At 67.1% G+C, this 57,671-nt stretch carries 47 protein-coding genes (1 of these 47 running past the window's edge); 21 read left to right on the top strand and 26 right to left on the bottom strand.

The features are described from left to right. A protein-coding gene (locus tag GGR11_RS14020) for a glycoside hydrolase family 3 protein (RefSeq protein WP_183197973.1) crosses the window boundary here: on the top strand, positions 1-627 show its 3' portion. Its footprint begins 1,329 nt before the window's first position; the window shows 627 of its 1,956 coding nt (coding positions 1,330-1,956); its start codon lies beyond the left edge, outside the window; its stop codon occupies positions 625-627. A 19-nt stretch (positions 628-646) separates the two neighbouring features. Beyond that, on the top strand, positions 647-2,146 hold the full coding sequence (locus tag GGR11_RS14015) for a tryptophan 7-halogenase (RefSeq protein WP_183197971.1): 1,500 nt from the start codon (positions 647-649) through the stop codon (positions 2,144-2,146). Between the two features lie 107 nt (positions 2,147-2,253). Here the strand turns inward: GGR11_RS14015 and GGR11_RS14010 are convergent, their stop codons facing one another. From GGR11_RS14010 to GGR11_RS13955, 12 genes are all read right to left on the bottom strand, one after another. Further along, a complete protein-coding gene (locus GGR11_RS14010; protein ID WP_183197969.1) occupies positions 2,254-3,582 on the bottom strand; it encodes a type II toxin-antitoxin system HipA family toxin in 1,329 nt (442 codons plus the stop codon). Then, positions 3,582-3,833: a helix-turn-helix domain-containing protein gene (locus GGR11_RS14005; RefSeq protein ID WP_183197967.1), complete on the bottom strand. Its 252-nt coding sequence runs from the start codon at positions 3,831-3,833 to the stop codon at positions 3,582-3,584. Before GGR11_RS14005 ends, GGR11_RS14010 begins: the two co-directional genes overlap by 1 nt. 364 nt (positions 3,834-4,197) lie before the next feature. Then, on the bottom strand, positions 4,198-4,710 hold the full coding sequence (locus GGR11_RS14000; RefSeq protein WP_183197966.1) for a helix-turn-helix domain-containing protein: 513 nt from the start codon (positions 4,708-4,710) through the stop codon (positions 4,198-4,200). Between the two features lie 555 nt (positions 4,711-5,265). After that, positions 5,266-6,753: a serine hydrolase gene (locus GGR11_RS13995; protein ID WP_183197964.1), complete on the bottom strand. Its 1,488-nt coding sequence runs from the start codon at positions 6,751-6,753 to the stop codon at positions 5,266-5,268. A gap of 114 nt (positions 6,754-6,867) precedes the next feature. Continuing rightward, entirely contained in the window at positions 6,868-8,328 is a 1,461-nt protein-coding gene (locus tag GGR11_RS13990) for a M56 family metallopeptidase (protein ID WP_183197962.1), read from the bottom strand. Further along, complete coding sequence (locus tag GGR11_RS13985) at positions 8,325-8,696, bottom strand: BlaI/MecI/CopY family transcriptional regulator (RefSeq protein WP_183197959.1); 372 nt, start codon at positions 8,694-8,696, stop codon at positions 8,325-8,327. The genes GGR11_RS13990 and GGR11_RS13985 overlap by 4 nt, the downstream gene beginning before the upstream one ends. Positions 8,697-8,838: 142 nt before the next feature. Further along, positions 8,839-9,279 carry a hypothetical protein gene (locus GGR11_RS13980; protein ID WP_246331902.1) on the bottom strand — a complete coding sequence of 147 codons (441 nt, stop codon included), beginning with the start codon at positions 9,277-9,279 and terminating at the stop codon, positions 8,839-8,841. 93 nt (positions 9,280-9,372) lie between these two features. Beyond that, on the bottom strand, positions 9,373-9,798 hold the full coding sequence (locus GGR11_RS13975; RefSeq protein ID WP_183197956.1) for a DUF6491 family protein: 426 nt from the start codon (positions 9,796-9,798) through the stop codon (positions 9,373-9,375). A gap of 66 nt (positions 9,799-9,864) precedes the next feature. Then, a complete protein-coding gene (mnmC2, locus tag GGR11_RS13970) occupies positions 9,865-11,637 on the bottom strand; it encodes a tRNA (5-methylaminomethyl-2-thiouridine)(34)-methyltransferase MnmC2 (protein ID WP_183197954.1) in 1,773 nt (590 codons plus the stop codon). A gap of 82 nt (positions 11,638-11,719) precedes the next feature. Then, on the bottom strand, positions 11,720-12,049 hold the full coding sequence (locus GGR11_RS13965) for a hypothetical protein (RefSeq protein ID WP_183197952.1): 330 nt from the start codon (positions 12,047-12,049) through the stop codon (positions 11,720-11,722). A gap of 149 nt (positions 12,050-12,198) precedes the next feature. Beyond that, entirely contained in the window at positions 12,199-13,065 is an 867-nt protein-coding gene (motA, locus tag GGR11_RS13960; protein WP_183197950.1) for a flagellar motor stator protein MotA, read from the bottom strand. Between the two features lie 86 nt (positions 13,066-13,151). Continuing rightward, positions 13,152-15,053: a long-chain-acyl-CoA synthetase gene (locus tag GGR11_RS13955; protein ID WP_281380251.1), complete on the bottom strand. Its 1,902-nt coding sequence runs from the start codon at positions 15,051-15,053 to the stop codon at positions 13,152-13,154. A gap of 220 nt (positions 15,054-15,273) precedes the next feature. Between GGR11_RS13955 and GGR11_RS13950 the strand changes: the two genes are divergently transcribed. After that, positions 15,274-15,843 (top strand): hypothetical protein, encoded by a 570-nt coding sequence (locus GGR11_RS13950; RefSeq protein WP_183197947.1) that lies wholly within the window; start codon positions 15,274-15,276, stop codon positions 15,841-15,843. Positions 15,844-15,896: 53 nt separating this feature from the next. Here GGR11_RS13950 and GGR11_RS13945 read toward each other — a convergent pair whose 3' ends face one another. Continuing rightward, positions 15,897-16,448, bottom strand: a complete 552-nt coding sequence (locus GGR11_RS13945) for a lipocalin family protein (protein WP_183197945.1) — start codon at positions 16,446-16,448, stop codon at positions 15,897-15,899. A gap of 171 nt (positions 16,449-16,619) precedes the next feature. Between GGR11_RS13945 and cysD the strand changes: the two genes are divergently transcribed. Together cysD and cysN are read left to right on the top strand one after the other, a co-directional pair. Beyond that, positions 16,620-17,576 carry a sulfate adenylyltransferase subunit CysD gene (cysD, locus tag GGR11_RS13940; protein WP_183197943.1) on the top strand — a complete coding sequence of 319 codons (957 nt, stop codon included), beginning with the start codon at positions 16,620-16,622 and terminating at the stop codon, positions 17,574-17,576. Continuing rightward, on the top strand, positions 17,576-19,489 hold the full coding sequence (gene cysN, locus GGR11_RS13935; RefSeq protein WP_183197941.1) for a sulfate adenylyltransferase subunit CysN: 1,914 nt from the start codon (positions 17,576-17,578) through the stop codon (positions 19,487-19,489). The genes cysD and cysN overlap by 1 nt, the downstream gene beginning before the upstream one ends. Before the next feature lie 18 nt (positions 19,490-19,507). On the opposite strand, the gene GGR11_RS13930 is transcribed toward cysN, so the two are convergent. Both GGR11_RS13930 and GGR11_RS13925 read right to left on the bottom strand, forming a co-directional pair. Further along, complete coding sequence (locus GGR11_RS13930) at positions 19,508-20,485, bottom strand: SDR family NAD(P)-dependent oxidoreductase (protein ID WP_183198479.1); 978 nt, start codon at positions 20,483-20,485, stop codon at positions 19,508-19,510. Continuing rightward, positions 20,482-21,798, bottom strand: coding sequence for a UDP-glucose dehydrogenase family protein (locus GGR11_RS13925; RefSeq protein ID WP_183197939.1), 1,317 nt, complete (start codon positions 21,796-21,798; stop codon positions 20,482-20,484). Before GGR11_RS13925 ends, GGR11_RS13930 begins: the two co-directional genes overlap by 4 nt. A gap of 207 nt (positions 21,799-22,005) precedes the next feature. On the opposite strand from GGR11_RS13925, the gene GGR11_RS13920 reads away from it, so the two are divergent. Both GGR11_RS13920 and GGR11_RS13915 read left to right on the top strand, forming a co-directional pair. Then, positions 22,006-22,650, top strand: a complete 645-nt coding sequence (locus GGR11_RS13920; RefSeq protein ID WP_183197937.1) for a glutathione S-transferase — start codon at positions 22,006-22,008, stop codon at positions 22,648-22,650. A 95-nt stretch (positions 22,651-22,745) separates the two neighbouring features. Next, complete coding sequence (locus GGR11_RS13915; protein ID WP_154725362.1) at positions 22,746-22,886, top strand: hypothetical protein; 141 nt, start codon at positions 22,746-22,748, stop codon at positions 22,884-22,886. A gap of 3 nt (positions 22,887-22,889) precedes the next feature. Here GGR11_RS13915 and GGR11_RS13910 read toward each other — a convergent pair whose 3' ends face one another. Together GGR11_RS13910 and GGR11_RS13905 are read right to left on the bottom strand one after the other, a co-directional pair. Then, entirely contained in the window at positions 22,890-24,500 is a 1,611-nt protein-coding gene (locus GGR11_RS13910) for a lytic transglycosylase domain-containing protein (protein ID WP_246331901.1), read from the bottom strand. A 170-nt stretch (positions 24,501-24,670) separates the two neighbouring features. Continuing rightward, positions 24,671-25,468: a uracil-DNA glycosylase gene (locus GGR11_RS13905; protein ID WP_183197932.1), complete on the bottom strand. Its 798-nt coding sequence runs from the start codon at positions 25,466-25,468 to the stop codon at positions 24,671-24,673. A gap of 196 nt (positions 25,469-25,664) precedes the next feature. Between GGR11_RS13905 and GGR11_RS13900 the strand changes: the two genes are divergently transcribed. The 7 genes from GGR11_RS13900 (at position 25,665) to GGR11_RS13870 (ending at position 37,296) form a co-directional block, all read left to right on the top strand. Then, positions 25,665-27,320: an electron transfer flavoprotein-ubiquinone oxidoreductase gene (locus GGR11_RS13900; RefSeq protein WP_183198477.1), complete on the top strand. Its 1,656-nt coding sequence runs from the start codon at positions 25,665-25,667 to the stop codon at positions 27,318-27,320. Positions 27,321-27,425: 105 nt separating this feature from the next. After that, a complete protein-coding gene (locus tag GGR11_RS13895; RefSeq protein ID WP_183197930.1) occupies positions 27,426-29,327 on the top strand; it encodes a tetratricopeptide repeat protein in 1,902 nt (633 codons plus the stop codon). Positions 29,328-29,332: 5 nt separating this feature from the next. Next, the gene (locus tag GGR11_RS13890; protein WP_183197928.1) at positions 29,333-30,205 is read left to right on the top strand and encodes a 4-(cytidine 5'-diphospho)-2-C-methyl-D-erythritol kinase; all 873 of its coding nucleotides are present in this window, start codon (positions 29,333-29,335) and stop codon (positions 30,203-30,205) included. Between the two features lie 85 nt (positions 30,206-30,290). Beyond that, entirely contained in the window at positions 30,291-31,184 is an 894-nt protein-coding gene (locus GGR11_RS13885) for a glycine--tRNA ligase subunit alpha (protein ID WP_183197926.1), read from the top strand. After that, a complete protein-coding gene (gene glyS, locus GGR11_RS13880) occupies positions 31,184-33,415 on the top strand; it encodes a glycine--tRNA ligase subunit beta (RefSeq protein ID WP_183197924.1) in 2,232 nt (743 codons plus the stop codon). The genes GGR11_RS13885 and glyS overlap by 1 nt, the downstream gene beginning before the upstream one ends. Before the next feature lie 337 nt (positions 33,416-33,752). After that, positions 33,753-36,431 (top strand): pyruvate, phosphate dikinase, encoded by a 2,679-nt coding sequence (gene ppdK, locus GGR11_RS13875; protein WP_183197922.1) that lies wholly within the window; start codon positions 33,753-33,755, stop codon positions 36,429-36,431. A 337-nt stretch (positions 36,432-36,768) separates the two neighbouring features. Beyond that, positions 36,769-37,296, top strand: a complete 528-nt coding sequence (locus GGR11_RS13870) for a porin family protein (protein WP_035305382.1) — start codon at positions 36,769-36,771, stop codon at positions 37,294-37,296. Between the two features lie 63 nt (positions 37,297-37,359). Here GGR11_RS13870 and GGR11_RS13865 read toward each other — a convergent pair whose 3' ends face one another. Next, positions 37,360-37,620, bottom strand: a complete 261-nt coding sequence (locus tag GGR11_RS13865; protein ID WP_008260179.1) for a hypothetical protein — start codon at positions 37,618-37,620, stop codon at positions 37,360-37,362. A 147-nt stretch (positions 37,621-37,767) separates the two neighbouring features. Here GGR11_RS13865 and GGR11_RS13860 point away from each other — a divergent pair, with 147 nt between their 5' ends. Together GGR11_RS13860 and GGR11_RS13855 are read left to right on the top strand one after the other, a co-directional pair. After that, positions 37,768-38,961: a M48 family metallopeptidase gene (locus tag GGR11_RS13860; protein WP_183197920.1), complete on the top strand. Its 1,194-nt coding sequence runs from the start codon at positions 37,768-37,770 to the stop codon at positions 38,959-38,961. 137 nt (positions 38,962-39,098) lie between these two features. Continuing rightward, positions 39,099-39,881, top strand: coding sequence for a hypothetical protein (locus tag GGR11_RS13855; RefSeq protein WP_183197918.1), 783 nt, complete (start codon positions 39,099-39,101; stop codon positions 39,879-39,881). 14 nt (positions 39,882-39,895) lie between these two features. Here the strand turns inward: GGR11_RS13855 and GGR11_RS13850 are convergent, their stop codons facing one another. The 3 genes from GGR11_RS13850 to ileS all read right to left on the bottom strand — a co-directional run bounded on the left by GGR11_RS13850 (position 39,896) and on the right by ileS (position 46,647). After that, entirely contained in the window at positions 39,896-41,047 is a 1,152-nt protein-coding gene (locus GGR11_RS13850; RefSeq protein WP_183197917.1) for a beta-ketoacyl-ACP synthase III, read from the bottom strand. A gap of 28 nt (positions 41,048-41,075) precedes the next feature. Beyond that, complete coding sequence (locus GGR11_RS13845) at positions 41,076-43,130, bottom strand: capsular polysaccharide biosynthesis protein (RefSeq protein ID WP_221205327.1); 2,055 nt, start codon at positions 43,128-43,130, stop codon at positions 41,076-41,078. A 586-nt stretch (positions 43,131-43,716) separates the two neighbouring features. After that, complete coding sequence (gene ileS, locus GGR11_RS13840) at positions 43,717-46,647, bottom strand: isoleucine--tRNA ligase (protein WP_183197915.1); 2,931 nt, start codon at positions 46,645-46,647, stop codon at positions 43,717-43,719. 343 nt (positions 46,648-46,990) lie between these two features. Between ileS and GGR11_RS13835 the strand changes: the two genes are divergently transcribed. Beyond that, positions 46,991-47,863: a hypothetical protein gene (locus GGR11_RS13835; RefSeq protein ID WP_183197913.1), complete on the top strand. Its 873-nt coding sequence runs from the start codon at positions 46,991-46,993 to the stop codon at positions 47,861-47,863. A 138-nt stretch (positions 47,864-48,001) separates the two neighbouring features. Here the strand turns inward: GGR11_RS13835 and GGR11_RS13830 are convergent, their stop codons facing one another. Together GGR11_RS13830 and GGR11_RS13825 are read right to left on the bottom strand one after the other, a co-directional pair. Beyond that, complete coding sequence (locus GGR11_RS13830; protein WP_183197912.1) at positions 48,002-50,881, bottom strand: M16 family metallopeptidase; 2,880 nt, start codon at positions 50,879-50,881, stop codon at positions 48,002-48,004. Between the two features lie 147 nt (positions 50,882-51,028). Continuing rightward, positions 51,029-51,490: a MarR family winged helix-turn-helix transcriptional regulator gene (locus GGR11_RS13825; RefSeq protein ID WP_183197910.1), complete on the bottom strand. Its 462-nt coding sequence runs from the start codon at positions 51,488-51,490 to the stop codon at positions 51,029-51,031. Positions 51,491-51,655: 165 nt separating this feature from the next. Between GGR11_RS13825 and GGR11_RS13820 the strand changes: the two genes are divergently transcribed. Next, positions 51,656-52,435 (top strand): alpha/beta fold hydrolase, encoded by a 780-nt coding sequence (locus GGR11_RS13820; RefSeq protein WP_183197908.1) that lies wholly within the window; start codon positions 51,656-51,658, stop codon positions 52,433-52,435. Positions 52,436-52,508: 73 nt separating this feature from the next. Continuing rightward, complete coding sequence (locus GGR11_RS13815) at positions 52,509-53,339, top strand: alpha/beta fold hydrolase (RefSeq protein WP_183197906.1); 831 nt, start codon at positions 52,509-52,511, stop codon at positions 53,337-53,339. A 110-nt stretch (positions 53,340-53,449) separates the two neighbouring features. On the opposite strand, the gene hfaD is transcribed toward GGR11_RS13815, so the two are convergent. Genes hfaD through hfaA form a run of 3 tightly spaced genes read right to left on the bottom strand, consistent with a single transcriptional unit; the run spans position 53,450 to position 56,110 of the window. Then, positions 53,450-54,709 (bottom strand): holdfast anchor protein HfaD, encoded by a 1,260-nt coding sequence (gene hfaD / locus GGR11_RS13810; protein WP_246331899.1) that lies wholly within the window; start codon positions 54,707-54,709, stop codon positions 53,450-53,452. Then, positions 54,636-55,652, bottom strand: coding sequence for a holdfast anchoring protein HfaB (gene hfaB / locus GGR11_RS13805; protein WP_183197905.1), 1,017 nt, complete (start codon positions 55,650-55,652; stop codon positions 54,636-54,638). The genes hfaD and hfaB overlap by 74 nt, the downstream gene beginning before the upstream one ends. Then, a complete protein-coding gene (gene hfaA / locus GGR11_RS13800) occupies positions 55,649-56,110 on the bottom strand; it encodes a holdfast anchoring protein HfaA (RefSeq protein WP_183197903.1) in 462 nt (153 codons plus the stop codon). The genes hfaB and hfaA overlap by 4 nt, the downstream gene beginning before the upstream one ends. Positions 56,111-56,229: 119 nt before the next feature. Between hfaA and GGR11_RS13795 the strand changes: the two genes are divergently transcribed. Both GGR11_RS13795 and GGR11_RS13790 read left to right on the top strand, forming a co-directional pair. After that, positions 56,230-56,934, top strand: coding sequence for a rhomboid family intramembrane serine protease (locus tag GGR11_RS13795; RefSeq protein ID WP_183197901.1), 705 nt, complete (start codon positions 56,230-56,232; stop codon positions 56,932-56,934). Between the two features lie 93 nt (positions 56,935-57,027). Continuing rightward, positions 57,028-57,456, top strand: a complete 429-nt coding sequence (locus GGR11_RS13790) for a CBS domain-containing protein (RefSeq protein WP_183197899.1) — start codon at positions 57,028-57,030, stop codon at positions 57,454-57,456. Positions 57,457-57,671 lie beyond the last annotated feature (215 nt).

The raw sequence follows: 57,671 nt of genomic DNA, 5'->3' as shown, positions 1-57,671 counted from the left end.
AGCGCCGACAGCCTGTCCAACCAGACCGGCGGCTGGTCCCTGACCTGGCAGGGGACTGAGAACGTCAACGCCGACTTTGCGACCGGCAGCACCCTGCTGGCGGCGCTGAAGGCGCAATTGGGGGCGGAGAATGTCGTCTATTCAAGGGACGCCGTCGGCGTGGACCTTACGCAGTTCGCCAAGGTCGTGGTGGTGCTGGGGGAGACGCCCTATGCCGAATATCATGGCGACGTCCGCTTCCCCGCGCCGGTCCAGTACAGCCACCTTCGTCCCAATGACCTGGCCCTGTTGTACGCGGTCTCGGGCAAGGGCGTGCCGGTGGTGTCCGTCCTCTATTCGGGCCGTCCGGCCTACGCCAACGACCTGATCAATCTGTCGGACGCCTTCGTCGCGGCCTTCCTGCCCGGCACCGAGGGGGCCGGCCTGGCCGATGTCTTGTCGGGTGGTCGCTATGACTTCACCGGACGCCTGTCCTTCGCCTGGCCGGGGTCGGCCTGCAGCACCGGCGAGCATGCGGGCGACGTGGTGCAGTTCGCGCGGGGCTTTGGCCTCAGCTACGCCCGGCCCGCGACGACGGGGGAACTGCCCTTGCCGACCACCCCCGGCGCCTGCGACGCTGCCGACTGACCGTGTTTTGGGGGCGGATGTGCGGCAGCTGAAGACAATCCTGATCGTCGGCGGAGGCTCCGCTGGCTGGATGGCCGCCGCCCTGTTCTCCAAACTGTTCAAGGGGCTGTACGAGATCACCCTGATCGAGTCCGAAGCCATCGGCACGATCGGGGTGGGCGAGGCGACGATCCCGGCGATCAAGACGTTCAACGACCTGATCGGTCTGGACGAGAACGACTTCATGCGCCGCACCCAGGCCAGCTTCAAACTGGGCATCCAGTTCGTCGACTGGGACCGGATCGGATCAAGCTATATCCACGGCTTCGGCGTCATCGGCCGGGACCTGGAATGGCTGCGCTGCCATCAGTACTGGCTGAAGATGCGGGCTGCGGGGAAGGCGTCAGACCTTGCCGCCTATTCGATCAATACGGCGGCGGCCCTGCAGAACCGCTTCATGCGCGCCGATCCGAAACGACCGACCTCGCCGTTGGGCCATATCGCCCACGCCTTCCATTTCGACGCCGGCCTCTACGCCAGATATCTGCGCGGCATGTCCGAGGCGGCGGGCGTGCGACGTCGCGAGGGCAAGGTCGTCTCGGTGCAACTCAGGCCCGAGGACGGATTTGTGGAGTCGGTCACGCTGGAGGATGGAGCGGTCGCATCGGCCGACCTGTTCATTGACTGCTCGGGGTTCCGCGGGCTGATCATCGAACAGGCGATGAAGACCGGGTACGAGGACTGGTCCCATTGGCTGCCGTGCGACCGGGCCATGGCCGTGCCCTGCGCGCGGACCGAACCCTTTACGCCCTACACCCGCTCGACCGCCAGGCCGGCAGGCTGGCAGTGGCGTATTCCGCTTCAGCACCGCACGGGCAACGGGCACGTCTATTCCAGCCGCCATATGGACGACGACGAGGCCGAGCGGATCCTGCTGTCGCACCTGGACGGCGCCCAGATGGCCGAGCCGAACCGCATTCGTTTCGTCGCCGGCAAGCGCCGCCAGATCTGGAACCGCAACTGCGTGGCGGCGGGCCTGGCCTCGGGCTTTCTGGAACCCTTGGAATCGACCAGCCTGCACCTGATCCAGTCGGTGCTGATCCGACTGGTGCGGATGATGCCGGACGCCGGCTTCGATCCCGCCACCATCGCCGAGTTCAACCGTCAGACCGATTTCGAATACGAGCGGATCCGCGACTTCATCATCCTGCATTACAAGGCCACGGAACGCGACGACACGCCGTTCTGGCGCTATTGCCGCGATATGGATGTCCCTGTGACGCTGGAGCGGAAGATCGACCTGTTCCGCGCCAACGGTCGGATCTTCCGCGAGGACGACGAATTGTTCGCCGAGGAAAGCTGGATCCAGGTGCTGCTGGGGCAGGGGATGATCCCGGCCGGCTATGATCCGCTGGTCGATGTGACGCCCGAGGCGGAGATCGAGCGGTTCCTGGCGGACGTGGAAGCCGTCATCGGAAAGTGCGTCGCCCTCATGCCGTCTCATGCGGGTTATGTCGCAAAGGTGTGTCCGGCGGGGTGAAGCGCTCGCTGCTGTTTGCCTCGCAGTGGGAACTGCCCTGATCCGTTGAGAACAGGTTCGGCGCCTGAGCAGATGTGGCGCAAGAGGGCGCTCCACGATTGAGCGGGTTAGATCGTATCGGGAGCCGTCGCCAGCCTGGGCAGGCGCGCGCTGATCGCGCCACGGATCGACGCGTGGATAGGTTCGTGGAAATCGGCGGGCATCTGGGCGAGGGCCGTGTCCGCCGCGCTGTCGGCCAGCTCCAGGAGTTCAGTCAGGGCCTGACGGACCAGCGTCGGTCCGAGATCCGCCGCTTCCGCCATTTCGATGAAATGCCGCCCCATGACGTCGAGGATCTTGTAGTGCGGCTGCACCCCGGCCGACATGGCGAGCGTATAGCTCTTGTGGGGGATGCGTTTGGCGTCGAAGGCCGGTTGGGCGCTCAGGACGTCATAGAGCGGCGTCATCTGGAAACGGCCGCCGGGGCGCAAGAACAGGCTGAAGTTCTTGGCGTGCCCGTCCGTGGCGCCGATCAGCCAGAAGATGATCAGGCTTTTGAAGAAGGCCAGACGGTCGGTGTGAGGATCGTCGCTTTCGCCCAGTCGCGCCAATATCTGCTGTGGGCTCGGGCCGCCCTGGTTCTGGTATTTGCGGCTCGAGGGCGCGGACAGGGCCTGACAGAAATCCTCCTGCGGCAGGCGGATCAGATGGTCGGCGTCGCGCCAGCGGCGGTCGAAGCGCTCGACGACCAGCACGCGTCGCTTGCCAAAATCGACGATCTGGGTCGTGGCGACGGCGAGGCCGAAGGCCTCCATCAGCTTCAGGCAGTAGTGTTCGTTCTCGACGCTGTCGGACAGGTCGATCACCCCTGAGGCCGTCGGAATCTCGCCGATCTGCGGCTTGAGGATATGGGTGGTAGGGGTCGCGCCCACGGGGCGTTTCCAACGGCCGTCGTGACGAAGCAGGGCCGTCTTCTCCTGGGCCCCGGCGACCGAAAGGCGAAACGCCTGGTCGGTCTCGATGCCGAGCGGAGCCCGTCCCAGGTTGACGAGGATCTGTTCGATTTCCCCGTCGTCGAGGGGTTCGCCTTCCACGGCCTGAGACGGCGATGCGGTCGCGCCCAGGGGCAGGAACTGCAAGGCGCCGACGCAGTCGCGGCCGATCTGTTCCAGCAGGCTGTAGGCGTCCACCCCAGCGGCGCCCGTGCGTTCCGCCACAATGCGTCGGACATCGAGGTTGTCAGGCAGCAGGTTGTCGAGAACGGCCGTGACCGCGTCGCCGCGCCAGGCGGCTTTGCGCAGGGGCAGAGACAGGGAGATCGGGAACCGGTGCGGCCAGTCGAGCCATTCGGCCGCATAGTCGAAACGGATTGCGCCGCTCGCTTCCTTCTCCAGCTTGCCGACCGCCCGGCCGTTGATCAGCACGGCCAGAGGGCTGTGGCGACTGCGCCTCGGCATTAGAAGATGTCGTCCATATCCGCCGCCGAACTCTTGGAGCGTGGGCGGATGACCAGTTCGAGATCCAGCGCCGCCAGGAGGTCGAACAGGGTGGCCAGCTTGACGCCGGTCTGTCCGGTCTCGACCTTGGACACCATCTCCTGGCGCAATCCCGACAGGTGCGCCAGGGTGGTCTGGTTGATACCCTTGGCCTTGCGCGCCGCTTGGAGGGCGGCGCCGACCTGGCCGGGTGATCGTGCGATTTGATCCATGGATGGACTATGCGGTTTAAAGCATAAGAAAGCAATATGCGATTTTAAGCATAATCAACTTACATCGCGTTTTTCGCATAGCCAGTCTTGCGGAACGCCACATGGCGCAGGGCGCGGGGCCCTTCTCCCGGTTTTTGGACATAGGTCTTATTCGCCGCGCTTTCTGCGGTGATTGGCAGGTGTATTCGCCGCATGTCTCTCGATCAGGCCGCGAGCTGCCGGGGTCCGCAGGGCTGCAATGCGATGGACACGCCTTTCGCCGCGAGCGGCCGACCGACGAGGTCCTTCAGTCGGGCGAAGGCTGTCTGGCTGGTGCAGAGGATGCGCCGTTCGTCGGGCTCCCATCTGGCGTGATCCAGGTAGCTTACCGCCGCGCCTTCCCCCGCGATCTGGACGACCACCTGGCGGATGTCGGTCTGGGCGAACGGGATGAGACGCGCCGGGGTCCCGGCGCCGCCATCTGGTCGTCGGCTTTCGGCGGCGCGAAATCTTTTAATGGGTTCATAAGGTATTGTCGGTCACCGGTGACCGGTTTTCGTGTCGCTGATGTCCGGTTTTCCGGCGCCTCGGCCGCTTCGTCGGGCAGGGTCGCGCGGCAGATATTGGTTCGGCCGCGTCCCTTGCGGACCTCGATCTCGAGATAGTTTACGGTCTTCAACTCTTCGAGCAGGCGTCGCAGCTGCCGAGGGCTGACGCCCAGGCTGGTGGCCATGCTCTCCTGGCCGCGCCAGGCGCCGCCCTCGCAGGGGTTCAGGTCGTGGAGGATGAAGCCGGCGACGGCCTTGGCCTGAAGGCTGATCTTGGGATCGCTGGCGATCCGCTGATGCCAGGCCAGTTTTTCGGCGACAAAGTTTTCAGGATCGAGGCGGCGGCTCATAGGCGCGCCTCCGACGTTGCGGCCGTGCAGGGGAGGGGGTAGAATCCCTGCGGCCTTGAGTGTTGTGCCAAGCCCGTTCGAACCCCGCCGAGCGCTGCAACGCTGGCGGACTGTGTTTCAGGCTTGTTCGAATGCGACATGCCGGATGGGCCGCGATGGCGCGCCGGGTGATGGAGCCTAGTTCCCAGTACAGGAAGCTGAGAACGCCTTATCGCCGCGATAAGGCCGGAGGGCGTTCATGAATTTCGACCCGAAACGGATCGGAAGAAGCCCGTGGTCACCATACGGTCACCAAGCCGGCGGCAATCGCGAGCGATTTCCAACCTGCCCAGGAGCTTAGCCGAATCCGGCGCGGCGGTCGTCTGCGAAGGTTGCAAATGCGCCAGAAGCGGAGTCTGTCCTGCTCAACCTCCTCTTAGCGAACGTCGGGTTTTGGACTGTCAGCCGATGTCTGCATTCGGCGCGTTCGCGACATCAACAGTGTCCCAACTCAGGAAACGCCTTTGCCCTCGAACGAGCGAGGGCGTCGGGTCGCGTTAAAAGCCTCATTGACCGTCAGCGGTTATCGGGATCTGGTGCGATGCCAAACCCCGCTATGCGTCCGCTGGGAGCCAGTGCGGCCGTGAGAAGCCTGGAATCGCCGTCAGGCCCGATCCGATAGCTGTAGCGCCCGCTCCCGTCCGGACGATCGATCTTGCTCACCAGCGACATCGGAGCCGCCGTCCAGCCTTTGGGCAGCGCTGCGGCGACGTCGCGTCCGAGCGCGCTGTCGGGCGTGTAACCCGCGCCAACGGCGAAGTCGTCCGTCAGGTCATCGCCGCGCGCGGCTTTTTCCAGGAATCGGCGCAGCCGCAGAACCCGCTCCGGATCGTCTTCCAGGACAGGGGTGGGGGCGGGCATGAGGTCGCTGTCCACCAAGCCCGCAACCACGCGAGCGATCAGGTCCGGCCGCGCGTTTCCGGAATCGAGGTTGGCGAAGACCACAAGCGTCAAGCTGTCGTCGGGGAAGCGGACCATGGTGGAGGTGAAACCCTGCCAGGCGCCGTTGTGCGAGATGCGACGGTGGCCCTTGAAGGTGTTTATCCGCCACCCCAAACCGTAGCCCTGCGGGTTCGGCTTGCCATCCGCCAGCAGCACCGGCGTCCACAGGCGCTGCATCGATCTGGGAGAGAGAAGACTGCCCGCATCAAGGGCGCGCTCCCAGCGGCCCATGTCTTCGATCGTGGTGTAGATGGTCCCGTCCGCCGTCGCGTTGAACGTCGGCGAAACCCACGCCTGATTGCGCAGCACGCCGCCCTGGATCTCATAGCCTGACGCACGTTTCGGGATGATGTCCGTGTCAGAGATCACTCGCGTGCGCGTCATGCCCAAAGGTTTGAAGAAGGCCTCCTGGAGATAGTCACCGTAGACCTGCCCGGTGATGCGGTGGATCAGGATCCCCAGCAGCACATAGTTGGCGTTGTTGTAACTCCAATCCTCTCCCGCCTTGAAGGCGACCGGAAGGGCGGCGATGGCGGCGGCGAGTGCATCTTCCGTGAAGTCGCGCCGATAGTCGAAGGCGCCGCCCGGACCCGTCAGTTCGGGGCTGTCGTAGGCGCCGATGCCCGAAGTATGGGACAGCAGGTGCTCGATTCTGACGCCCGCCCAGCCCGGGGGCGCCTCCGGGAAGTAAAGGCTGACGGGATCGTCCAGCTTCAACTTGCCATCCTCCGCCAGTTTCAGGATGGCCGTGGCGACGAACTGCTTGGCGAGAGACCCCGTCTGCATCACGGTGTCCGGGCCGGCGGGAGCTCCCCATTCCAAGTCTGCAAAGCCGTACCCCTTCAGATAAAGCGGTCGGCCGTGGCTGTAGACGCCGACCGCAACCCCGGGGATTCTCTGGCGACGCATCTCTCGCTCGACGTAGTCGTCGATCGCGCGTCGAGCGCTGGGCGCGAGCGCCGCGACCGGGGATTCGCTGGCCTGTGGCGGCGCAAGCGCCGCGGCCGTGACGGGCGCGGCGCACAGCACCCCGATCACAACGCTCAACTCGATCAACCGCACGCCACACCTCCGCTACAAATGTAACGTTACGTTTGTAGCGTTTCGACGTCGGGGTCAAGCTACGGCGACGGGCCGTCGAACGCACGCGTTTGCAACCAGCAGGTCGGACGGGGTCTAGAGGTTCGCCGTCGCCGCGCGGTTCGCCGCCACCGCAGCACGGGACGCCTCGGCCTCAAAGCTGGCGCCTCGCGCCGCCAAGTGAGATTGCGAAGCGTCGAGGCGCCGCGTCTCGGCGAGCGCCCATGCGATAGCCGCCGCCGCATGATCACGGTCGGCCGCCCCCTGCGCGCGGTCTGCAGACGCCCAGGCGACGGACGCCTTCTCCCATGCGCGGTCGGCGTCGATACGTGTTCTTTCAGCCTGTTCCAGCGCCGCCGGGTCGTCCAAAGACGACTTGGGCGCGGCGTGGTCCAGGGGCGCGAAACTCCTGGCGTCAACGCCGGCCGTCGCTGGCGAAGGTTCGACGAAGGGCTCCGGAGCGCGCAGGGCGTGATCGTCGGCTCCTGGGCTTACAGTGCGGACGATATCGACAACCTGGCGTCCCGGTCGGAGGCGGTCGGAAGTTGGCCCGATCAACGGCGTCTCCAAAACGGTTTCAAGCGGGCCGTGCGCGGCGGGGCCGATGGAAAGAACGGACGCCGCCAGCACCGCCAAGCTTCCCACCGCTCGGCGGAACCCGGATTTCGATGGCGCAATAGGCGGCGCCGCGAGGCGTTGGATGCGGGCCTTCAGACCGGACCCGGCTCCGACCAGGGCTAGGCCAGCGGAGGGCGTGCGCCCGAAATTTCCGCCCAAGTTTAGCAAGGTTCCCGCGAGACGTTTGCGGCCGACGATCTGGATCGCCGCGTCATCGGCCGCCTCTTCAGCCGCATCAACGAGCGCCGCATGAAGCCGCCAGACCAGCGGATTGAACCAGAACAGAGCCCTGAGAGCGCCCGAGAGCATGTGGAAGGCCCAGTCGCCGGCGCGCGTGTGGGCCAGTTCGTGCGCCAGGACCGAAGGCGCGCAGTCGGGCCGACCAAGGGTCACTGGGTCGATCAGAATCCAGCTCGGCGCCGCGCCCCAAGAGAGCGGGCTCTGGATCGCCGCGCTGGTCGCCAGGCGTGTCCGAGTCAGGGGCGCCAGTTGCTGGAGCGTCTCCATCCACCTCCCTCTGGTGAGCGGCGTGGCCTCGCGGGACCAGCGCGTGAGCAAACAAAGGCCCGCGATCAAGGGCGCCCCGGTCGCGGCGACGCCTAGACCGTAGAGGAGCAAAGTGGCGAGGAAGGCCGGCGACGGCGGCGACCACCTCGCCGTCAAGACCCCGTCCAGCGCGGGTGTAAGCGGCATGGCGATGGTCGCTTGCACATCCGGCTGGGTAGACGCCTTTGCGAGCGGCGGCGCCGGCCAAGCCACGCCGATGAGCGGGGGCGCAGCGGCTGTCGCCACGCAGGCCGCCAGGGCCAGGAGCGTCAAGCGGAGGACGAAAACCCGGCTGCGCGCCGCATGGCGACGCAGGTGATGCGCCAAGAGGAGACCGCCGAGGGCGATGAGCGTCGACTTCAGGGTGACGCTGAGAATGAGCGCGATTGTCATGGCTGATCGTCGTCCATCGCTTCGATCGCTGCGAGAAGGGCGGCGCGGTCTGCGGCGGTCAGCGGCTTTGAGAGGCCCAGAAGGGCTGTCGCGGCGGACGCTGCGGAGCCGGCGTAGAAGGTGTCGATGACGTCGCGCATGGCGCGCTCGGCCATGGGACGGACCTGAGGGGCAGGCCGATAGACGGCCGGTCGATCCGAGGATCTGACGACCATGCCACGTCGCTCGAGACGAGAGAGGAGGGTTCGCACGGTCGAGTCCGCCGGCTGATGGCTGAGCGCGTCGCGCATAGCCGCGCCTGTCGCCTCGCCCATGCGGCACAGGGCTTCGAAGACTTCACGTTCGCGCCGAGGCAATAACTCGAGCATGGCAATTTCCATTTCTAACCACGCTACGTTTGTAGCGTATCATGCCGCGAAAAGTTAGCGTTTATAGAAGTGTGCCTGGGTGTAAGGCCCAATCATTGGAGGCTGCGGCCCCGCAGCTACGGCCACCAGCACAGCGGGGCGCCTAGCTCCCGCGCCCGCCCGCGATGAAGGCGGCGATGGTCGGCCAGGGCGCGCCCTGGGGTCGCATGCCGTCGCAGGCGAAAGACTTGAGGGCGCCGTACACGCCGCCGGAGGGGGTGGCGTCCCACGGGGCGTCTTCGGCGATCCGTTCTGCTTCCGCGCCGTCCGGGCCGTGGACGACGGTTGCGACGGTGCGGGACTGGCCGTCCGAGCAGCGGACCGCCAACTCCTCGACCTCATGGCTCTGGTCGGCCGCGTCGCCGTGTGCTGGAACGCGGGCGAAGCGGGCCGTGGCGACGCCGTCGACCGGCGTCAGGGTGTCCTGATCGATCAGATAGACGGTCCGGTCGCTGGCCGAGAAACGGGTCCAGGTCTCGGCTGCGGCGGGCGTCGCCGCCGTCAGGGCCGCGACGCCGACAACGGTCAGTGTGGCAAAGGTCAATTTGGCGATTCCGCGCATGTCTTCCTCCCGTGAAGAAGAGGATTTGATACCCGTGATCGCCCAATTTCAAGCCGCCCCCGCGACGGCAGCGGATCAGGGTCTGGCGCGATCCGGCAGGGCGGCCACCTCTTCGGCGGTCAGCGACTTGGCGACGAAGGCCCGGCAGGTGCGGCGACCCGGATCGGCGTTCGGCACGATGATCTGGACCGGATCGCCGACGCAGACGGTGTCGGATCCGCCGAGGGTCGGCGTCACGGCGATGGACAGGGCCGAATCCAGATCCCAGCAGCCGCCGCTGGTGTTGATCTGGAACACATCGTTGCGCAGCGACCGGATGTAGAGGTTGGATTGGCGATCGGCGCGGAAGTTGCGGACATTGTCGGTGCGGAAGCAGCGGGCGGTGGTGTTTTCACCATCTGCGGCGGCGGCGACGGCCGTGGTGGCGGCGGGCGCGCAGGCGGAAAGGCCCAGGGCCGCCACCGTCGAGGCGGCGAGCGCGGCGGTCAGCAGGATACGCATCGAAGTCTCCATTGCGGGGTCAGGAACAGGGAGGGACGCCGCACATGAACACAGCCTGAAGAGTGATCAAGCCGGCCCCGGACGGTCAGGATCAATCCGTCCAAAAAGCGTTGCAGGAAGCGGCGATGGCGTACCGGCGATCAGGGCGGCGACATGTTCGCCCAGCAAGGGCGCCACGCAGAAGCCGCGTGAACCCAGACCCGACAGCAGATAAAGCCCGTCCGCTCGACGACCCGCCAGCGGCAGCCGGTCGCGTGTCGTGGCCCGGATGGCGACCCGGCGATGGCGGACGCCGGCCTCCGCCTGGGCGGCCAGATGCGGCAGGCGTGTGCGCAGCGTGTCCAGGTTCCGGGCGCTGTCGGCGTCGCGCGGCTCCGGGTTCACATCGTCGCGGTCATGGGTGGCCCCGAACAGGACGCCCGTTCCGGTCGGCGCGACATAGCCGCCCCAAGCCACGCCAGGGATCGCCGGACCCTCGACCCAGTCGGCCTGGCCCCGGACGGGCGACAGGTCGGCGTCCGTCAGCAGTCCGGCCGTTCCCCAGCCGGCCGTCACCACCACCGCGTCCGCCTGAGCCAGGATCCCGCCCTGGGCGTCGCGCAGGGTCCAGCCGTCGTCGTCGCGCTCGATTCGGGCCACGGTCGCGGCGACCAGCGGCACGGCCTTCAGCCACGCCGACAGGATGGCGGCGGCCTGGATCACGCGGGCGTCGGCCATCATCAGCCCGCCCACGGCGGTCCGCTCGCCCAGGCGGTCTGCGGCGGCCTCGGCGTCGATCACGGACATGGCCCCGTCGCGCCACAGGGGTTGGGCGGCGATCTTGGCGAATCGGGCCGGATCGCGCGCCGCCTGGGGCAGTTGCAGGACGCCCTGGCCCAGTACGGCGCCAGGGGTGGCGTCATACAGATGCCGCGCCCGTTCCAGCGCCTGGGCGTACAGGCCGGCGATGGCCGCGTCCCCGGCGTCGAGGCGTGGCGTCGCCAGTCCGGCCGGAAAGCCAGATCCGCCCGCGCCGGGCCGCACGCCCTCGATCACAACGGGCACGATCCCTGACGCGACCAGGGCGCGGGCCACGGCGGCTCCGGCGACCCCGGCGCCGACAATGGCGACGCGCGGGGTCAGGTCGGGCGTCGGGGCGCCGTCCCGCCGCGCCTCCAGCCGTTCCCGCTTGCGACCGTGGCCGGGTTTCTTCTCGACCACGAAGCCGCGTTCCGACAGGCCGCGTCGAACCGCGCCGGCGACCGTGAAGGTGGCGACTCGCGCGCCGGGGGCCGACCGGGCGGCGATCCGGTCCATCACCGTTTCGGACCACATGCCGGGGTTCAGGGCCGGCGAGAAACCGTCCAGGAACCAGGCGTCGGCCGATCCCGACCACTGGTCCAGGGCCCAGTCGACGTCGCCGACGGCGACGTCCAGCACCGCGTGGAACCCCGGCAGATCGACCCGGTGAAAGCCCGGGGTCCGCTCCGGCCAGGCCTCGATCAGGGCCAGGGCCGCCTCCGCCAGGTCGGGCCAGGCGCCCAGGGCGCGGCGCGCCTCGTCGGCGGTCAGGGGAAACCCCTCGACGGAGAAGATGTGCAGCCGCCCGTTCTCGGGCCGGGTGCGGCGCCACAGGTCCAGCAGGGCGGCGATGTTCAGCCCGGTGCCGAACCCCAACTCGGCCACGGTGAAATGGCGTCGCCCGGCCCAGGCGTCCGGCAGGCCGCAGCCTTCCAGGAAGACAGCGCGGGTCTCGGCCAGACCGTCGTCGCGTGAGAAATAGACGTCGCCGAACCGGCCGGAGCGTGGTTCGTCGTCATCGGTCCAGGTCAGGTGCGGGGCGGTGTCGTCGGTCGTCATGACGCGGCTCTAGCACCTCCACCGCCGATACGAAAAAGGGCCGCCCCCGGCGGAGCGGCCCTGTCGCGGAGAGCGGGAAGACTCAGTGGCCGGTGTCGTGGCCGGCGGCCTGGGCCGATCCGTGGTCGGTCGCCGGGGCGGCGGCTTGCCCGGCCGCTGGATCGGTCGCTGCGGGCGCGCCTTCGGGGGACGGTGCGGAGGCGGTGGCGGCGCCGGCGTCCTGAGCGGCTTCATTGGCGGCGGCGGCGGCTTCCGCAGCGGCCTGGTCGGCGGTCAGGGCGGCGTCGGCGGCGGTTCCGGCCGCTTCGACCGCGTCGCTGGCGGCTTCCTGAGCCTTTTCTTCCGGCGCCTTCTGGCACCCGGCGATGATCAGGGCGGCGGCCGAGGCGGCGATAAGGGCGGTGATGCGCATGGGACAATCCTCCGAAGGCTGTTCGCGAGGCCGAAAGCCTCGCTGGAAACGATAACGCCGCCGTGAACCTCGGGGCAAGCCGGGATCACGGCGGCGTCATGCCGCGTCTGAAACTCGTCGCGCGGCCGGACGTTCCGGCGCGCTCGACCTCAGTCGTTGCCGATATTGTTCAGCACTTCTTCCATTTCTGCGAAGGACGGCTGGGAGGCGGAGGGAATGTCGCCGCGGCCGATCTCGACCGAGATCTGGGCGGCGTTGCCGTGCAGGTGGGCGATCAGCACGGACTGGATCATCTTGTAGTAGGCTGCTTCCTCATTGATGATCGAGGTCAGGCGCGCCGCGAACGGGCCGACCAGGCCATAGGCCATGAACACGCCCATGAAGGTGCCGACCAGGGCGCCGCCGATCATGCCGCCCAGGATTTCCGGCGGCTCGGTGATCGAGCCCATGGTCTTGATGACGCCCAGCACGGCCGCGACGATGCCCAGTGCGGGCAGGGCGTCCGCCAGGTTCTGCAAGGCGTGGGCGTTGTCGAGATGCTCGTGATGATGCTTTTCGAGTTGTTTCTCCATCGCGTCCTCGACCTGGTGCGGATCCTCCAGATTCATCGTCATCATCCGGAGCGTGTCGCAGATGAAGTCGACGGCGAAATGGTCCTTCAGCACCTTGGGGTACTTCTGGAAGATGGTCGATTCCTTGGGCTTTTCGATATGGCTTTCCAGGGCGACGACGCCCTTGGATTTCATGGTCTTGGTCAGCTGGAACAGTAGGGACAGCAGGTCCTTGTAATCCTGCTTCTTCCATTTCGGTCCGGCGAAGGTCTTGCCCAGACCCGCCAACGAACCCTTGATCACCGTCATGGAGTTGGAGATCAGGAAGGCCGCGATGCCCGCGCCGCCGATCGCCATCAGTTCGTGGGGCGCGGCGTGCATGATGACCTCGAACTTGCCGCCCGAGATGGCGTAGCTGCCGAACACGAGGCCGAACAGCAGTACGATGCCGATGATCTGGAACATGGAGACGCGGTATCCTGACGCGAGAGGCGTCAAGTGATGACCGTTATTGATTAAGACGGCGTTTCGGGAAACGCCGTCTTACAATGTCACAGCCGGCCTTCACCGTTCAGAATGGCCGTCCGCGCCGCCGCCGTCAGCTTCTGATAGCCGGTCTTGCCGCCGCGCACATACAGGGCCGCCCCGGTCTTTTCCGGATCGAACCCGTCGGCCACCAGGTCGGCTTTGCGGTATTTGAAGGTGCCGGTCGTCTCGGCCGCTTCGATCAGCCGCACGAAGACCGGCTGGGCGTAGGCGGGCAGGCGGCCCTCGACGTGTTCGGCGAAGGCCTTGGGGTCGAACTTGGCGTCCGTCACCAGGGCGGCCATCCCGGCCTTGCCGTCCTGGCCGGGCACGGGGACGCCGTAGACGATGGCCTCGGACACGCCGGGGCCTTCCATCAGCACCTGCTCGACCTCGGAGGTCGAGACGTTCTCGCCCTTCCAGCGGAAGGTGTCGCCCATCCGGTCGACGAAGTAGAAATAGCCCTCGGCGTCCTGTTTCATCAGGTCGCCGGTGCGGAACCAGCGGTCGCCCTTCTTGAAGACGTCGGTCAGGATCTTCTTCTGCGAGGCGGCCTTGTCGGCATAGCCCGAGAAGTCATGGCGGATGTCGTTGCCGATCTCGCCTATGGCCTCACCGATCTCGCCGACGCGGGTCAGGCGGCACAGGCCGTCCGGGCCGCGGATCGGCTGTTCGCTGTCCACGTCGAACTGGACCAGGCGGATGTTGATCTGTTTCTTCAGATAGCTGGGCACACGGCCGATCGCGCCCTGTTTGCCGTCGAAGTTGAACAGGGAGACATTGCCCTCGGTCGAGCCGTAGAACTCCAGCACCTCGGGAATATTGAACCGGCTCTGGAATTCGGGCCAGACGTCGGCGCGCAGTCCGTTGCCGAAGGCCAGACGCAGCTTGTGCTTCTGCTCGTAGGCCTGGGGCGTGCTGTTCACCAGATAGCGGCACAACTCGCCGATATAGACGAACATGGTGGCGCCGGACGCCACCACGTCGGGCCAGAAGCTGCTGGCAGAGAACCGCTTGCGGATCACCAGGCGCGCCCCGTTCAGCAGGGCCGCGCCGACGCCGACCAGGCCGCCGGTCGAGTGATACAGCGGCAGGACGTTGAATATCCGGTCCTTGGGCGTCGAACGGGTGGCGCCGGCGAAGGCGCGCATATAGGTCCGGGCGCGCGAATGCGGAATGCGGGCCGCCTTGGGCAGGCCGGTGGTGCCGGAGGTGTAGATATACAGGGCCGTGTCGCGGTTGGTCAGGCCTTCGCGCACCGACCGGGACGGCCGCACCGAGGAGGCGCCGCGCACCGGCTTGTCCAGGCCGCGTCGGTCGCTGGATTCGTCCTCGTCGCCCAGGCCCAGGACCCACAGCATCAGGGTGTGGCCGACCAGGGGGCGGGTCGCCTCGACCTGGCGCCAGCAATCCTCGTCCGCCACCACCTGGAAGGCGTTGGAGATGGTCAGGCAGTGGGCCAGGCCCTGGCCCGTCAGATTCGTGTTGATCAGGGCAGTGGCGATGCCGACCTTGGAGAAGCCGATCCAGGCCGCCAGATATTCGACGCGATTGGTCATCATCAGGGCGATGGTGTCGCCCCGGTTCAGGCCGCGACCCTTGGCCCAGTGCGCATAGCGGTTGGCCATGGCGTCCAGGTCGCGATAAGTCAGGCTGCGGCGCTCGTCCTCGACGGCGACATTGTCGGCGAACTTGTCGACGGCTTCTTCAAAGTCGTCGCACAGCAGAATGTCGCTATCCAGCTCGATCGGCTTGATACGCTTGAGCAGACGGAACAGGCCGCGCGCGAAGCGCACGTCCCTGCGGATATTGGCTACAAAACCCATGCTCGCCGTTACTCCGGTCTTTGCGTGTTCCACCCGCGCTCGTGATGAACGAAGGGAGCCTGTTCGGTCAACCGCGAGGCGAGCAAACGCCTTAGAAACCATCGCGATCAGACAGAGCCGTGTCCCATTTGTTTCGGTGACGTCGGGGAAATCCAGAGCGGAAACGCGCATTTTCCGCCTTATTCGATCTTTCCCAACCCGTAAAAGATCTGATTTCGCCTCAGACGAGGCCATATCCGTGCTTCTTCAAGGTCATTGGCGGTTTGCCGGAACGACCTCGAAGAACGGCGTGTTTTCCTTCCGATCTCATGGAGGACACATCATGTCGATGACTTATGCAGACGCCACGACCAATACCACCGCCGTCGATGCGACGGGACGTTCATCCGACGACGTCTTCGTGCCGCGCTATGCCCAGCGTCGCGGCCGAAGCAACAAATCCGTCAAGACCTGGATGATCATCGCCCCGATCGGCGCGCTGGCGGTGATCGGCACGGCGGCGGCCCTGATGATGGGCGGCGACGAGCCGGCCGCGCCGGCGTCTTCAGCCCAGCCGCTTGCGACCCCGGCGCCGCAGATGCAGACCGCGCCGAGCGCGTTTTCGCCGGCTGAGACGCCGGTCGCCCAACCCGTTCCCGTCGAGCCGACGCTCCAGGCCGAGCCTGCCTCAGAACCCCATCGTGCTACGGCCCCATCGCGCCGGGCGGCTTCGTCGGAGGCGACCGCACAACGACCGGCGCCGAGTGTCGATACGCCAGCCGCGCCAACCGGACCGCGTCCCTACAGTGCTGCGACGGCGGACTTGAACACTGCGGCCAGCCCTGCCGCGTCCGCTCCGGCTACGGTTCAGATACAGCCGCCCCCGACTGTATCGGTCGCTCCGGTCAACTGATCCCCTCATCAATAAGAAGGCCCCGGCGAAGCCCGGGGCCTTTTGCTGTCAGTTTACCGCGTGGGCAGGGCGGGAAACTCCAGCCGACTGACGTCATAACCCAGGGCCCGCGCCCGATCCGTCAAGGCGCGCACCTCCGCCTCACTGGGAACCTCACGGGTGTAGATGAACAGCCGCTCGAAGGTCGGGTCCGCCGAAATGAACCAGCTGTAGTCGTCCGCCCGGTCCAGCACCCAGTAGTCCCAGGTCACCAGCCCATGCAGGTACCGGACCCGCAGCTTGGCGTTCATGCCGGGATCCAGAATCCGGCCGCCCCCCTCGATGGCCTTTTCCTTGCCCTCGGGCGAGCCGACCTGACAGGTGTCGCGCACATGGATACGATCTGCCTTGACCGGAGTGTAGATCGAAGCGCCGGCGACGCAGCCGTCGGTCAGCCGGTCGGGCAGGCGGGCGACCTCATGCCAGCGCCCGGACCACAGACGATCCACGTCGACGGCCTTGATCGGCTGGGGCGCACGGTATTCGGCGGGGGAGGGGGCTGTGACGCAAGCCGCCAGCGCGGCCGAGGCGACGACGGCGGCGATCAGGGATTTGACTATGGGCATTGCGACTCCAATTCGACGCCATAAAGTCGCCTACATGCGGCCCGGTTCCACCAGAGCGGCTCACGCCCCCGACGTCGGATCCGAAAATCTCACAGCGGGTGGCAGTATCAATCGCTTGCGACCCGTCGCACACTGACGTTTCACGTCAGCGTTCGATGGAGACCTGACCTGGTGGACGCCGCTATTCTGACCGAAACCCCGACCCCGTCCGCGCCGACGTCCAGTCCCGAGCGGCTGACCCATCTTCAGCGCCTGGAAGCCGAGAGCATCCACATCATGCGCGAGGTGGCGGCCGAGGCCGAGCGCCCGGTCATGCTGTATTCGATCGGCAAGGATTCGGCGGTGATGCTGCACCTGGCGCGCAAAGCCTTCTATCCCTCCACGCCGCCCTTTCCCCTGCTGCACGTCGATACGACGTGGAAGTTCCGCGCCATGTACGCGATGCGCGAACAGGCGGCGGCCGACCTGGGGGTGGAGCTTCTGGTCCATCAGAACCCCGAAGCCGTCGCGCGCGGGATCAATCCGTTCGACCACGGCTCGGCCCTGCACACGGACCTGTGGAAGACCGAGGGGCTGAAACAGGCCCTGACGCTACACGGTTTCGACGCCGCCTTCGGCGGCGCTCGCCGCGACGAGGAGAAGTCGCGGGCCAAGGAGCGGATATTCTCCTTCCGCACGGCTGAGCACCGCTGGGACCCCAAGAACCAGCGGCCCGAGCTCTGGCGGCTCTACAACACGCGCAAACGGCCGGGCGAGAGCATCCGCGTCTTCCCCATCTCCAACTGGACCGAGCTGGATGTCTGGCAATACATCCACTTGGAGCAGATCCCCATCGTGCCCCTGTATCTGGCGGCGCAGCGGCCGGTGGTCGAACGCGACGGCGCCCTGATCATGGTCGATGACGACCGGTTCCGGCTGCGTCCCGGCGAGACGCCGCAGATGAAGTCGGTCCGGTTCCGCACCCTGGGCTGCTACCCCCTGACCGGGGCGGTCGAGAGTACGGCTGCAACCCTGCCCGAGGTCATCCAGGAAATGCTGCTGACCACCACCTCCGAACGCCAGGGCCGGATGATCGACCACGACCAGTCCGCTTCGATGGAGAAGAAGAAGCAGGAGGGCTATTTCTGATGGCCCACCAGTCCGACCTGATCGCCCGCGACATCGACGCCTATCTGGACGCCCACCAGCACAAGAGCCTGCTGCGTTTCATCACCTGCGGCAGCGTGGACGACGGCAAGTCCACCCTGATCGGCCGGCTGCTCTACGACTCCAAGATGATCTTCGAGGATCAGATGGCGGCGCTGGAGGCCGACAGCCGCCGCGTGGGCACGCAAGGGGGAGACATCGACTTCGCCCTGCTGGTCGATGGCCTCGCCGCCGAGCGGGAGCAGGGCATCACCATCGACGTGGCCTATCGCTTCTTCTCGACCGAAAAGCGCAAATTCATCGTCGCCGACACGCCGGGCCACGAACAATATACCCGCAATATGGTCACGGGCGCCTCGACCGCCGATGCCGCCGTCATCCTGATCGACGCGCGTCGCGGCGTCCTGACCCAGACCCGTCGCCACGCCTATCTGGTCAGCCTGCTGGGCATTCGCCATGTGATCCTGGCGGTGAACAAGATGGACCTGATGGGCTGGTCCCAGGACGTCTTCGACACCATCGTCGCCGACTTCCGCGCCTTCGCTGGCCAGATCGGGCTTCAGGCCTTCGACGCTATCCCCATGTCCGCCCTGCGCGGCGACAATATCACCGAAGCCAGCGCCCATTCGCCCTGGTACGCCGGCCCGCCGCTGATGGGCCTGCTGGAAACGCTGGAAGTCGGCGACGATCTTCAGGCCGACCCGTTCCGCCTGCCGGTGCAATGGGTCAACCGCCCTGATCTCGACTTCCGTGGCTTCTCCGGCCAGATCGCCGCCGGGACCGTGCGCCCCGGCGATCCCGTCCGTGTCCTGCCGTCGGGCAAGACCTCGACTGTCGCCCGCATCGTCACCGCCGACGGCGATCTGGCCCAGGCCGTTGCCGGCCAGTCGATCACCCTGACGCTGGCCGACGAGATCGACGTCTCGCGCGGTGACGTCCTAGCCTCGGCCGACGCCCCGCCCGAGGCCGCCGACCAGTTCGAGGCCACCGTGGTCTGGATGGACGACGAGCCCCTGCTGCCGGGCCGCCCCTATCTACTGAAGATCGGCGCCAAGCTGGTGGGCGCCACCATCACCGAGCCCAAGCACAAGGTGAACGTCAACACCCTGGAGCAGCAGCCGGCCAAACGGCTGGAGCTGAACGAGATCGGCGTCTGCAACCTGTCGCTGGACGCTCCCGTCGCCTTCGCCCCCTATGCCGAGAACAAGGATCTGGGCGGCTTCATCCTGATCGACCGAATCACGAACCGCACGGTCGGGGCCGGCCTGCTGAACTTCGCCCTGCGCCGCGCCCATAACATCCACTGGCAGGCCCTGTCGGTGGACAAGGCCGCGCGCGCCACGATCAAGAACCAAAGGGGTCGCGTCGTCTGGCTGACCGGCCTGTCGGGCGCCGGCAAATCCACCATCGCCGACTTGGTTGAAAAGCGTCTCTACGCCGACGGCCGCCACACCTATCTGCTGGACGGCGACAATGTCCGCCACGGCCTGAACCGCGATCTGGGCTTCACCGAGGAGGACCGGGTCGAGAACATCCGCCGCGTCGCCGAGGTGTCGAAACTGATGGTGGACGCCGGCCTGATCGTCCTGGTCAGCTTCATCTCCCCCTTCCGCGCCGAGCGCCGCCTGGCGCGCGACCTGCTGGGGCCGGGCGAGTTTGTCGAGGTCTATGTCGACACCCCGCTGGCCGTCGCCGAGCAGCGCGACGTCAAGGGCCTGTATAAGAAGGCCCGCGCCGGCGAACTGAAGAACTTCACCGGCATCGACAGCCCCTACGAAGCCCCCGAGGCCCCCGAAATCACCGTCGACACCACCACCATGTCCCCCGAAGACGCGGCCGAACGCATCGTCGGCTGGCTCGACGGCCGTTTCTCGACCGAGGATTTCAGTATCTGATCGGGGCGGCGAGGGGGCTCACCCGTTCTCATATCCCCGCCACCATTTGACGAAGTGCGGCAGGCCCTCGGCCAGGGTGACCTTGGGTCTGTACCCCGTCAGGGCGTTCAGCTTGTCGATATTGGCATAGGTGGCCGTGACGTCGCCAGGCTGCATAGGCCGCATGATCTTCTCCGCCTCGGCGCCCAGGGCGCCTTCCAGGGTGGTGATCATCTCCATCAGACCGACGGGCGAACTGTCGCCGATGTTGTAGATCTCGTGCCCCCCCTGCGCCGGCGGATGGTCCAGCACGCCCACGATGCCGTCGACGATGTCGTCGATATAGGTGAAGTCGCGCGCCATCTTGCCTTCGCCATAGACCTCGATCGCCTCGCCGTGCGCGATCTTCCGCGTGAAGCTGAAATAGGCCATGTCGGGCCGGCCCCAGGGGCCATAGACGGTGAAGAAGCGCAGGCCCGACTGGGGGAAACCGTACAGTTTGGCGTAGCTCTGGCTCAGCAGTTCGCACGACCGTTTGGTGGCGGCGTACAGGGACACGGGATCTGTCGTCGGATCGTCTTCCCGAAAGCCCGAACCTTCCAGCGGCCGGTCGCCATAGACCGAACTGGACGAGGCGTAGACCAGGTGTTTCACGCCGTTGTGGCGCGCGGCCTCCAGCATCGACAGATGGCCCGCCAGGTTGGACCGCTCATAGGCGAAGGGGTTCTCGATCGAATAGCGAACCCCGGCCTGGGCGGCCAGGTGGACGATCCGCTCCACGCCGGCCTCCCGCACCAGGGCCAGCATCTGTTCATGGTCGGCGATGTCGGCCCGGATCATGGTGAAGCCCTCGCGGGCCTCCAGCCGGGCGGCGCGGGCCTCCTTCAGGGCCGGGTCGTAGTAGTCGTTGAAATTATCGACCCCGATCACGGTCTCGCCGCGATTCAGCAACCGTTCGGCCGTGTGCATGCCGATGAAGCCGGCCGCGCCGGTGACCAGGATCGGCGCCGCCATCAGGCGCGTCCGATGCCGGAATATCTGAAGCCGCGCTTCAGCATGTCCTCGGGGCGATAGACGTTCCGCAGATCCACCAGCACGGGCTGGTTCATCAGCAGCTTGATCCGGTCCAGGTCCAGAGCGCGGAACTGGTCCCATTCGGTGATGATGACCACCGCGTCGGCGCCTTCGACGGCGTCATAGGCGTTGGTCTTCATGGACACGCCCGGCAGCAGCTTGCCGGCTTCATGCATGCCTTCGGGGTCGAAGGCCTGAACCCGGGCGCCGGCGGCGATCAGGGCCGGGGCGATGTCCAGCGACGGGGCGTCGCGCATATCGTCGGTGTTGGGCTTGAAGGTCAGGCCCAGCAGGGCGATGGTCTTGCCCGTGACGCTGGCGCCCAGGGTCGTCTCGACCCTGCCGGCCATGGCCTTCTTGCGCGCGTCGTTCACCTCGACCGTGGTCTCGATCAGCCGCACCGGCGCGCCGTACTGCTGGGCCGTGCGGACCAGGGCGATGGTGTCCTTGGGGAAGCAGGAGCCGCCGTAGCCGGGGCCGGCGTGCAGGAATTTGGACCCGATCCGCTTGTCCAGGCCGATGCCGCGCGCGACCTGCTGCACATCGGCGCCCACGGCCTCGCACAGGTCCGCCATCTCGTTGATGAAGGTGATCTTCATCGCCAGGAAGGCGTTGGCCGCATATTTGATCAGCTCGGACGTGCGTCGGCCGACGAACAGCAGGGGGCTCTCGTTCAGGTTCAGCGGACGATAGAGCTCGCTCATCACCTCTTTGGCGCGCGGCGCCGTCTCGCCGTCGTTGACGCCGATCACGACGCGGTCGGGGCGTTTGAAGTCGCCGATGGCGGCGCCTTCGCGCAGGAACTCCGGATTGGACACGACGGCGAAGTCGGCGTTCGGATTGACCCGGCGGATGATGGCCTCGACCTCGTCGCCGGTGCCGACCGGCACCGTGGACTTGGTCACCACGACGGTGAAGCCGTCGATCAGGCCGGCGATCTCCTCGGCCGCCGCATAGACATAGCTCAGGTCCGCATGGCCGTCGCCGCGGCGGGTCGGGGTGCCGACGGCGATGAAGACCGCGTCGGCGTTGCGGATGGCCTCGGCGCCCTCCAGCGTGAAGAACAGCCGGCCTTCCTTGACGTTGGCGGCCACCAGATCGTCCAGGCCGGGTTCGAAGATCGGGATCTCGCCCCGCTCCAGCCGTTCGATCTTCGACGGGTCCTTGTCGATGCAGGTCACGACATGGCCGAAGTCGGCGAAACAGGCTCCAGACACCAGGCCCACATAGCCTGTGCCGATCATTGCGACGCGCATCTAGAAAATCCCGTTCATCGTTGTGCAGCCTTAGAATCCGGCACGTTTCAACGCAACGGCGCGGGTGGCGCATGCGTCGGTCCAGTGTCGGCGCTCCGTATATACGGCCGGGCTTTCTGGCGGGTCAGGCCGGATGCATAAATTCGCCGGATAGGGCAAAACGCCATCCCATCGAACACCGCCTGCGAATCGAGCGAAGGACGCGACATGGAACTGATCATCGGCCCCCGGACCTATTCGACCTGGTCGCTGCGCGGCTGGCTGATCCTGAAGCGCACCGGCGCGGACTTCGGCGTCATCGACGTGCGCTACGAGACCGAGGCGCAGAAGGCGGCGCTGCGGGAGGTCTCCCCGTCCGGATTCGTGCCCGTGCTGCGGGTGGACGGCGAGATGATCTGGGACACCCTGGCCATCGGCGAATGGGCGGCCGAGCATTATCCGCAGGCGCGAATGTGGCCTGCCGATCCCGTTGTCCGCGCCCTGGCCCGGTCGGCGACGGCCGAGATGCATTCCGGCTTTTCCGCCCTTCGGACCTTCTGCGGCACGGGGCCCAACCGGCCGATGGTCGGCGACTCCCGGTTCGAGACCCCGTCCGACCCGGCGCTGGACCGGGATCTGGCGCGGATCGTCGCCCTGTTTCGGCAGATGCGGGGCCGGTTCGGCGCGGACGGTCCTTGGCTGTTCGGCGACTGGTCGATCGCCGACGCCTTCTTCACTCCGGTCGCGGCGCGTGTCCGCCATTTCCAGATCGATCTGGCCGACCACGGCGACGACGGCGTCGCCTCCGCCTATGTCCAGAGCCTGCTGGCTCACCCGGACTTCCGTCTGTGGGAGACGGAGGCTCTGACTTAAAAGCCGGGAAACCAAGCTTTCGCACCGGGTGTTAAGGCGACGTCGTTATCCCGGATGCGAACGCGGATCGCGCGTCTCGCCGGGGAGAAAGACCGATGCCGACCCGCTTAGTCGTGGCGAAACAGGGGGCGGAGGTCCCGGTTCAGGCCCGCCCGCTCAATCCCGTCATGGCCTATGTGCTGGCCGCCGTCGTCGGCGCCGCCTTCTGGGCGATGTTGCTCACCGCCCTGTTCTGAACCCTATCGACCGCCGCCGACGGTGGCCGCCTGGGCGACCAGTACGGGTTCGGCGACCGGCGCGGGCGGCACATAGTCCAGCGAGACCGGAACCAGTTTCGCGCCCGAGGCCACGGCGTCCAGGGTGTTCAGCGGTCCGCCGAACATCCGCTGATAGATCCAGTAGCTGGCCACGACCTTTTCCACGTAGTCGCGCGCCTGGGGCACGTCGATCGTCTCGATCAGCAGCAGGGGATCGGCGTCCGGCCCCAGCTTGCGCACCGCCGTCAGCATCGGTCCCGGTCCGGCGTTGTACGAGGCCACGGCCCGCAGCAGGTCGCCCTGGAAGGCCGGCAGCTGGAGCATCCGGTTGATATAGGCCTGGCCCAGCCGCATGTTGGTCGCGGGAACCAGCAGTTTGGACGGATCGGTGACGAAGGTCCGGTCCCCGGTCATCTCCGCCGCCGTCGTCGGCATCACCTGCATCAGCCCATAGGCGCCGGCGCTGGACCGGGCGTCCGGATTGAAGTCGGTCTCCTTGCGCGCCAGGGCGTAGACGAGCGCCTTCTCGATGACGAAGCCGCCCTCCGGCTCCAGCACGGGCATGGGGAAGCGCATCGCGTCGATCCGAGTTGCGTCGCCCCCATTGCTCGACATCATGACGCGCGCCAGAGCCGTCCACATCCGTGCGGCGTCGCCCACGGCGGTGCGCAGGCCCGAACGCAATTCGGTTTCGCCTTCGCTGCGGCGACCCACTTCATAATAGGCGACGGTGCGTTTGGCGCGGGCGTCGGTCTGGACAAAGGCTTCCAGTTCGCCGGTCTCGACCCGCGCGCCCTGGGGCACATAGGCGGCGCGTTGCAGGCGCGGTTCCGTCTGGTAGGCGCGCGGCCCCATGTTCTCGATGGTCGGCTCCTCGCCCAGCTGACGCAGGGCGATCTGGCCGTAGAAGGTGGCCGGCCACTGTCCGGCCAGGCGCAGATAGTCGTTGACCCGGTCCTGCCGGCCCGACTGCGAGGCGGCGCGCGCGGTCCAGTAGGCGGCGCCGGCGCGGACCCAGGGGTCTTCGGTCGGATCATTGGCGACCCGTTCGAAGGCGGCGAAGGATTCGTGGAACTGACCCAGCCGCCATTCCGCCAGCCCGACCGTCCACCAGTCGCCGATTTCGCGTCCCAGCGCCGAGGCGCCGGTCAGGTCGTCATTGTTATAGGCGATGCGCGCCGCCTTCATCGGATCGACGGCCGGGCCGCCCGAGACGGCGGAAACGACGCTGTTCCAGGTCCGACCCAGAAGACCGCCGGGTTTGACCGGTTCGGGCGCCCCGTCGGGCCGGCGGCGCAGGGCCAGGGTATAGACCCGGTCGGCGCAGGGCAGGTCGGAATAGGTTTCAAGCCAGGCCGTCAGTTCGTCATAGGTGGCGACGTGATCGGGGTGGAACAGGCTTTCGAACTCGACCTGGCCCAGCAGGACCCGGTCCTGAGCCTGGCGGGCCGAGGCGCGGGCGGCCTCGATGTCGCCGCGCCGCAGGGCGTCGAAGGCGGTGGTGTAGGACAGGCGGTCGGCCGAACTCAGAGCCGTCGGGCGGACGGAACCGGAAGCGGCGCCGGACATTCCGTCAAAAGGCGTCTCCGCCAAGGCTGAGCCTGACGCTGCGAGCGCAAAAACCAGCGTCGTGGCAAGACTTGCCCGGCGGAACATATTCATAGGCGGCGGCCCCGTTGGCGTCACCCTGCCCGTTCTCGTCAGGCGGGGATCGTTTGGCGTTGGTCGTCAAACGACCAGCATGCCTTAAAGCGGCGCTAACCTCAACCTGAGCCGTCCAGTTTTGCTGCAAGTGCGAGAAGATCGGCCCAGACCTGCCGTTTGGCCTGGGGCTGACGCAGCAGGAAGGCGGGGTGCAGGGTCGGCAGGGCGGGGGCGGACATGCCCCCTTCAGCCAGCCGCCACTCCCGCCACTGGCCGCGCATCTTCATGATCCCATCTTCGGTCTGCAGCACCGACTTGGCCGCCGCCGCGCCCAGCAACAGGACCGCCTTGGGCTGCAGCAGGGCGAAGGCGCGTTCGACGAACGGGGCGCACACGGCCTGTTCCTGCGGGGTTGGGGTGCGGTTGCCGGGCGGGCGCCAGAAGACGGTGTTGGTGATGAAGACCTTGTCGGTCAGGCCCGCCGCCGCCAGCATCCGGTCCAGCAGCTTGCCGGCCCGGCCCACGAAGGGCTGGCCCAGCCGGTCCTCGTCCGCGCCGGGGCCTTCGCCGATGACCATGACGGGGGCGTTGGGATCGCCCCGCCCGAACACCGACTGGCTGGCCCCCATGCCGCGCAGGGGACAGCCCTCGAACGCCGCCACCGCCGCCGCCAGATCCTGCAGGGTCGCGGCCCCCGTCGCCAGACGCCGCGCCTCGGCCAGGGCGTCCTGGGCGCTGGGTCCGGCCAGGGGCATGACGACCGAGGCGGTGGCCTTCTGCACCGCCTTCAGCGCGGGGGGCGGGGCCAGATGGGTGTGATCGACCGGCGCATCGCCATAGCAGGCGTCCACCCCCGCATCCCGCCAGAAGGCGAGCAGGCTTTCGATTGCAGCGATCTCGTGAGGTTGCGCGTTCATGTCTCAGCACACCGATAAGCCTTGACCGCCCTCGCGTCACCTTCCGATAAACGGCATAACCACACGAACAAGCAGGATTTCAGGGGAAGACATGGCCGAAGAAGCCATCGAGGGCGGCGCAGAGAACGCCCGCCAGGAAGCGATCATCGACAATCTGCCGCCGCTGGAGGCGCTGCAGGGCGTCGAGCGCGAGGTGATGGAGTATGACGTCGTCATCGTCGGCGGCGGCCCGGCCGGCCTGTCGGCGGCCATTCGCCTGAAACAGCGGGCGGAAAAGGACGGCAAGGACATCAGCGTCGCCGTGCTGGAAAAGGGCGCCGAGGTCGGCGGCCACATCCTGTCGGGCGCCGTGATCGATCCCAAGGCGTTGAACGAACTCTTCCCTGACTGGAAGGACCGCGGCGCCCCGCTGGAGACCCCGGTCACCAAGGACAGGTTCCTGCTGTTGGGCCCGCAGGGTTCGGCCGCCCTTCCCATGCCCCTGCTGCCGCCCTTCATGCACAACCACGGCTGCTACATCGCCTCGCTGGGCAATGTGTCCCGCTGGCTGGGTGAACAGGCCGAGGCCCTGGGTGTCGAGGTCTATCCCGGCATGGCCGCCAGCCACGTCGTCTGGGAAGAAGAGACGGGCCGGGTGAAGGGCGTCGTCGCCGGCGTCTTCGGCATCGACCGCGAGGGCAAGCCGACCGGAGACTTCCAGCCGGGCATCGAACTGCACGGCAAATATGTCTTCATCGCCGAGGGCGTGCGCGGCTCCCTGGCCAAGACCATCATCGCCAAACACAAGCTCCAGGACGGCAAGTCGCCCCAGAAATACGGCATCGGCCTGAAGGAGCTGTGGCAGGTGCCCGCCGAACAGCACCAGCCCGGCCTGGCCCAGCACACCACCGGCTGGCCGCTGGACGAGCACACCGGCGGCGGCAGTTTCATGTACCATTTCGGCGACCGCTACGTGGCCATCGGCTACGTCGTCCACCTGAACTACAAGAACCCCTTCCTGTCGCCGTTCGACGAATTCCAGCGCTTCAAGCACCACCCGTCCATCGCCCCGCATCTGGAAGGCGGCACGCGCATCTCCTACGGAGCCCGGGCGATCACCGAGGGCGGGTTGCAGTCGATTCCGAAGCTCAGCTTCCCCGGCGGCGTCCTGATCGGCTGCTCGGCCGGCTTCGTGAACGTGCCCCGGATCAAGGGCACCCATAATGCGATGAAGACCGGCATGCTGGCCGCCGACGCCGCCTATGACGCGGTCCAGGCCGGGCGTGGCGGCGATGAACTGGTCGAATACCAGACCGCCTTCGAAAAGAGCTGGGTCCACAAGGAGCTGTCCCTGGTCAGGAACGCCAAGCCCCTGCTGTCGAAGTTCGGCACCACCCTGGGCGGGGCGCTGGGCATGTTCGACATGTGGTGCCGCACCCTGCTGGGCGGCTGGTCGCCGATCCCGACGCTGAAGCACGACAAGACCGACGCCGCCTCGACCGAACTGGCGGTCAAGCACAAGCCCATCGCCTATCCCAAGCCGGACGGGAAGCTGTCGTTCGACAAGCTGTCGTCCGTCTTCATCTCCAACACCAACCACGCCGAGGACCAGCCGGCCCACCTGAAGCTGCTGGACCCGTCCAAGCCGATCCAGGTCAACCTGCCGAAATACGGCGAGCCGGCGCGGCTTTATTGTCCGGCGGGCGTCTATGAGGTCGTCTATGCGGACGAGGTCGCCAAGACCGATCCGCGCTTTGTCATCAACGCCCAGAACTGCGTCCACTGCAAAACCTGCGACATCAAGGATCCGTCGCAGAACATCGTCTGGACCACGCCCGAAGGCGGCGGCGGTCCGAACTATCCGAACATGTGAGGAACCTCTTCACCCGCTCATCCCGGCGAAAGCCGGGATGAGCGGAGTGGGGGAGCAACCATCTGTCCTCTTGCGGGTGCAGGGGAAACCGTGAAGGGTCGCGGCATGATCGCCTCCCGTTCGCGCCTGCTCGCCGCCTCCCTGACCGTTCTCGCCCTGGCCCTGGCCCAGGGGGCGGCGGCGCAGGACATGGGCCCCGCTTCGGCGCCCGCCAATCCGTCCGACACCCATCCGCCCGCCGTCATACTTGAACCGGACCAGGTTCAGGAGGCCGCGCCGTTCGAGGACGAACCGGAAGACGGCGCGCCCCAGACGCCCGAGGGCGATGTCCCGCCCCATATCGTCATCGCCGACGACCCGGCCGAGCCCGCCATTCCCGAGGTCTGGGCGCCGGTCCCGCTGAACGCCCAGGGCCGCAGCGCCTATGGCCTGTACCTGGCCGGCAAACTGGCCCTGATGACGGGCGAGGGGGCCAAGGGCGCCGATTGGCTGGCCCAGGCCGCGGCCCTGACGCCCGAACAGCCCCGCGTGCGCGAACAGGCCTTCACCTCGGCCCTGCTCAGCGGCGATCTGGACGTGGCGGGCCGACTGGCGCCGACCGCCGACGCCGCGCCCGCCTTCATCGAGATCGGCCGGCTGATCTCGGCCGTCCAGACCTTCGTCCATGGCGACGCCCGCGCCGCCAACGCCGCCCTGGTCGCCCGGCCCATCGCCGCGCCGCACAGCCGCGCCGGCCTGATGGTTGCGCCCTGGATCGCGGCCGCCGCCGGCGACTGGACCCGCGCCCTGGCCGCGCCCCCGACCCAGGGTGACGCCCTGACCCTGGCCTTCGCCCGCCAGAACCGCGCCCTGCTGCTGGAGAAGCGCCGCGACTATGCCGAGGCCGAAAGCGAGTTGAAGGCCCTGTCCGACATGCCGACCATCGGCGCCCTGTTCCACCGCCCCTATGGCGAGTTCCTGGAGCGACGCGGCAAGCGGGACGAGGCTCTGGCCGTCTATCAGGCGGCCGTGCAGGGCCAGCAGGTCGACCTGGCCACCGCCCGCGCCCTGGCGCGGCTTCAGGCCGGCGGTCGCGCGCCGGCGGCGCCCGACGTCCGCCAGGGCGCGGCCCAGGCCCTGACCACGGCGGCGGCCCAGGCGGTGGCCGAGCGCGGCAATGAGTTCGCGGTGGTCTATCTGCGCCTGGCCCTGAACCTGAAAGAAGACGCCGCCACCCAGATCCAGCTGGCCCAGGTGCTGGACCGGGTCGGGCTGAAGGCCGCCGCCCGCACCGCCCTGTCGCGCGTCGGTCCTGAGGATCCGGTGCTGTACGCCAACGCCCGCGCCCAGCTGGCGCTGAACCTGGAAGAGGACGGACAGTCGCAGGCCGCCCTGACCGAGCTGCGCGCCGCCGCGGCCGCCGAGCCTGACGATCCCCGTATCGCCCTGGTCATGGCCAGCCAGCTGATGCAGCTGGAGCAGTATGAGGCGGCCCTGGCCCTGTTGAGCGGCCCGCTGCTGAACACGGCGACCCAGGGCGCCCAGATCCATTTCCTGCGCGGCGCCGCCCTGGAATCCCTGGACCGCATCCCCGAGGCCGAGGCCGAGCTGTGGGCCGCGCATCTGGCCGATCCGAACAACGCCAACACCCTGAACTATCTAGGCTATCTCTGGGTGGACAAGGGGCTGCGCGTCGATCAGGGCGCGGGCCTTCTGGCCCAGGCCTACGCCATGGAGCCCGAGAACGGCAACATCCAGGACTCCCTGGGCTGGGCCCAGTTCAAACAGGGCTATTTCGACACCGCCGTCGTCACCCTGGAGGAGGCGGTCGACAAGGAGCCCGCCAATCCCGAGATCAACGACCACCTGGGCGACGCCTATTGGCGGGTGGGCCGCCAGCGCGAGGCGGTCTGGCTGTGGAACCGCGTCCTGAGCCTGGACCCCGAGCCCGAACGCAAGGCCGAGGTCGAGCGCAAGATCGCCCACGGCCTGGACGACGCGGCGCCCGCGACCGGCGGGTCGCACTAGGCCTCATGTCCGCGCTCACGGCCCTGGCTCCGGCCAAGATCAATCTGTTCCTGCACGTCGGCCCGGTGGACGCCGACGGCTATCATCCGCTGTCCAGCCTGGTCGCCTTCGCCGATGTCGGCGACCGGGTGACGGTCGAACCGGCGGCGCGGCTGTCGCTGACCGTGACCGGCCCGTTCGGCGCAGGCCTGGCGGCCGAGCCCGACAATCTGATCCTGCGCGCCCTTCGCACCGTGGGCGAGGCGAGCGGCGCAGGCGAACCGCTGCTGAAGGTCACGCTGGACAAGCGCCTGCCCATCGCGGCCGGCCTGGGCGGCGGCTCGTCGGACGCGGGGGCGGCGCTGAAGCTGGCGCGTCAGGCCCTGGGTCTGGACCTCGACGATGCGGCCCTGGAGACCGTGGCGGGGGTGATCGGCGCCGACGGCCCCATGTGCCTGCGGATGCGCACCGCCTGGGCCGAGGGGCGGGGCGACGTCCTGACCGACGAGCCGCGCCTGCCGCCGCTGTGGGCCGTGCTGTTCAATCCGGGCGTTCCGTCGCCCACGGGGGCCGTCTACCGCGCCTATGACGCCGGCCCGCCCCGCGCCGCCGACCGGCCTGCGCCGCCCGTCGACTGGAGCCCAGCGGCCGTCATCGACTGGCTGGCCGGCCTGCGCAACGATCTTCAGCCCCCCGCCGAGGCCCTGACGCCCGCCATAGCCGAGGCGGTTCGTGCGGTGGGGGCGACGCCCGGCGTGGCCCTGGCGCGGATGTCCGGCTCGGGCGCCACCGTCTTCGGCCTGTGCCGGTCCAGCGCGGACGCGACCGCCGCCGCCGCCGCTCTGTCCGCCGCCCATCCGGCCGCCTGGGTCGCCGCGACCCGGCTCGCCGCCACCTGAGCCATAAATCCCCAGCGCGTGTTGAAGCGCGCGGCGCCGGGCCCTATGGTCCGCCGTCCTTTTTCCAGCCCCTCCCGAGCCCGATTTGACCACCTCGACCGAGCCGCTCGCCTTCCAGGATCTGATCCTGACCCTGCACCGCTATTGGGGCGAGCAGGGCTGCGCCATTCTTCAGCCCTATGACATCGAGGTCGGGGCCGGCACGCTCCACCCCGCCACCGTCCTGCGCGCGCTCGGCTCAAAGCCGTGGAAGGCCGCCTATGTCCAGCCCAGCCGCCGCCCCGGCGACGGCCGCTATGGCGAAAACCCGAACCGTCTCCAACACTATTACCAATACCAGGTGATACTAAAACCGAACCCGGACAATCTTCAGGAACTGTATCTCGGCTCGCTGGCGGCGATCGGGATCGATCCGAAACTGCACGACATCCGCTTCGTCGAGGACGACTGGGAGAACCCGACCGTGGGGGCCTGGGGCCTGGGCTGGGAGGTCTGGTGCGACGGGATGGAGGTGACGCAGTTCACCTATTTCCAGGGCGTCGGCGGCATCGAGGTCGATGTGGTCTCGGGCGAGCTGACCTACGGGCTGGAGCGTCTGGCCATGTATGTCCAGGGCGTGGACAACGTCTATGATCTGAAGTTCACCAAGGAAGGCCTGACCTATGGCGAGGTTTTCCTGGAGAACGAGCGCCAGCAGTCGGAAGCCAATTTCCACGGCTATGACGTGGACGGGCTGAAGCGCCGGTTCGAGGATATGGTGGCCGAGGTCTCGCGCCTGCTGGACATGCGCGGCCCGCAAGACCAGCCCCTGGTCCTGCCGGCCTATGACCAGGTGCTGAAGGCCAGCCACCTGTTCAACCTGATGGACGCCCGCGGCGCCATCGCCGTCGCCGAGCGCCAGAGCTACATCGGCCGCATCCGCGAACTCTGCAAAGCCTGCGCCCTCGCTTACGTTGAACAAGAGCGGAAAACCGCCTGATGCCCCAACTCCTTCTCGAAATCTTCTCCGAAGAAATCCCCGCCCGCATGCAGCAGGGCGCCGCGCGCGACCTCGACCGCATGGTCTCCGACCGGCTGAAGGCCGCCGGCCTGACCTGGGACGCGCTGACGACCTACGCCGGGCCGCGCCGCCTGACCCTGGTCATCGACGGCCTGCCCGCCGCCACGCCCGACCGCGAGGAAGAGGTCAAGGGCCCGCGCGCCTCGGCCCCGGAACAGGCGCTGGAAGGCTTCCTGCGCAAGACCGGCCTGACCCGCGATCAACTGACCGAGCGTGACGGCGTCCTGTTCGCCGTCCTGTCGTCCAAGGGCCGGGCGACCACCGATCTGGTCGCCGAGACGGTGGACCAGGTCATCCGCACCTTCCCCTGGCCCAAGTCGATGCGCTGGGGTTCCGGCACATTGCGCTGGGTCCGTCCGATCAAGCGCATCCTGTGCCTGTTCGACGGCAAGGTGGTCCCGTTCGAGATCGACGGCATCCCGTCCGACGCGATCACCGAGGGCCACCGTTTCATGGGCTCGGGCCAGTTGCTGAAGGTCAGCGACTTCGTCGACTATCGCACCCAGCTGGAACAGAATTTCGTCCTGCTGGACGTGGCCGACCGCAAGCTGCGCATCCTGGATCAGGCCAAGGCCGCCTGCGCCGCCAAGGGCCTGGTCCTGGTCGATGACGACGGTCTGCTCGACGAGGTGGCGGGGCTGGCCGAATGGCCGACCCCGATCCTGGGCGACATGGACCCGCAGTTCCTGGCCCTGCCGCCCGAGGTCGTGCGCCTGTCGATGAAGGTGCACCAGAAATATTTCGCCGTCCGCGATCCCTCGAAGGAAGGCCTGGCCCCCAACTTCCTCGTCGTCGCCAATGTCGAGGCGACCGACGGCGGCAAGGCCCTGGCCGCCGGCAACAGCCGCGTCCTGTCCGCCCGCCTGAACGACGCCCGCTTCTTCTGGGACGAGGACCAGAAGGTCGGCTTCGACGCCTGGAACGCCAAGCTGTCCGGCGTCACCTTCCACGCCAAACTGGGGACTCTGGCCGAGCGCGTCGAGCGCATCGCGGCGCTTGCCCGCGAGATCGCGCCCCTGGTCGGCGCCGACGCGGATGAAGCCGAGATGGCCGCCCGCCTGTCTAAGGCCGACCTGCTGTCGGGAATGGTCAGCGAATTCCCGGAACTGCAGGGGATCATGGGCGGCTATTACGCCCGTCTCGCCGGCCATTCCGACGCCATCGCCGACGCCGTCCGCGACCACTACAAGCCGCAAGGGCCTGCCGACACGGTCCCGACCGCCCCGGTCACGGTCGCCGTCGCCCTGGCCGACAAGCTGGACACTCTGGTCGGCTTCTTCGCCATCGACGAAAAGCCCACGGGGTCGAAGGATCCGTTTGCCCTGCGGAGAGCGGCCCTGGGGTTCGAGCGACCTGCGATAGCGGCCGGTCTAAAGTTGGATCTGCATTCCCTTATCGAGGATCATGCTGAACGTTTAGCCGAACAGATCATTCGCATTGTTTCTGCCCAAGAAATCGCCATTACGATTGGAGATGCGCGGCAGGTCAGTGACAGTCACACCCGCAGCCAAGGCGTTACGGTAGAGCAGGCCGGTCTTGTTCTGGAACGTTGGACTAACGACGCCGATGGGCACCGTCGAGCTGACGAGTTTGCTGGCCGGCTTAAGGCGAAGCTTCGGGTGGCCGCCTTAGATGTTCGACCATTCATGCTCGATCGCCTAAAAGTGCTTTTGCGCGACCAAGGCCAGCGTCACGACCTCGTGGATGCAGTCTTCGCCTTGGGTGACGACGACCTCGTCCGCATCGTGCGTCGGGTCGAGGCCCTGGCCGCCTTCCTCGCCACCGACGACGGGACCAATCTGCTGGCCGGCTACAAGCGCGCCTCCAACATCCTGCGCGCCGAGGAAAAGAAGGGTCCGCTGCCGACCGGCATGGTCCAGACCGGCCTGCCGAACCAGCCTGAGCCCGAGACCGTCCTGGCCTTCGCCGTCGGCGCCGCCCGCACCGCCGTCGAAGCCGCGCTCGAGACCGAGGATTTCGCCGCCGCCATGACCGCCCTGGCGCGTCTGCGCACCCCGGTGGACGTCTTCTTCGAGGCCGTCCTGGTCAACTCCGACATCCCCGCCGAACGCGACAACCGCCTCAAACTGCTGGGCCAGGTCCGCGACGTCATGGGCCAGGTCGCGGACTTCGGCCAGATCGCGGGCTGATCCTTCACCTCCCCGTCGGCGAAGGCCGGCGGGGAGGACAGGCGATCGTGTCAGCGAGCGCCAGGTGGGGGCGACGCGGTGTCTGAAGCTGAGCCGGTCATCACCGGCGCCGGAGTCGCCCCCTCCTGATCGCTGCGCGATCTGTCCTCCCCACGCGCCTTCGCGCCCTGAGAGGTGAGGGGATGCGCCCTCTTCGCGCGAGCGATCAGGAAACCGGTTACCCCCTCACGCATTGTTACATCCGCCATGGTCAAGTCGGTTCCTCCGCGCTAGATCGTGCTGCATGTACGAGCGGGGGCAACCCGCCGGACGATCCGAAAAGCTCAGGGACTGCAAGATGACTCAGTGGGTGTACGGCTTCGGCGGAGGCTCCGCCGACGGCGATGCGTCGATGAAGAACCTTCTCGGCGGAAAGGGCGCCAATCTGGCGGAAATGTCTTCGCTGGGTCTGCCCGTCCCGCCGGGCTTCACCATCACCACCGAGGTCTGCACCCACTATTACGCCAACGGCGAGACCTATCCCGCCGATCTGGAAGCCCAGGTGAAGACCGCCCTGGACAAGGTCGAGGCGATCGTCGGCAAGACCTTCGGCGACGTGAACAATCCGCTGCTGGTCTCGGTCCGTTCGGGCGCCCGCGCCTCGATGCCCGGCATGATGGACACGGTGCTGAACCTGGGCCTGAACGACCAGACGGTCGAGGGGCTGGCCAAACTGTCGGGCGACCGGCGCTTCGCCTTCGATTCCTATCGCCGCTTCATCACCATGTATTCGAACGTGGTCCTGGGCCTGAGCCATGACGACTTCGAAGAGGTTCTGGACGCGCACAAGGACCGGCTGGGCGTCAGCGTCGACACCGATCTGAAGGCCGAGGACTGGGAACGGATCGTCGTCGACTACAAGGCCGTGGTCGAACGCGAACTGGGCCATCCCTTCCCGCAGGATCCCCGCGACCAGATGTGGGGCGCGGTCGGCGCCGTCTTCGCCAGCTGGATGAACGAGCGGGCGAAATTCTATCGCCGCATGCACGACATCCCCGAAAGCTGGGGCACGGCCGTCAGCGTCCAGTCGATGGTGTTCGGCAATATGGGCGAGACCTCGGCCACCGGCGTGGCCTTCACCCGCAACCCCTCGACCGGCGAGGCCCGGCTGTATGGCGAGTTCCTGATCAACGCCCAGGGCGAAGACGTGGTCGCGGGCATCCGCACGCCCCAGTCCCTGACCAGGATCGGCCGCGAGGAGATGGGCGAGACCGCTCCCTCGATGGAAGAGGCCATGCCCGAGGTGTTCGGCCAGTTCGTCGAGGTGGTGAACAAGCTGGAGAGCCACTACCGCGACATGCAGGATATCGAGTTCACGGTCGAACAGGGTCGGCTCTGGATGCTGCAGACCCGCAACGGCAAGCGCACCGCCAAGTCGGCGCTGAAGGTCGCCGTGGATCTGGCCGCCGAGGGCGTGATCACCCAGGAAGAGGCCATCAGCCGGGTCGAGCCCTCCGCGCTCGATCAGTTGCTGCACCCGACCCTGGACCCCGAGGCCGCCCGCACCGTCATCGCCGCCGGCTTGCCGGCCTCGCCGGGCGCGGCGACCGGCAAGATCGTGTTCGACGCCGACGAGGCCGAGCGGCTGGCCGGTCTGGGCGAAGCCGTCATCCTGGTGCGCGAGGAGACCTCGCCCGAGGACATCCACGGCATGCACGCGGCGCGCGGCATCGTCACGGCGCGGGGCGGCATGACCAGCCACGCCGCCGTGGTGGCGCGCGGCATGGGCCGGGCCTGCGTCTCGGGCGCCGGGGAAATCCACATCGACGAGGCCAAGGGCGTCTTCACCGCGCGCGGCCGCACCTTCAAGGCCGGCGAGGTCATCACCATCGACGGGTCGAAGGGCGAGGTCCTGGACGGCGCCGTGGCCATGATCGAGCCGGAACTGACCGGCGACTTCCAGACCCTGATGGCCTGGGCCGACAAGGTGCGCCGCCTGAAGGTGCGCGCCAACGCCGAGACGCCGCTGGACGCCAAGACCGCGCGCGGCTTCGGCGCCGAGGGCATCGGCCTGTGCCGGACCGAGCACATGTTCTTCGACGACACCCGGATCGCCGCCGTGCGCGAGATGATCCTGGCCGACGACGAGGCCGGACGCCGCACGGCCCTGGCCAAGATCGCGCCGTTCCAGAAGTCGGACTTCGTCGAACTGTTCGAGATCATGACCGGCCTGCCGGTGACGGTGCGCCTGCTGGACCCGCCGCTGCACGAGTTCATCCCGCACACGGACGAGGACATCGACGCCCTGGCCGCCTCGTCGGGCATCGACGCCGACAAGCTGAAGCGCCGCGCCAAGGAGCTGCACGAGACCAACCCCATGCTGGGCCACCGCGGCTGCCGCCTGGGCGTGGCCTATCCCGAGATCTACGAGATGCAGGTCCGGGCCGTGCTGGAGGCCGCGCTGGAGGTGAAGAAGACCTCGGGCCAGGCGCCGATCCCGGAGATCATGCACCCGCTGGTCGCCCTCGGCCTGGAGATGAAATATCTGCGCGAACTGACCGACCGCACGGCCAAGGCCGTGTTCGCCGACGCCGGCGACAGCGTCGAATATCTGGTCGGCACCATGATCGAACTGCCCCGCGCCGCCATCCGCGCCGGGGACCTGGCCGAATACGCCCAGTTCTTCAGCTTCGGCACCAATGACCTGACCCAGACGACCTTCGGCATCAGCCGCGACGATTCGGGGCGGTTCCTGCAGGCCTATCTGGACAAGGGCATCTTCGAGACCGACCCCTTCGTGCGTCTGGACCAGGACGGCGTCGGCGGCCTGATCGAGATCGCGGCCGAGCGCGGCCGCGCGGTGCGGCCCGACGTCAAGCTGGGCATCTGCGGCGAACATGGCGGCGATCCGTCCTCGATCGCCTTCTGCGAGAAGGCCGGCCTCGACTACGTCTCCTGCTCGCCCTACCGCGTGCCCATCGCCCGTCTGGCGGCGGCCCAGGCGGCGCTGAACGTGGAACGTGAAAAGGACCGCTAGGCCCGCACCGTCATCCTCGGGCTTGACCCGAGGATCGGATGATCCGCCGCTGGTGAGATGCCGTTGACGCACAGCTGTCCAACGCTCGATCCTCGGGTCGAGCCCGAGGATGACGGAGTGAAATGAAATCAGGGGCGGCGCCGCAGGGCGCCGCCCCTTTGCGTTGCGCGTCGCATTTCTGTCGTACTTGGCGGAACGCAGTGTGTGTCTCGCCGCGCACAGACAGCGTCATGTGACGACAGCCTATGGAACAGACGAAGGCGTCACCTATTTAAGCATTCGCTGGATGGGGCTGATGATCCAACCGGTCATCACATCTAGGAGTTAATAAGAAACAATGCGTAACATTCTTCTCGCCGCTGTCGCCGTTTCCGCAATCGCCGCTCCGGCCTTTGCTCAAACCAATCCCGAACCGCGTGGTTACGGATCGCTGGGTTACACTCATCTTGAAGGCGACAATGCAACCACGGGCGCCGTCACCGGTCGTCTGGGCGTAAACCTGAACCGTTACCTGGCCGTCGAGACCGAAGCCTCGGTCGGCGTCAAGGACGACGACTTCACCGTCGCGGGCGTCGACGGCTCGATCAAGCACGAGTGGGACGCCGCCGGCTATGTGGTCGGCAAATACCCGGTGTCGGACAAGCTGGAGCTGTTCGCGCGCGGCGGCTACGGCCACACCGAGCTGAAGCAGGAGTTCCCGGGCGCCAACACCGACGTGGGCGGCGACAGCTGGAACTACGGCGCCGGCGCCAACTACTATCTGGATGGCGTGAACGGCGTGCGGGCCGACTGGACCCGTCGCGATTACCGCGACGACGCAGGCGAAGCCGACGCCTATTCGGTCAGCTACATCCGCCGCTTCTGATCCCACGATCAGGCGAAAGAACAAAGGCGCGCTCCGCAAGGGGCGCGCCTTCTGCTTTGTGGTTTAGGCGAAGTCGCCGGCGAGAGCCCAGCGCTGCGAGCCTTCGCCGAACGGACGCACGAACCAGTCGCGATACTGCTCGAAGGTCTCGATGATCTTCTGACGCAGGTCCGGCGTGTTGACCGCCTCGCCGCGCTGACGTTTCAGGGCCGCGACGCAGTCCACGACCAGATTCTGATGGGCCGAACCGCCCATGCTCTTGAGCACGGCGGCGATATCCTGAGCCAGGCTTTCCAGCACCGTCTTCGGTGTCGTCTGAGCCATCTGGGAACTCCCCTGTTCTCGACAATCAAAGGCCTCGCAAAATCTTATGACGGATTCAAGCGTGGCCGACCTAAAAATCATCATGGACAGGAATTAACCTGACATAACGCGGGTCAAGCGCTCTGGTTCTTTAAAGGGAAGACTTTAATGACCGATTTCGATCCAGCTGCGGCGACTACTCAATGGCTGGCGACGCTTTCGCCGCAGGAGACCGCGCGGGCGGTGGCCTATACGCAAGGATCGCACTGGCTGATCCTGTGGGCCTTCCTGGTTTCCGCCCTGGTCGCCTGGATCATCGTGCGCACGGACGTGCTGGTCATGATCCGCAGCCGGATGGAACGGCGTCGCCGTAGGCCCCTGGCCGTCAGCTTCGTCGTCGCCCTGGTCTATTCGGTGATGAGCTGGGTGCTGACCCTGCCCTGGTCGATCTACGAAAGCTGGTGGCGGGAGAAACAGTACGGCCTGACCAGCCAGGCCCTGGGCGGATGGCTGGGCGAAGCGGCGATCGGGGCGGCGATCTCGGTCGTGGTGACGTCGCTGCTGCTGGTGGCCATCTATGCGCTGATCCGGCGCGCGCGGCGGTTCTGGTGGGCATGGGCGTCCGGCGTCACGGCGGCCTTCATCGTCATCGGCCTGGTGATCTCGCCCCTGGTGATCGAGCCGATCTTCAACACCTATACGCCGGCGCCGAACGGACCCGTGCGCGACGCCGTCGTGGCGCTGGCCAAGGAGACGGGCACGCCGTCGGACAAGATCTTCATCTATGACGGCTCCAAACAGTCGGACCGCTACACCGCCAATGTCTCGGGCCTGTTCGGCTCGGCGCGAGTGGCGATGAGCGACACCATGTTCAAGAAGGGCGCTGACCTGGCCGAGGTACGGGGCGTGGTGGGCCACGAGATGGGCCATTATGCGCGCAGTCATGTGCTGTGGATGGTCGCGATACTGGTCGGACTGACGGCCCTGGCCTTCTGGCTGACGGACCGGCTGTATCCGCTGGGGCGCAGGCTGCTGGGCGCGGATCGGGTGGGCGACATCGCCGATCCGGCTGGCCTGCCCGTGCTGGCTCTGATCCTGGCCTTCCTGGGCGTGCTGGGGACGCCGGTGTTCGCGACCATGACCCGGACGATCGAAGAGGATGCGGACCATTTCTCGCTGGTCCACGCCAATGAGCCCGACGGCCTGTCCAAGGCCCTGGTCAAGACCGCCGAATACCGGGCGCCCTCGCCCTCGGCCGTCGAGGAGTTCCTGTTTTACGACCACCCCAGCGTCGAGAACCGCGTCAGGCGGGCGATGGAGTGGAAGAAGGCTCACCCGCAGACGGGCAAGCCTGCCATCTAAAGGGACGACCATCACTCACAGGTTGCATGGATTAAAATTTCAGATACCATTGTTCTCCACAACTTTGGGGAGGTATCGGTATGCGTCGGCCTGGACTACTCGCGCTCGCCGCATACATCCTCAGCCTCGGAGGATGCATGACGACCGGCCCAAAGCCGGCCGATCCCAAGAACAACGAGCCCCCTTTCACCAGTCTTCCGGCTCCGACCTCCATGGAAGAAGCCCACCACTTCGGCCAGGAATTGGTCGGTTATTATTCTCGCGGGTTCGAGAAGGCTAATAATCGTCGCCGATGGTTCAATGTCGGCATATGGGCCGCCACAACCTATACGACCGGCGCTGCCGGGCTGGGCGCGCACGCCGACAACATCTTTCTCGGTGCTCTGACCGGCACTTCCATTGGCACACTGGAACCGGTGGTGAATGAGGGCGGCCCCGAAGCCTGGGTGCATGCCTTGGGCAAGACAGCCTGCCTCAGCCAGGCGGCCACGACGGGATTGGACGCCAAGACTCTCCAGACTGTCGCCCTGATCGAGGCGCGCGTAGCCAGCGGCGCCGCCACAGCAGAAGAACGCGACGCCCTCGCTGTCTATCAAGGCGTCTATAGAAGCGTGGGGAACGGCTATAACACCGTCTATGCCGAGTTCCTGACACGACGGACCGGTCGGGCGATCTCGAAAGAAGGGATCGAAACCTACATGAACAATGCGAGGGGAGAGGCTTCCCGCCTAAGACAAGGCGCCGTCCCCCCCGCTCCGCCGCCCCCGCCGCCCCCGCCGCCCCCGCCGCCGGGGGCCGTGGGCGCCCTAGCCACGGATAAGGCGCTGGCTGACGCTGCCGCGCAAAAAGCCGCAGAGCGCCTAGACGCCATGAACACGTCAGCGGCCGGACAGATCGAGAACTGTCTGAAAGCCGCCTGATCGCAGCCCGCCGCCTACCCGCGTTTGCGCACGAACACGGTCCCGGCCGAATAGCCGGCGCCGAAGCTGCAGATCAGGCCGGTCTCGCCGGGGGCGAAGCCGTCGTTGTGCAGGTGGAAGGCGATGATCGAGCCGGCCGAGGAGGTGTTGGCGTAGTCGTCCAGGATGATGACGTTCTCGTCCGACGACGGCTCGCGGCCCAGCACCTTCTTGCCGATCATGGTGTTCATGTTGATGTTGGCCTGGTGCAGCCACAACCGCTTCAATTCGTGCGGATCAAGGCCCAGTTCGCCGGCGTGGTCGACGATCATGTCCGACACCATCGGCACCACGTCGCGGAAGACCTTGCGGCCCTGCTGTATGAACAGCTTGTCGTTCTGGACGCTGTCGTCGGCGACCGGCGAATCGAGATGGGCGGTGTCGCGGGCGTTGCGGTTCAGGAAGCCGAAATTATTGCGGATATTGTTGGAGAAGACCGTCTTCAGCCGCGTGCCCAGCACGTCCCAGCCGCCCGGACCGGCCGTCTCGGCCGATTCCACGATCACGGCCGTGGCCACGTCGCCGAAGATGAAATGGCTGTCGCGGTCGGTGAAGTTCAGGTGGGCCGAGCAGACCTCCGGGTTGACCATCAGCACAGCCTTGACCGACCCGCCGGCGATGAAGTCGGCCGCCGTCTTGATGCCAAAGGTGGCGGAAGAACAGGCTACATTCATGTCGAAGGCGAAGCCCTCGATCCCCAGGGCCTGCTGAACCTCGATGGCCATGGCCGGATAGGGGCGTTGCATATTGGAGGCGGCGCACAGGACGGCGCCGATCTCGCTGACCGGCTTGCCCCAGGCCTCGATGGCCTGACGCGCGGCCTTGACCGCCATCTCGGCCAGGATCGACAGCTCCTCATTGCTGCGTTCCGGCAGGCTGGGGGCCATCCGTTCGGGGTCGATCACTCCGGCCTTGTCCAGCACGAACCGCTGCTTGATGCCCGACGCCTTCTCGATGAACTCGGGCGAGGAGTGCGCCTTGGCCTCCAACTCGCCGGCTTCGATCTGGGCGGCGTGACGGGCGTTCCAGCCGTCGGCCCAGGCGTTGTAGCTGTCGACCAGTTCGGCGTTGGAGACCGATTGTTCGGGGGTGAAGAGGCCGGTGGCGGCGATAACGGCGTGTTGCACGGGTAGACAGTTTCCTTTGCGAACGCCTTCAATAGGACGGCGGCGGCCTGCGGTCGAGAGAGGCGATGATCCCGGCGGCCCAGCGCTGGACCTGGCCGCGCGGCGCCTTGGGCGGCGGCTGGTGGCGGGCGGCGATCAGGGCCTGGACCAGATCCTCGGCCTCGCAGGGCCAGCCCGTCGGCGTGACATAGAGCGGATAGTGGATCAGGGCGGCCAGGATCAGATGATCGACGGTCGCACGCCGGGTGCGGCGCTCGAAGCCCAGCCGGTCGTCGGTCAGGCCCCAGCCGGCGTAGAAGGGCCGGCCATAGACCGACACCGCCTTGCCCCGCATCAGGGCCTCGAACCCGGTCAGGGAGGTCAGGGTCGCCACCCGCGCGCAGGCGTTCAGGCAGTCGATGATGTCCAACCCGTCCGCGCTGGCGTCCACCGAGGCCAGGGCCGAGGCCTCCAGCCGCCCCGGCCGGTTGCCGGCCAGAACGTCGGGGTGGTTGCGATAGACCAGAAAGGCGTCGGGATGATCGGCCCGCGCGGCCTCGACCAGGGCGGAATTGGTGGCCAGATCGGGTTCGCAGCCCAGCAGGATCGACTTGTCGTTCTCGACCTGACCGACGACCAGCAGGATGTCGCGGTCGGCTGGCCAGTCGGCCGGCGCCTGGCCCTTCAGATTATATTTCGACAGGCCCGCCTCGACGATGCGGGTCCGCAGGGCAGCGGCGCGGGCCAGTTGCTCCGGCGTCGCCTCGGTCGTCTCGATCAGGGTCTCCAGCCGCGAAGGGCGCGACGGGTCGTAATAGACGCCCTGGTCGTCCAGGGCGACCGACAGGGCGCCGACGAAGTCCGACCCCAGGCCGCGCGAACGGATGAAGCCGTCCTCCATGCGGACAGTCGGGCCGCTAAAGGCGGCGGCCGCCTGACGCACGGCCTCGCTTTCCTTGCCCGCCCACCAGATCAGCCGGCCGTTGGTGGCGGCGGCATGGGCGGCGGCGCGCGACGGCGACATGAAATAGCGCATCCGCGCCTTGGGCGAGTTCAGCAAGCGACGCACCGGCGGGCGTTTGGCCGGGGCGAAGCCGACGGCGGACCAGGGCCCCGCCAGACGGTCGGCGCGGTCGCGCAGGGCGATCAACCGCTCCAGCGCCTGTTCGGCCTCGCACCGCTCGCCGATGACGGGATCGACATAGCGGCTGTAGCCGATCAGGGCGGCGGCGGCGACCTGCTCCACCGTGCGGGCGAGGCCGCGGCGGCCGGTGGCCACGGCGTCGGTCGTCAGCCCCCAGCCGGAATAGAAGGGCGCCCCGAAACAGCGCACCGGCAAGCCCCGCAACAGGGCCTCGAATCCGAGCGCCGAGGTGACGCAATAGACCGCATCGACCGCCGCCAGCAGGTCGGCGGGGCGCACATCGGCGTCCACCAGGGTGACGCCCGCAAGGTCCGTGACGCAGCCCCGTTTCTTGCCCGCCGCCACGGCCGGGTGGCGTTTGACGATCAGCTGGGCGTTCGGTTCGTCGCGCCGGGCGGCGGCGACCATGGCGTCGAAACTGTCCTGGGTCGCCAGGCCATAGCCGATGGAGGCGTCGCCGAAGGTCTGGTCCACGATCAGGACGCGGCGGCCGGGCCGCAGCAGGCCGGGGTCCAGCGGGCCGCCCATATTGGTCTTGGACAGGCACGAGGCGACGATCCGGTCGATCAGGGCGCGGGCGCGGGCGGTGGTTGTGGCGTCGCACCAGGCGTCGGCGGTCCGGATTAGGTGTTCGAGCCGGCTGGGCCGGGTCGCGTCATAATAGACGCCCAGGTCATCGACGATCAGGCTGAGACTGGCGGCGCCCGCTTCGCCGATGCCGACGGAGCGCAGGAAGCCGTCTTCCAGCGCGACGTAGGGCCGCCCGTTCTTCTCGGCCCAGCGACGACCCGCCGCCGCCGTCGGCTTCATCCCCCAGCCCAGTACCGCCTGCACCTCGTCCCCCGGCAGGCGGTGCAGGGCGTAGTCCGCCAGGAAGACGTCGAGGAAGGGGACCTTCAGCACGCCGGGCGCGCAGACCCAGGCGGGGGTTTTGGCGGCGGTGTCCGAGGCTGGGGTCAAGGCGGGTCCGATTCAGACGCGAAAAACAGGGTCTGAATAGTCTGAATAGTCTGAATTGGCCGCGCTGAAATTGAACGGCGCAGGGAGAAACCGGTGCAACAGGCGAAACAGTGCAATTCGGCGACGCCTCATCCCTTCGACCTCCGGCGGTTTCAACGACGCCCATCCTAGCAGGGTTTTGACGGGCGCCAGGTCGATGGGGGTCGGCGATCGGCAAGACGTTGGAAACGCGGGGATAGGGGCAGCGTCATTGTGCGGGTTGGGAGGCCCGCCGCCACGCGTGACACTTCCCCCGCAAACCGGGGAGGGTCTGAGCGTTAGCCCCGCGTCACCTCCCTGCGCGCGCAGGCGCGCGGGGAGGACAGGTCGCGTAGCGACCAGGAGGGGGCGACACTGACGATGGTGATGACCACAACGCCTCGTCCCAAGGCCTTCCCCCGCTTGCGGGGGAAGTGTCAGGCCGTGGCGCGCACCGACACGCCTGACGATGGGGGAATTCTTCTTTAGGCGACACTTCCCCCTCCGAGCCTGGTCCGCTGCGCGGACGCCGGCCCACCTCCCCCGCAAGCGGGGGAGGGTCTGAGCGTCAGCTCCGCGTCTGGTCCCAATACCGCACCGCATCCGCGTCGCGGGCCGAGAGGTCAGGGTAGGCGGGGTCCGAGCCGACGTCCGGCACCCGGCGCCAGGAGCGGGCGCATTTCGGGTAGTCTGCGGTGTTGATTGTGGCGGTGATGACGCCGCTTTCGTCGACGACCAAATCCGCGCCGCTCGTGCGGAATACTTCGGCGGCATCCAGATCTTCGAACAAAGCCGCCGCCTCCGCTGGAAGACGGACTTCCGGCCAAGCATCAAGGGCCCCACCGATCACCTTCGCGCGGCGGCTTTCCTCGAGGCCGTTCGTGACGACCTCCAAGACGCGTTGAACCTTCGCCCACCGCTCCGCCTCGGTCGGGTTGTTCCATTCCGCAGGCGTCTCCGGGATCACCCGCGCGCAGTTCGTGCCCGCATCCGGGAAGCGCGTCGTCCAAGCCTCTTCCATCGTGAACGGCGTCAGCGGCGACAGCCATGCGGTCAGGCGCATGAAGACCTCGTCCATCACCGTGCGGGCGGCGCGACGGCGCAGGCTGTCGGGGCGGTCGCAGTAGAGGGCGTCCTTGCGGATGTCGAAATACAGGGCCGACAGATCGCTGGAGCAGAACTCCAGCACCGGGCGCACCACGTCCTGGAACCGGTATTCCTCGTAGGCCTGGCGCACATGGGCGTCCAACTCCCACAGGCGGTGCAGGACGAACTTCTCCAGCGGCGGGAACTGGTCGTAGTCGGTCAGCCGCTCGGCCTCGTCGAAGTCGGCCAGGGCGCCCAGCAGATAGCGGACCGTGTTCCTCAGCTTCCGATAGGCGTCGACCGTGGTTTGCAGGATCTGTTTGCCGATCCGCTGGTCCTCGGAATAGTCGACCAGCGACACCCACAGACGCAGGATGTCGGCGCCGCTCTCCTTGATGATGGTCAGGGGATCGGTCGTATTGCCCTTGGACTTGGACATCTTCTCCCCCTTCTCGTCGAGGGTGAAGCCGTGGGTCAGGACCGCCTTGAACGGGGCGCGGCCGCGGGTGCCGCAGCCTTCCAGAAGCGACGACTGGAACCAGCCGCGGTGCTGGTCCGAACCTTCCAGATACAGGTCGGCGGGCCAGTGCGCCGGGCGGTCGCCCGTATAGCCATGCTCGGCCGTGCGCGGGTCCAGGGTGAAGGCGTGGGTCGAGCCGGAGTCGAACCAGACGTCCAGGATGTCCTCGACCTTTTCATACCGGGCCGGGTCATGGGCGCCCAGGAAGTCGCTGTCCGGCGCGGTGAACCAGATGTCGGCGCCGTGTTCGGCCACGGCCTTGACGATCCGGGCGTCGACCTCGGCGTCATGCAGGGGCTGGCCTGTCTGTTTGTCGATGAACATGGCGAGCGGCGTGCCCCAGGCGCGCTGGCGGCTGACCAGCCAGTCGGGGCGACCCTCGACCATCGATCGGATGCGGTTGCGGCCGGCGGCGGGGTGGAAGGCGGTGTCGTCGATGGCGGTCAGGGCCGTCTCGCGCAGGGTGTCGCCCGAGGCCAGCGGCTGATCCATGCGGATGAACCATTGCGGCGTGTTGCGGAAGATGATCGGGGCCTTGGAGCGCCACGAGTGCGGGTAGGAGTGTTCCAGCCGGCCGCGCGCCAGCAGATTGCCGGCCTCGATCAGTTTCTCCATCACCGCGCCGTTGGCGGGACCGAATTTGCCGGTCTTCTTGCCTTCGGTCTCCAACACCTTCAGCCCCGCGAACAGGGGGACGCCGGGATAATAGGCGCCGTCCGGGTCGACCGTGTCCGGCACCTCGTGATGACCATGGGCCTTCCACACCTCGAAGTCGTCGGCGCCGTGGCCCGGCGCGGTGTGGACGAAGCCCGTACCGGCGTCGTCGGTCACATGGTCGCCGGCCAGCAGCGGCACCGAGAAGCCATAGCCGCTGTCCAGCGCGGCCAGGGGGTGGGCGCATTCCAGGCCCGACGGATTGATGTCGTAGATGCGGGTCCAGGCGGCGATCTTGGCAGCCTTGAACACGTCTTCCGCCAGCTTGTCGGCGACGATCAGCCGGTCGCCCGGCTTGGCCCAGGGCGCGAACTCCAGACCCTCTTCCATGGCCGTGACCTCATACAGGCCATAGGCGATCTCGGGGCCGTAGCTGATGGCCCGGTTGGCAGGGATGGTCCAGGGCGTGGTGGTCCAGATGACGATGGACGGGGTGCTGGTGCGGAAGGCCAGCAGGTCGTCGGGATGGTCGTCCGACGCGCCCGTGACCGGGAACTTGACCCAGATCGTGGGCGAGACGTGGTCGTGGTATTCGATCTCGGCGTCGGCCAGGGCGGTGCGCTCCACCGGCGACCACATGACGGGCTTGGAGCCGCGATACAGCTGGCCCGAATTCTTGAACTTGTGGAACTCGGCGACGATGGCGGCCTCGGACGTGAAGTCCATGGTGGCGTAGCGGTTGGCGAAGTCGCCGGTGATGCCCAGGCGTTTGAACTGGTCGCGTTGCAGGTCGATGTATTTGCCGGCGTATTCGCGGCAGGCGGCGCGGAACTCGTCCTTGGAGACCTCGTCCTTGCGGCGGCCCTTGGCGCGGAACTGTTCCTCGATCTTCCACTCGATCGGCAGGCCGTGGCAGTCCCAGCCGGGGACGTAATCGACGTCACAGCCCAGCAGGAACCGGCTGCGGACCACGAAATCCTTCAGCGTCTTGTTCAGCGCATGGCCGATGTGGATGTCGCCGTTGGCGTAGGGCGGGCCGTCGTGCAGCACATAGAGGGGGGCCTTCTGCGCCTGGCGTTCGGCGCGCAGGGTCCCGTACAGGTCGCCCCACTGCTCCAGGATCACCGGTTCCTTCTGCGGCAGGCCGCCGCGCATGGGGAAGGGCGTCTCGGGCAGGAAGACGGTGTCGCGATAGTCGCGGCCGGAGGGGGTGTCGGTGGTGTCTGTGGCGTCGGCCATGGGTCGTCTCGGCGTCGTGAAAGTGATGTCGCTGTCTTCGTTCGCCCTGTCGCGCTTCGCGCTGCTCGAGGGCGGCTTCGTTCGCCCGAACAGAGGGCGGTCTTCCCGGCGTGCACGGGGCCACAGGGCCCGGAAGCGCTACGCCGGGCGGCTAATCGAAATCAGGCGAATGGAGACGCGGACGGTCATGATGCGGGCGGTCTAGCAGACGGATGCGGCATTGCGCCATCCCCGAAGACTTTCCCATCTCAACGGAAACGAAAGGCTTTTGTCGTCTTGGTTAAGGTTGGATCGTCCGGAAGTCTGTCCAGGCGACGTGAGAATTCGTTCGGGAGTCCCGCCGATGCGGCAGCGGATCAGGAATTGGATGCTGGGTCTGGCGGCCGGCGGGGCCATGTTGGGCGTCGCGGGCGCGGCGACGGCCCAGAGCTGTGGCCAGCCGGCGTGCGAACCTCCGCCGCCGCCGTGCTGCGAGCCTCCGCCGCCTCCGCCGCCTTCCTGCGGGGGTGGATCGTGCGGGGGCGGGAACGGCGGCTGGAACTCGAACACCAACGTCAATGTGAACGTCAACGTCAATGCTGGGGCCAGCGCCAATGCGAACGCCGGGTCGCGGGCCTATGTGAATGCGCGGGCCGGCGGTTTCTCCGGCGGTTACGGCGGGGGCGGCGGCGCGGCCTATGTGACCGTGGACCAGCCCTATCCGACGACCATCCAGGGCCTGGCCGTCGAAGGCCTGGCCCAGACGGTGCGGACGCCCTTCACCGCCTGGCGTCGGTCGATGAAGCGGGTGGTGATCCAGGCGGTCTGTATTGACGACCGTCAGGTGCCGCATCCGGCGTCGCAGGTCCGGCCGGACCGGGAGATCGCCGACGGCTATGAGGGGGAACTCTATCGCTGCCTCGCCGGGACCTGGCTGCAGGCCACGATCGCCGATTATCAGGGCGACATCAGTTTCGACCACGGCACGACCGTGACCTGCAGGAAGCACGAGGCCCTGTGGTTCGGCGGCGAAGGCAAGCTGGAATGCCGGCCCGAGAAGGCTGAGCGGGACTGCAACGAACGCTCGCTGCTGCGTCGATACGGGGCCGGGGTGAAGATCCTGACCATGTACCGCGAAGAGGAATACACCGAATACCGCGAGGAACAGGTCCAGAGCGCGACCGTCATCACCGGGGCCATCACCCTGGACGGCGGCGTCGGCGGCCGGGTGTTCTGAACCGGACCTGACGCGACCCGTTCAGGCGCGGCTCAGGCCGTGTGACGCAAGACAAGACCGTCGGCTCTCCGTCGACGATCCTGAAGACTGGCCCCAAAAAGGCTCGGCCCCGGTTCCTGCGAACCGGGGCCGTTTTTCTTACTGGGCCAGCTTGTCCGAGACGACCTCGGCGCGCCAGGCGGCGTCGGGTTTCAGATACTGCTGCGCCAGGTTTTGCAGGTCGGCGGCGGTGACGGCCTCCAGCACCGCGATGTTGTTTCGCGTCTGGTCCAGCGAGGCTGGCCTGGATTGGGCTTCGGACAACTGGTTCAGCCAGTAGCCGTTGTCGGCCATGCTGCGGCGGAGGCGCTCGATGGCGGGCCGGCGCGCGCGGTTCAGCTCATCCTCGCTGATCGGATTGTCGCGCAGGTCGGCGGCGATCACGTCCACGGCCTCGAACAGTTTCGTCAGCGACTCGGGGGGCGTTTCGGCGCCGACGGCGATGTAGCCGTAGCCGGGGAAGGCGTCGGAGTTGGTGGCGCTGGCGCTGGGCGAATAGGCGATGCCCTGTTTCTCGCGAATCTCCTCGTTCAGGCGCAGTTGCAGCACGGCGGACAGGATCGACAGTCGCCGGGCCGTGGTGCGGTCCTCGATCTGGTCGGTGGTCGGCCAGGCGACGAAGCCCAGGGCCTGTTCGGCCTGACCCGTGTGCGTCAGACGGACCGGGGTCGCGGTCGGGGCTGGGAAGCGACGCTCGGCCGATCCGGGCGGCGGGGTCGGGGCGGCGCCGCGCGCGGGCAGGGCGCCGAAGGTCGAACCCACGGCGGCGATGACCGCGTCCACATCCACATCACCGACGACGGTGATCTCGACCGGGCCGGAGGCGAGCGCCGACTTGATCTGTTCGCGCAAGGGTTCGATCTCGACCGACTGGAACTGTTCATTGGTCGGAGTGGCCGCGCGCTTGTCGCCCCCGGCCAGCAGTTCGCCGGCCTTCAGACCGAAGGCGCCGCCGGGCGTGGCGGCCTGCTGTTCCAGGGCCTGCGGATAGGCGGCCTTGGCGCGTTGCAGCGGCGCGGCGCGCAGACCCGGATCCGTCAGGAAGGCGGCCAGAACCTGAAGCTCGAGCTGCAGGTCCTCCGGACGGGTGGAGCCGCCGAAGCTGTAGCTGTCCTCGCCCTGGCTGACGCTGGTGTTGACGACATGGCCGGCCAGGACGCGGTCCGCCTCATCCACCGTCAGCTTGCCCAGGCCGCCGGCGTTCAGCACGGTGTTGGCGGCGAACAGGGGCGAGAAACGGTCGGCGGGAAGACCCATGCCGCCGATGCCGGTATTGGCGCGGATCAGGATCTGGTCATCGCGGAAGTCGGTCTTCTTGATGTTCAGCAGGGTCCCGTTGGGGAAGGTCACCAGGGTGGCGCCCAGATCGGCCACCTCGGTGCGCGCGGCGGGAACGGCCGGCGCGCCGAAGTTCGTGTAGGGCCATTCCAACGCCGACTGATCGGACGGGGCGGCGACGGGAACCTGGCGCGAGGCTTCCAGCGCGGCGGTGACGGCGGCCTCGCCGCCCTCGACCGGGACCGGGCTGGTGAACAGGACCAGGGGGCCCTGGCCTTCGAACACCGGGCGCACGGCGGCGTTGACCTGTTCCGGGGTCAGATCGGCGACGATCTTCTCGAACTGGTCCAGGCTTTCCTGGGGCGAGGTGAAGACCGTGTCGCCATTGACCGCGTTCAGCAGGGCGCCGGCCAGGGCCGGGGTCGAGCGGGTGGCCGCGGTGGCGACGGCGTTCTGAAGCGAGGTGCGATATTCGGTGATCTCGCGCTGCAGCTCGGGGGCGGTGACGCCGTACTGGGTCAGGCGGCGGGCCTCCTGCTCCGTGGTCTCCAGCGCGCGTTTCCATTCGCCCGGCGTGAAGGCGACCGACAGGATGCCGGCGTCCAGGCTGTCGAACAGCGACTGATAACCGCCGCCGGCGCCCAGGAAGGGCGGATTGTCGGCGCGCGCCATCTCACCCAGGCGACGGTTCAGCACCGCCAGGCCCAGGCTGCGGCGAACGGCCTCGGTGCGTTCGGCCAGGCTGTCGGGGTCAAGGTCCGGCGCCTTGATCCAGTTGATCTGGATCGACGACTGGACGCCCGGCTCGACGATGATGCTGGTCTCCGGCTGGCGCGCGGCGACGGTTCCCAGGTCGGGCTCGGGCCCGTCGGCGGCCTTGGGCGTCCAGTCCGCGAAGGTCGTGCGGATCTTGGCCTCCATCACGTCCAGGTCGAAGTCGCCCACGGCGATGAAGGTCGCGCGCGAGGGCCGGTAGTAGGCGTCATAGAAGTCGACGAACCGCTCTCGCGGCGCGGTGCGGATGATGTCGAGATCGCCGATGGGCAGGCGTTGCGACAGGCGCTGGCCCGGCGCCAGCAGGCCCAGCTGGGTCTTCAGCACCCGGAACTGAGGGGTGTCGCGCAGCCGTTCCTCGCCGACGATGACGCCGCGCTCGGAATCGATGGCGTCCGACGCCATCAGGGCGTCGCCCATCATTTCGCGCATCACATGCAGGGACGTATCGACCGTCTCGTCCTGGGTGTTGGGCAGTTCCAGCATATAGGCCGTCTGCTCGAAGCTGGTGAAGGCGTTGGTGTCGGCGCCGAAGGCCAGGCCCAGGCGTTCGAGAATGCGCAGCATCTCGTTCTCGGGGATGTCCTTGGTCCCGTTGAAGGCCATGTGCTCCATGAAGTGGGCCAGCCCCTGCTGGTCGTCCCGCTCCATCAGCGAGCCCGCGTCGATCCGCAGCCGGAACGAGGCCTGACCGGGCGGGGTGGCGTTGTGCATCAGGGCGTAGCGCATGCCGTTGGGCATCAGGCCGTAGCGCACAGCCGGATCGGCCGGAACATCACTGGCCGCCTGGGCCCAGGGATCGGAGGGCGGGACCTGGGTCTGGGTTTGGGCGGCGGGCGCGAAGGCCAGGACGGGGACGGCGAAGGCCCCCGTCGAAAGCGCCAGGCCAGAGGCTGCGACAAGCAGAAGGCGACGCGCAGAACGCATGAGTTTACTCCCGTAAGCCGCAACCCCCGATGGAGCGGCCGATGTCTGGAGTAGGCGAGGGCTGCGACGAGGGCAAGGCGACCTTTTATCGTTCCCTTTGGTTATCGTCCCGTTTTGGGGAGGGCGGAAAAGCCGGGAGCCAGCCGGTCAGCGGCCGTCGTCCGACTTGGATTGGCCTGGGCCTAAGGCCTCTGTTAGCCGACGCACGGCGTCGTTGAGAGCCTCTATGTCTCGAACGGTCATTGCGGAGTTCTCGAGGAGCTTTTCGTTGAGGCATCTCGACCTGGCTTCCATGTCACGACCAGCCGGCGTCAGGTCGATCAGGACCTGGCGCTCATCCTCTGGATTGCGCGTGCGGGTCACCAAGCCCCCGACTTCAAGCCTCTTCAAAAGAGGCGTCAGGGTGCTGGTCTCCAGAGACAGGTGATCGGCGATCGCTCCGATCGGCATGAGGCCGCTCTCCCACAAAACGCTGAGGACGAGGTACTGCGGATAGGTCAGTTGCAGATCGTCGAGCAGCGGCTTGTACGTACGGCCAATCGCCAAGGCGGCGGAGTAGACGGAGAAGCAGAGTTGTTTCTCCAGGGGGCGGGAAGGGGATTTTGTCACAGCGGACCTCCTGAACGGAATGTAGTCCTACACCGTCGTCGATAAAAGATCGCGCGATAAACATTTCTGCTGGACAAGCTGACCTGCTGCGGGCAGAAAGTTATGGCGATAACAAATATCGCAATAACGAAACGGCGGTGACGCCTCAACACAAGGGATTTCGCGATGATCAAGACCATTTCCGCCGTTACCGCCGCCGTCGCCTTGGCGACCGGCGCCGCCCCGGCCTCTGCAGCGCCCGTCGAGCCGGTGCGCAATATCGTTCTCGTCCACGGCGCCTTCGCCGACGGCTCCGGCTGGCGCGGCGTCTATGACGAGCTGACCTCGCGCGGTTATCGCGTCAGCATTGTTCAAAACCCGCTCACCTCCTTTGAAGACGACGTCGCCGCGACCCGTCGGGTGCTGGCCCGCCAGGACGGCCCCTCGATTTTGGTCGGCCACTCCTATGGCGGCTCCGTCATCACGGAGGCGGGGTCCGATGCAAGCGTGGCCGGTCTGGTCTACGTCGCTGCCTTTGCTCCGGAAATCGGCCAGTCGACGCTCGACCAGTACGCCGAAATCCCGCCTCCGCCGAACTTCCAGCCCGACGTCCAACCGGATGGCTTCGCCTATCTGAAGACGGACACTTTCATCGCCGGGTTCGCTGCCGACGCTGGCGATGACGCCGCCTTCCTGCGGGACTCGCAGGTGCCGATTGCGATGCGGGCTCTCGAAACGAAGGTCACGACCGCGGCCTGGCGTGTGAAGCCCAGCTGGTATGTCGTCGCGACCGAGGACGGGGCCATCGCACCCGAACTGCTGCGCAGCACCGCGCGCCGTATCGGCGCGGTGACGACCGAGGTCCGCGGCAGCCACGTCGTCTTCCTGACCCAGCCGAAAGCCGTGGCGGACGTCATCGAACAGGCCGCGCAGGGCGCCGCGATCGCGCCGACGACTGCGCACTAGTCCCATTTTCTTCCACGCCGGACGCGAACGTCCCGGCTCAACTCACGCCACCTGGTGGCGCAGGAGCAAGACCATGACAACGATCACCACACGCGATCACGTCGAGATCTATTACAAGGACTGGGGGCCGAAGACCGGTCCTGTCGTGATCCTCAGCCACGGCTGGCCGCTTAACTCCGACAGTTGGGAGAACCAGGCCTTCGCTCTGGCCACGGAAGGCTACCGGGTCATAACGCATGACCGGCGAGGGCACGGCCGTTCCAGCCAGCCGTGGGACGGCAACGACATGGATCACTATGCCGACGATCTGGCGCAGCTGATCGAGGCGCTTGATCTGCGTGATGTGTCGCTGTTCGGTTTCTCCACCGGCGGCGGAGAGATCGCTCGTTATGTCGGCCGCCACGGGACATCCCGCGTGGCTCGCCTTGGTCTGATATCGGCCGTAACGCCGCTCATGCTGCAGACCCCGGCCAATCCGGGCGGCCTTCCCATCGCGGTGTTCGACGATATCCGGGCGGGCAGCCTGACGGATCGGTCGAAGCTGTACCAGGACATCGCCTCGGGCCCGTTCTTCGGCTTCAACCGACCCGGCGCGACCGCGTCCCAAGGGATGATCGACGCCTTCTGGCTGCAGGGAATGACCGGGGGGCACAAGAATACCTATGACTCGATCAAGGCCTTCTCGGAGACGGACTTCACCGAGGATCTGAAGAAGTTTGATCGGCCCACGCTCATCGTGCATGGGGACGATGATCAGATCGTGCCGATCGGCGCCGCTGCGCAAGCCGCCAAAAAGCTTGTCCCCCACGCCGAACTCAAGATCTACGCCGGGGCGCCGCATGGCGTCACCGACACTCACAAGAGCCAACTCTCTGCGGATATCCTGGATTTCCTCAGAAGCTGACTTCTTCAAGCGTCGGCTGGCGGTTCGCCTCGTGATCGGCAGCCGACGCTTTGGGCAGTTTTTGCAGCGGCTTGAGTCTATTCGTCAGCCGCCCCTCAGCCGTTCAGTCCTCACCCGCCCGGACGGCTCACATAGAAGGTCGCGCTGTTGCCGACGGCGGTGGTTCCGACCACGGCGGCGCGGCCGGAGCCGATGGTGGCGTTCGTCGTGGCGGTGACGTTTCCGTCGTTGGTCTGGTTGTTGGTGATGTTGACCTCGCCGCCGCACTGGGAACAGGCGGAACCGGTGACGCTGTTGCCGACAGCCTCGGCGCCGACATAGGTGTCGTAGCCGCTGACGCCGACCGAGGTCGCGGTCGCCTCGACCCCGCCTGTGTTCAGCTGGGTGTTGTCCAGCTCCAGATAGATGTCGTTGTTGCCGGCGATCACTTCATTGGCGACGGCGCGGGCCGAGACGGTGGTCTGGCCCTGGAGATTGGTCTGGACGCGCGAATCGGCGCGGATGCGGCCCCGGTTGGTCTGGTCGGTTGCGGCGACCAGGGAGCCGCCGGCGTTGGACAGGACGGTCTGGTTGGCGCCGGCCTTGGCGCGGGCGGCCAGGTTCCAGGCGTTGTCGACATAGACGTCGGTGCGCGCCTCAATCGTCGAGGCGGCGTTGGTCTGACGGATCGTCAGATCCTGGTGAGAGGCGCCGGTGGTCGAGGCCTGGACGGCGTTGGCCACGGCCTGGGACGAGAAGTCGGCGGGGGCGGGGATGTACTGCACGTCGGCGACCGTCTCGGCCAGGACGGTGGTCTGGGCCGACTGATCGGCTGCGCCGGTGATCGACGAGGACGGACCGCCCAGGGCGACGCTGTTGGCGACGGCCGCCGTGCCGACGAAACCGCCGGCCAGCATATGACCGGTCGGCGACTGGACGACGGTGCGGGCGGTGACGTCATCGCCGGTCGCGACCTGGGCCGCATCGACGGCGAAGGACGCCCCGTCGGTGGAGACGCCCAGATAATCGCCGCGCGCCAGGGTCGTCGATCCGATCACGCCGTCCGATTCGCCGTTCAGGACGAGGGTCGTGTCAGCGCGTGTCGCGCCGGTCATGGTCTGGCGCGACGCCAGCGAACCGGACGAATCCTCAATCCCGCCCGCGAGCGAATTGCCCGTGGCCGAATTGGTCACCTCGAGTTGATCGACCGTGACGTTCAGGTTCACCGACCCGGTCACGTCGCCGGACTGGGTCTGGGTGCTGGAACAGGTCGAGCCGGTCTGCGGATCGCAGAGCGGCGTCTCCTGCGCCGTCGTCTCAGTAGCGGCTAGGGCGAACGTCGCCGTCGCGGCGATCATGCCAGCGAGACGGATCGGCGCGGGTCTGGCCATTGTTCGTCTCCGTGGTGGGGTAGGCCGGATAATAGCCGCCGGTCGGGCCGACAGCGGAATCGCCAAGCGGGTCGTTGGCGGCGTTGAGGCAGATTTCGGGGCCGGGCGCCCCATAGAGATTGGCCATGAACTCGACCGTGGCCCGTTCGACCAGGGCGCGGACGGCCAGCTGGGTCGGCTCCATCCCGCCGGACCCGGCCGAGATGTCGAAGACATTGCCGTTCAGGAAGTCGAACACCCCGGCCGAAATCTCGCGGCCGATGATCTGCTTCTGGTACGAGACGACGTCCACGACCTCGAGGGTGGTGGTCTGGACCAGGCGCAGGTCCATGGCGATGTTCATCACATAGGTGCGGTAGGTCGCGATGCCCGAGCCGGGACGGTCGCTGTCCACCTGGCCTCCAGCGGCGTCGAAGCCGCCCGAGCGGATGTTGTAGTTCACCTCGGTGACGCCGCCGACGATGTAGAAGTCCGAGCCGGGCACCTGGCCGGCCAGGATGCGGCGGTACTGGGTGTCTTCCGGTCCCTGGGCGCCGGGGGTGTTGTCGCCGATCAGCTTGTTGTTGGCGTAGCGAAGCTCCAGCTCGGACACCGAGGTGTCGTAGCGTTCGACGATCCGGGCGCCGGCCTTGGCCAAAGCCGAGTTCGCCATCAGCGAGGCGCCGCCGGTGATCTGGCGCCCGCCGTCGGAGGAGACCGTGCCGGTGTAGTCGCTTATCCGGCCCACCGCCATGCGCGGCGAGGGCAGGTTGTAGCGACGGGCGTAGTCGGCCAGGCAATAGAGCGCCGCCGAATAGGGGGTGGGGTTGGCTGTGACCGGCGCATTGCCGATCGGCGTCGCATACTGACCCGACGGCCCGGCCACCGGGCTGACGCAGCCGGCGAGCAGCAGGGCCGCAGCCGTCACGACGGCGCCTGTACGAATGAGGGGAGGACGGCTCATGGCAGGGTGATGTTTCCGTTCAGGGCCGTGCCGGCGTTGATGTCGCCGTTGTTGGTCTGTTTCGAATTGACGATGACGGTGTTGTGGCTGCCCTGGACCACGACGTTCAACTGATTGCCGATGGCGGTGGAGCCGCCGATGGTCGTGCCGCGGCCGGAAGACGAGCCCGCCCCGGCATAGGCCGAGGCCACGCCGCCGGACTGGCTGGAGTAGGAAGAGGCGCCGGACTGGATAATTCCGTTGACGATCAGGCGATTGCCGTTGGCGTCTCGGGTCGAACCGGTGGCGACGGTATTGGTCAAGCTGCGCGCGGAGCCATAGCCCTGCTGGAAGCGGGCGGCGCCGCCGGAACCCGTCGTCTGGGCCATGGCGATAGACGGGGCGAGCGACGGGGCGGCGGCGACGAACAGGGTCGCAAGCACGGTCGGCAGGGGGGCGATCAGCCTCTTGACCGGCATGGATAATACTCCTGGCGCGCAAACGGATGACGGACCGAAACCACGATCCGCACCCCAAACTGCGTTAAGGTTATTAAGAAGCGCTTGAGATCGCAGAAATCGTTGCGCATTGGTGAGGCATGTCCGACCCCGATGGCCGATTCGCAGCGCCCCCGAATTCAGAAGGGCCGAAGTCCGAACGACTGTTCAACGCCCCGGTCGCGGTGGTGCTGATCGCCCTGTCGATGCCCGTGCTGTTTTTCTTCCAGCGCCAGCTGCCTGACATGGGCGCAGCCATGGCCTTCGCACCCATCGATCTGCAGAACGGGCGGTGGGGCGGCTTGTTCACCGCCATGCTGCTGCACGGCAGCTGGACCCACGCCCTAATGAACGCCGTCGGCGCCCTGGCCTTTGGCGCGCCGGTGGCCCGGCTGTTCGGCGACCGCATCGGGCCGACCGTCTTCCTGCTCTTCTATATAGGGTGCGGCGTGGTTGCGGCCCTGGGCTACGGCCTGGTCCACTGGGGATCGACCGAGGCCATGGTGGGCGCGTCCGGGGCCGTGTTCGGCCTGATCGGCGGGGCGACCCGGCTGATGGGGGGCCGGGGCAGGGTGCTCGGCCTGTTCGACCGACGGGTGATCGGGGCCTCCATCGCCTGGATGGCGGTCAATGCGGTCACCGGCCTGATCGGCTATGCGCCGGGGGCCGAGGGCGCGCGAATCGCCTGGGAGGCCCACGCCTTCGGCTTCATCGCCGGATTGCTGGTCATCGGCCCCTTGGGCCGCGCCTTCGGCAAGGGGCCTTTGCCCGTGGGGACGTCGGCCCGCCCCGAATCGGAGGTTTGATTCCGAGGCGCGGCTGCGCGATCATGGTTATCGAGCGGCCCTGTGGCCATCCCGGCCCGGCGGTCGTCTCCTAACCATAGAGAAGGAGCCGCGATGTTCGTCGCCGAGATCCTCAAGACCAAGGGAAACGCCGTCTTCTCCATCGCGCCCGACCTGACGGTGGCGCAGGCGTGCGGGGAGCTGGAGCGCAAACGCGTCGGCGCCCTGGTCGTCCGTGACGGCGAATCCGTCGCCGGCGTCTTTTCCGAAAGGGATGTGGTGAAGGCCCTGGCGGTCGATGGCCCCAACGCCCTGGGCCGTCCCGTCTCCGACTATATGTCGGCCCAGGTGATCTTCGCCGAACCGGGCGAGACCATGTCCGCCCTGATGGGCCGGATGACCGACCGACGGATTCGCCATCTTCCGGTGTTGAGCGAGGGGCGACTGGTCGGCGTCATCTCCATTGGCGACGTCGTCAAATGCCAGATCGCCGATCACGCCCGCGAGGCCGAAAGCCTCAGAACCTATATAGCCGCTGGCTGAACAGGGCGCCGCGACGGGTTCGCAGAGTCCGACTCCGCGAGAATCTTCACTGATCTGTCAGAATCTGGTTGCGGGGTAAAAGGGTGGCCCGTATAGGACCGCCTCGCTCGGAAACGGGCTGGCCCTGAGGGCTTCGGAGCTTCGGTTTCGGGGGTTTTGAGGGGAAGAAAGAGTTGAGAAACTTCTTGCTTTCCTGGGTTGGTTTCAATAGGTTC

The organism is Brevundimonas mediterranea, from assembly GCF_014196125.1.
Lineage (GTDB): Bacteria > Pseudomonadota > Alphaproteobacteria > Caulobacterales > Caulobacteraceae > Brevundimonas > Brevundimonas mediterranea.
The sequence above is the reverse complement of the archived record's forward strand: the minus strand, read 5'-3'. Positions and strand labels throughout refer to the sequence as shown.

Excerpts from the sequence above, each read along its gene's own strand:
- GGR11_RS14010 (WP_183197969.1), bottom strand. The coding sequence starts at position 3,582 with ATGCCGAGGCGCAGTCGCCACAGCCCTCTGGCCGTGCTGATCAACGGC.
- GGR11_RS14005 (WP_183197967.1), bottom strand. The coding sequence starts at position 3,833 with ATGGATCAAATCGCACGATCACCCGGCCAGGTCGGCGCCGCCCTCCAA.
- GGR11_RS14000 (WP_183197966.1), bottom strand. The coding sequence starts at position 4,710 with ATGAGCCGCCGCCTCGATCCTGAAAACTTTGTCGCCGAAAAACTGGCC.
- GGR11_RS13990 (WP_183197962.1), bottom strand. The coding sequence starts at position 8,328 with ATGACAATCGCGCTCATTCTCAGCGTCACCCTGAAGTCGACGCTCATC.
- GGR11_RS13985 (WP_183197959.1), bottom strand. The coding sequence starts at position 8,696 with ATGCTCGAGTTATTGCCTCGGCGCGAACGTGAAGTCTTCGAAGCCCTG.
- GGR11_RS13975 (WP_183197956.1), bottom strand. The coding sequence starts at position 9,798 with ATGCGTATCCTGCTGACCGCCGCGCTCGCCGCCTCGACGGTGGCGGCC.
- mnmC2 (WP_183197954.1), bottom strand. The coding sequence starts at position 11,637 with ATGACGACCGACGACACCGCCCCGCACCTGACCTGGACCGATGACGAC.
- GGR11_RS13965 (WP_183197952.1), bottom strand. The coding sequence starts at position 12,049 with ATGCGCATCACCGCCCTTATCGCCGCCTCGGCCGCCGCCCTGATCATC.
- motA (WP_183197950.1), bottom strand. The coding sequence starts at position 13,065 with ATGTTCCAGATCATCGGCATCGTACTGCTGTTCGGCCTCGTGTTCGGC.
- GGR11_RS13955 (WP_281380251.1), bottom strand. The coding sequence starts at position 15,053 with ATGGTTTCTAAGGCGTTTGCTCGCCTCGCGGTTGACCGAACAGGCTCC.
- GGR11_RS13950 (WP_183197947.1), top strand. The coding sequence starts at position 15,274 with ATGTCGATGACTTATGCAGACGCCACGACCAATACCACCGCCGTCGAT.
- GGR11_RS13945 (WP_183197945.1), bottom strand. The coding sequence starts at position 16,448 with ATGCCCATAGTCAAATCCCTGATCGCCGCCGTCGTCGCCTCGGCCGCG.
- cysN (WP_183197941.1), top strand. The coding sequence starts at position 17,576 with ATGGCCCACCAGTCCGACCTGATCGCCCGCGACATCGACGCCTATCTG.
- GGR11_RS13925 (WP_183197939.1), bottom strand. The coding sequence starts at position 21,798 with ATGCGCGTCGCAATGATCGGCACAGGCTATGTGGGCCTGGTGTCTGGA.
- GGR11_RS13920 (WP_183197937.1), top strand. The coding sequence starts at position 22,006 with ATGGAACTGATCATCGGCCCCCGGACCTATTCGACCTGGTCGCTGCGC.
- GGR11_RS13915 (WP_154725362.1), top strand. The coding sequence starts at position 22,746 with ATGCCGACCCGCTTAGTCGTGGCGAAACAGGGGGCGGAGGTCCCGGTT.
- GGR11_RS13905 (WP_183197932.1), bottom strand. The coding sequence starts at position 25,468 with ATGAACGCGCAACCTCACGAGATCGCTGCAATCGAAAGCCTGCTCGCC.
- GGR11_RS13900 (WP_183198477.1), top strand. The coding sequence starts at position 25,665 with ATGGAGTATGACGTCGTCATCGTCGGCGGCGGCCCGGCCGGCCTGTCG.
- GGR11_RS13895 (WP_183197930.1), top strand. The coding sequence starts at position 27,426 with ATGATCGCCTCCCGTTCGCGCCTGCTCGCCGCCTCCCTGACCGTTCTC.
- GGR11_RS13890 (WP_183197928.1), top strand. The coding sequence starts at position 29,333 with ATGTCCGCGCTCACGGCCCTGGCTCCGGCCAAGATCAATCTGTTCCTG.
- glyS (WP_183197924.1), top strand. The coding sequence starts at position 31,184 with ATGCCCCAACTCCTTCTCGAAATCTTCTCCGAAGAAATCCCCGCCCGC.
- ppdK (WP_183197922.1), top strand. The coding sequence starts at position 33,753 with ATGACTCAGTGGGTGTACGGCTTCGGCGGAGGCTCCGCCGACGGCGAT.
- GGR11_RS13870 (WP_035305382.1), top strand. The coding sequence starts at position 36,769 with ATGCGTAACATTCTTCTCGCCGCTGTCGCCGTTTCCGCAATCGCCGCT.
- GGR11_RS13865 (WP_008260179.1), bottom strand. The coding sequence starts at position 37,620 with ATGGCTCAGACGACACCGAAGACGGTGCTGGAAAGCCTGGCTCAGGAT.
- GGR11_RS13860 (WP_183197920.1), top strand. The coding sequence starts at position 37,768 with ATGACCGATTTCGATCCAGCTGCGGCGACTACTCAATGGCTGGCGACG.
- GGR11_RS13855 (WP_183197918.1), top strand. The coding sequence starts at position 39,099 with ATGACGACCGGCCCAAAGCCGGCCGATCCCAAGAACAACGAGCCCCCT.
- ileS (WP_183197915.1), bottom strand. The coding sequence starts at position 46,647 with ATGGCCGACGCCACAGACACCACCGACACCCCCTCCGGCCGCGACTAT.
- GGR11_RS13835 (WP_183197913.1), top strand. The coding sequence starts at position 46,991 with ATGCGGCAGCGGATCAGGAATTGGATGCTGGGTCTGGCGGCCGGCGGG.
- GGR11_RS13830 (WP_183197912.1), bottom strand. The coding sequence starts at position 50,881 with ATGCGTTCTGCGCGTCGCCTTCTGCTTGTCGCAGCCTCTGGCCTGGCG.
- GGR11_RS13820 (WP_183197908.1), top strand. The coding sequence starts at position 51,656 with ATGATCAAGACCATTTCCGCCGTTACCGCCGCCGTCGCCTTGGCGACC.
- GGR11_RS13815 (WP_183197906.1), top strand. The coding sequence starts at position 52,509 with ATGACAACGATCACCACACGCGATCACGTCGAGATCTATTACAAGGAC.
- hfaD (WP_246331899.1), bottom strand. The coding sequence starts at position 54,709 with ATGGCCAGACCCGCGCCGATCCGTCTCGCTGGCATGATCGCCGCGACG.
- hfaB (WP_183197905.1), bottom strand. The coding sequence starts at position 55,652 with ATGAGCCGTCCTCCCCTCATTCGTACAGGCGCCGTCGTGACGGCTGCG.
- hfaA (WP_183197903.1), bottom strand. The coding sequence starts at position 56,110 with ATGCCGGTCAAGAGGCTGATCGCCCCCCTGCCGACCGTGCTTGCGACC.
- GGR11_RS13795 (WP_183197901.1), top strand. The coding sequence starts at position 56,230 with ATGTCCGACCCCGATGGCCGATTCGCAGCGCCCCCGAATTCAGAAGGG.
- GGR11_RS13790 (WP_183197899.1), top strand. The coding sequence starts at position 57,028 with ATGTTCGTCGCCGAGATCCTCAAGACCAAGGGAAACGCCGTCTTCTCC.